Here is a 54,094-nt window from a genome sequence, read left to right on the forward strand (position 1 = left end):
TGGCGAAAGCGGTTTGGCCGCTTTGCTGCAAACTGGCTGTGTACGCAAAGTGATTTGCAGCTTCCCTCGTCAGGCAGACAGCTATGTGTTTGACGGCTTGTACCGTTCGGGCAAGTTGGCGTTGGAGCTGGTGCCGCAAGGTAACTTGGCGGAGCGCATTCGTGCCGCAGGGGCTGGCATTGGCGCGTTCTTCACGCCCACAGGTTTTGGCACCGAGTTGGCCAAACACAGCGATGGTTCCCCCAAAGAGACCCGCGAAATCAATGGCCGCATGTATGTGCTGGAGCACCCTATCCATGCCGACATTGCCTTGATCAAGGCCGAGCGAGGCGACCGTTGGGGCAACCTGACCTACCGCAAGGCTGCACGCAATTTTGGGCCAGTGATGGCCACTGCTGCCAAGTGCACCATTGCGTCGGTGCACGAGGTGGTGGAACTCGGCAGCTTAGACCCCGAGAGCATTGTGACGCCCGGTATTTTTGTCAGCCACGTGGTGCAAGTGCCACGTGTGGCCACCCAAGGTGGTGGTTTCAAGAAGGAGGCATGAGATGGCCTACACCCGAAAAACCAAAGACCAAATGGCGGCCCGTGTGGCCCAAGACATTCCCGATGGCGCTTATGTGAATTTGGGCATTGGCATGCCCACCCAAGTGGCCAACCACTTGCCCCAAGGCTTGGAAGTGATTTTGCACAGCGAGAACGGCATCTTGGGCATGGGCCCTGCGCCTGCTGCGGGTCAAGAAGATTACGACTTGATCAACGCGGGCAAACAACCCGTGACCTTGATGCCTGGCGGCGCGTTTTTTCACCACGCGGACAGTTTTTCGATGATGCGTGGTGGGCACTTGGACATTTGTGTGCTGGGCGCTTTTCAGGTCAGCGAACAGGGAGATTTGGCCAATTGGCACACCGGTGAGCCAGGTGCCATTCCCGCTGTGGGTGGGGCCATGGACTTGGCGATTGGCGCTAAACAAACCTGGGTGATGATGGATTTGTTGACCAAGCAAGGTGCCAGCAAAGTGGTGCGCGCGTGCAGCTACCCGGTCACGGGCTTGGCTTGCGTCAAGCGCATTTACACCGATTTGGCCACGCTCGAAGTCACGCCCCAAGGGCTGCGCCTGATCGATGCGGTGGATGGTTTGTCACGCGACGAGCTGGCGCAGTTGGTGGGCTTGCCGATTCACGGCTGAGCCCACGCAGCGTTCACTGCTCGGCGAACGCGCGCTCGATCACAAAGTCGCCGGGCTTGGTGGTGTTGCCCTCTTTGAAGCCACGCTCTTCGAGTATGTGCTTCAAATCCTTGAGCATTTGTGGGCTGCCACAAATCATCACGCGGTCGTCCGTGGGGTTGAAGGCCGGCAGCCCCAGGTCGCTGAACAATTTGCCGCTCTCGATGGCGTCGGTCAGACGGCCCTGGTTTTTGAATGGCTCACGCGTGACCGTGGGGTAGTACAGAAATTTCTCACGCACCATCTCGCCCAGGAACTCGTGCTGGGGCAGCTCTTGTGTGAGGTGGTCGTGGTAGGCCAGCTCTTTGACCTCGCGCACGCCGTGCACCAAGATCACTTTGTCAAAACGCTCATACGTGTCGGGGTCGCGGATGACGCTCAAGAACGGTGCCATGCCGGTGCCGGTAGAGAGCAGGTACAAGTTTTTACCGGGCAACAAATAGTCAATCAGCAGCGTGCCCGTGGGCTTGCGTCCGACGATGATTTTGTCGCCCACCTGGATGTGTTGTAGACGCGAGGTGAGGGGGCCGTCTTGCACCTTGATGCTCAAGAACTCCAGGTGCTCCTCGTAGTTGGGGCTGACGATGCTGTAGGCGCGCAGCAGGGGTTTGTTGTTGACGCGCAGGCCGATCATGGTGAAGTGGCCGTTGGAGAAACGCAGCGCGGTGTCGCGCGTGGTGGTGAAGCTGAACAAGCGGTCGGTCCAGTGATGAACCGTCAACACTTCTTCTTCGTGGAATGCACTCATGACAAATAAAAGCTTTTTAAATCAAGGCGCTAGTGTAGGTGAGGCCTTCTAACGTCTGGCTATATCCATATGCCTTGGCGCAAGGGTCAATGGGCCATGCAGGGCGCGCTGGTCCTGGTGATAGCATCTTTGGCAATTCTTGTTCCTGTGCTGATAAGGCTCTGTTTCTCGCGCTATGCCATCTTCTGTGCCTTCGTCGTTACCTCTGTCTGAGTTGCCCGGTCATTACATCCGTCGTTTGCAGCAAATTGCTGTGGGCGTGTTCATGGACGAAACCCAGGCGTTTGGACTCACGCCGGTGCAATTTGCCGCTTTGAATGCCGTGATGGCTCAACCGGGCATGGACCAGCGTACCTTGGCTTCTGGCATTGGGTTTGACACCTCCACCATTGGCGGGGTGGTGGATCGGCTGGAGGCGCGTGGCTGGGTCGCAAGACAGGTGTCACCTGAAGACCGCCGTGCCCGTTTGCTGCGTGTCACACCCGAGGGTCAACAACTGCTGGCCGATGTGAGCGATGCCGTGCTCAGAACGCAACAACGCATCCTGAGTCCTCTGCCTGAAGCGCAACGCGATGAGTTTTTGCGCATGCTCAAGGTGTTGGTGGATGCCAACAACGAGGCCAGTCGGGCACCACGCAGCTTGGAATGATGTGCTGACCGATTACCTGATCACCGACCCTTTCTTTTATGTGGTGGCCGCTCCCGCTGTGGTGTTGGTGGGCATCAGCAAAAGTGGATTTGGCGCAGGGTTTGGTTCATTGGCTGTGCCCTTGATGGCCATGGCGGTGACGGTGCCTCAAGCGGCAGCCATTTTGATGCCCCTGTTGTTTGTGATCGATGTGCTGGGTATTGCGGCGTATCGGCGTGACTTTGATCTGTCCTTGCTCAAGTTTTTAGTGCCTTGGGGTTTGGTGGGCACGCTGGTGGGGTATCTGTCATTTAGCCTGTTGGAGACCCACTGGGTCGCGGGTTTGGTGGGCTTTTTCACCCTGCTGTTTTTGGCGCAGCGCGTGTTGTTTCCTCCCGCTGCACAGGGGCACGCGCCGCCGCGCTGGCTGGGAGCGATATTGACCACCTTGTCTGGCTTCACCAGTTTCATTGCGCACACGGGCGCGCCACCCGTGAACGCGTATTTGTTGCCCATGCGTCTGGACCCGGTCAAGTTTGCTGCCACGTTGTCGGTGTATTTTTTCTTCATGAATTTTGCCAAGTGGGTGCCATACGCGGCCTTGGGCTTGCTCGATTGGCGCAACTTGTGCACGGCACTGGTGCTGATGCCTTTGGTCCCTGTGGGCGTGTGGTCTGGTGTGCGGATTGCCCGGCGTATTGAGCCCAAGTTGTTTTACCAAATGGTGCATCTGGGTATGCTGCTGACCGGTAGCAAGCTGATGTGGGACGCTTTGCATTGAAGAAAGGTGAGCGATGAAGGTATTTGATTCGTTGCAGCAGGTGCAGGCCTGGGTCGGGCAGGGCGAGTTGCTCGGTGATTGGCTGACGGTGACCCAAGAACAAATCAACCAATTTGCCAAAGCCACGGGCGATGAGCAGTGGATTCATGTGGACGAAGAGCGTGCCCAGTCAGGCCCCTTTGGTGCAACGATTGCACATGGGTTTCTCACGCTCTCGTTGCTACCCAAGCTGTGCGCCACGGCGTTCCAGATACGCGGTGTGCGTTTGGGGGTGAATTACGGTTTGAACAAGGTGCGCTTCACGGCGCCAGTGCCCGTCAACAGCCGCTTGCGCGCGCGCTTGGTGCTCAAGTCGTGCGACCCGCTAGAGGGCAACGGCATGCAGCTCACATGGGTGACGACCATTGAGCGCGAGGGCGCGGACAAACCGGTGTGTGTGGCAGAGTCACTCACGCGCTGGTATGCATAGCAAACTGGTTTTGTCGCCAGGCTTCGAAGACCAGCACTGCCACAGCATTGGACAGGTTCAAGCTGCGCTGGCCTTCGCGCATGGGCAGACGCAGTCGTTGTGCGGCTGCGAAGCTGTCGCGCACATCAGGTGGCAGACCACTGGTTTCTGAGCCAAAGACAAACCAGTCGCCTGGCTGATACGACACGTCATGTGCAGCGCCAGAGCCTTTGGTGGTGAGCGCAAACATGCGTGTGGGGTCTGGCTGTTGGGCATCTAAAAACTGCGCCCAACTGGCATGACGATGCACGGGGGCGTACTCGTGGTAGTCCAGGCCAGCGCGGCGCATGTGTTTGTCTTCCATCGAAAACCCCAGTGGCTCAATCAGGTGCAAGGCGCAGCCTGTGTTGGCGGCGAGCCGGATGACGTTGCCCGTGTTGGGGGGAATTTCGGGGTGGACCAGAACAATATTGAACATGTGCGGATTGTCCTGCAAGAACCTTTTGCGCAAGGGATCAGGACAGTTCTTGCGTGGGCTTTGCGGGGGTACGGGCAAACACCAGGCCCGTGATGTGTGCAGCGCCTGCTGCGCGCAATGCGCGTGCAGCTTCAAACAAAGAGGCGCCAGTGGTCATGACATCGTCCACCACCAGCACGCGTTCACCACGCAAGGCTTGCAAGTGCTCGGGGTGTACCCAAAAACTGCCGCTGATGTTGGCCAGTCGCTCTGCCCGACCTTGCCCCACTTGATGTCTTTTGTGTTCGTGTCGCAGCAGGGTGTGGGCATCGGTTTTGTTTGGGGCAAGGTGGCGTGCCAGTTCATGGGCTTGGTTGAAGCCACGCTCGCGCAGACGCTGGGCAGACAAAGGCATAGGGATCACGCGGTCTGCTGTTTCCAGGGCGGGTTCGACCCAAGGGGTGTGGCGTAGCAAGTCGGCCAAGTGCCGGCCCAAGCCTGGGTCGGCTTGGAATTTGAAGTGTGCGATGGCGTTGACCCATGGGTAAGCGTAGTCCACTGCGCACAGGCAAACGTCGAGTGGCGGTGGCGTGTGTTGGCAGGCCATGCAAAGTGGGGTCTCCAGTCTTTGCGCGCAGGTGTTGCAACGTGCCACGGGCTGGGCGAAGCGTTGCACGCAGTCTTCGCAAATGGGTTGACTGGGCCATGCCTGGCAAATACGGCACAGGCTCGGCCAGCGCTTGGGCAAGAGCCCATGCTGTTGCGCGAAAAGCCTTGCATCTGCGATCAGTGACATGGGCTCAATATACTTCTTGCCTCATGTCCGACATCCCATCTTCTGAGCGCCCCCCCACCCTTGACGCAATTGCCAGTGCACGCTGGAATGCGTGGCCTCATGCGCAATCGCCCTGGCTGAATGAAGAGGTGGCAAGGCGCATGCAAGACCGGTTGGAATGGATTCGTTTGCAACCTCAGGCTTGGATCGACTGGATGCCATTGAGTGGTGGTTTGGCAACGCATGCGCTGGTGCGTGCGCGTTACCCCCAGGCGCGCTGCCATGTGGTCGAGCCCGATCAGACGCGCTTGGCGCTCACGCAGCGCGCCTTGCAAGCACCTTGGTGGCGTCGCTGGCTCAAGCCTCGGGCGCTGTCTTTCGCGCAACGTCCTTTGGCCGATGCAGACATGGTGTGGGCCAACATGGCGCTGCATCTGTCTGCGCAGCCTCAGGTTTTGTTGCGCGAGTGGCACCAAACCTTGGCGGTGGACGGCTTTTTGATGTTCTCTTGTCTTGGACCGGACACTTTGCGTGAATTGCATGCGGTGTACCAACAGCAAGGTTGGCCAGCACCTAGCCATGCATTCACTGACATGCACGATTGGGGGGACATGCTGGTGGCGGCTGGTTTTGCGGAGCCTGTGATGGACATGGAGCACCTCACGCTCACGTATGCCAATGCGGCCGCGTTGTTGTCAGAGCTGCGTCAACTGGGCCGCAACCTGCATGGCGCGCGCTTTGCGGGTTTGCGCGGGCGTGCGTGGCGCCGTCAGCTTGAGCAGGCTTTGCTGGCGCTGGCCAAACCCGACCAAGGAGGGCGCTTGACGTTGACCGTGGAGGTGATTTACGGCCATGCCCTCAAGCCCGTACCCAAGCTCAAAATGAGCGAGAAAAGTTCGGTTTCTCTTCAAGATATGCGAACCATGCTGGGCCGCTCTAGGGGTAATTAGCCTTGCTAGAATGCTCGCTGGTTACTTATAGGGCAAACCATTGCTTGACACATTGAGATAACGCAGTGTTTCACAAGGTTTGCGGTCCTGAAGTCTAAACATTAAGGCAATCGAAAGTGATGAAGAACAATCTTTTCCAGAAGCTGGCTTCTGGTTTGCTGTTCGCCGCCGCATGGGCGAGCACAGCGGCTTGGGCGGTGAACGACTTACCGGGCGGCCCGGGCGTGCGACAACTCAATCTTCAGCCTGGAGCTACCAAGATTGCGCAAGAGCAAGGCTGGTTGCACTGGTTCATGCTGATCATTTGCACGGTGATTTTTATTGCAGTGTTTGGCGTGATGTTCTATTCCATCTGGAAGCACCGCAAATCGGTGGGTCACAAGTCGGCCAACTTCCATGAGTCGGTGAAGGTCGAGATTGCGTGGACCGTCATTCCTTTCATCATCGTGATCTTGATGGCGCTGCCCGCCACCAAGGCGGTGGTGGCTCAAAAAGATACCTCCAATGCTGACCTGACCATCAAGGCCACGGGTTATCAGTGGAAGTGGGGCTATGACTACATCAAGGGTGAGGGTGAGGGCATTGCCTTCATCTCCACCTTGGACAACGCGCAACGCGAAATGTCTAACAACGGCGCCAAAGGCGTGGACATCGACGATTACTTGTTGAAGGTGGACAATCCCTTGGTCGTTCCAGTCAACAAAAAGATTCGCATCATCACCACCGCCAATGACGTGATTCACGCGTTTGCTGTGCCTTCGTTGGGTGTGAAGCAAGACGCCATTCCTGGCTTCGTTCGCGACACTTGGTTCCGTGCTGAGCAAGTGGGTGACTACCACGGTCAATGCCAAGAGTTGTGCGGCAAAGAGCATGCGTACATGCCCATTCACGTCAAGGTGCTGAGCGCTGAAGACTACGCCGCATGGGTGGCCACCGAGCAAAAGAAGATGGCTGCCTTGCAAGATGATCCAAGCAAGGTTTGGACGCTTGAAGACATCACCAAGCGCGGTGAAAAAGTGTACGCAGCCAACTGCTCGGCTTGCCACCAACCCAATGGCAAGGGTGCGGGTCCGATCAAGCCTTTGGATGGCGCGGCTGTTGTGCTGGATGCCGACAAGACCAAGCAAATCAAAGTGCTGCTCAATGGTCAAAACAATTTGGCCATGCCCAGCTGGAAGCAGTTGAGCGACACCGACATTGCAGCTGTGATCAGCTACACCAAAAACAATTGGTCCAACAAGACCGGCCAGCTGGTTCAGCCTGCCGATGTCAAGGCCGCACGTTAATTCGGCCAGCGTTTAGAAGGAACACATCATGAGCGCAGTACTCGATCCACACGGCCACGCCGCAGGCGACCACAGTCACGACGACCACCACGGTGCCCCACACGGCTGGCGTCGCTGGGTGTTTGCCACCAACCACAAAGACATCGGTACCTTGTACCTGTTGTTTGCTTTCACCATGTTGATCATCGGGGGCGTTTTGGCTCTGCTGATCCGTGCTGAGCTGTTCCAGCCCGGCTTGCAATTGGTGAACCCCGAGTTGTTCAACCAACTCACCACCATGCACGGCCTGATCATGGTGTTCGGCGCCATCATGCCGGCCTTCGTGGGTTTTGCAAACTGGATGATCCCATTGCAAATTGGTGCCTCTGACATGGCCTTTGCGCGCATGAACAACTTCAGCTTCTGGCTGATGATTCCTGCTGCGGCCACGTTGGCTGGCTCGTTCTTCATGCCCGGCGGCGCTCCTGCTGCTGGCTGGACTTTGTACGCACCGTTGACCCTGCAAATGGGTCCCTCAATGGACGCTGGTATTTTTGCCATGCACATCTTGGGTGCTTCGTCGATCATGGGCTCGATCAACATCATCGTGACCATCTTGAACATGCGCGCCCCTGGCATGACGCTGATGAAGATGCCGATGTTTGTTTGGACTTGGTTGATCACTGCGTATCTGCTGATTGCTGTGATGCCTGTGTTGGCTGGCGCGATCACCATGACGCTGACAGACCGCCACTTTGGCACGACCTTCTTCAACCCCGCTGGCGGTGGTGATCCCATCATGTACCAGCACATCTTCTGGTTCTTTGGTCACCCTGAGGTGTACATCATGATCTTGCCGGCCTTCGGCATCATCAGCCACATCGTGCCCGCGTTTGCACGTAAGAAGTTGTTCGGTTACGCCTCGATGGTGTACGCCACATCGTCGATTGCGATCTTGTCATTCATCGTCTGGGCACACCACATGTACGCCACAGGTATGCCTGTGACGGGTCAGCTGTTCTTCATGTACGCCACGATGTTGATCTCTGTGCCAACAGGCGTGAAGGTGTTCAACTGGATTGCCACCATGTGGAAGGGCTCGATGACCTTCGAGACGCCCATGTTGTTTGCCGTTGGTTTCATCTTCGTGTTCACCATGGGCGGTTTCACAGGCCTGATTTTGTCGATGGCACCGATTGATACCCAAGTGCAAGACACCTACTACGTGGTCGCCCACTTCCACTATGTGTTGGTGGCTGGTTCGCTGTTTGCCATGTTTGCTGGTTTCTACTTCTGGTGCCCCAAGTGGACCGGCGTGATGTACAACGAAACACGCGGCAAGATCCACTTCTGGTGGACTCTGATCTCGTTCAACGTGACCTTCTTCCCCATGCACTTCTTGGGCTTGGCGGGCATGCCACGTCGCTACGCCGATTACCCGATGCAGTTTGCCGACTTCAATGCCTTGGCTTCTGTGGGTGCATTCTTCTTTGGTTTTGCCCAGGTCTATTTCTTCTTCTTCGTTGTGTTGCCCGCGATGCGTGGTCATGGCGACAAAGCAGTGGCCAAACCTTGGGAAGCTGCTGAAGGTCTGGAATGGGAAGTGCCTTCGCCTGCACCTTTCCACACCTTTGAAACCCCACCCAAGCTGGATGCCACGGCAACCCGCGTGATTGGCTGATCGATGACGCCTGAACAACGCAAAAAAAACCTCCGCCTGGGCCTGATTCTGGCTTCGGTGGCGGTGGTTTTCTTTGTCGGGTTTTTCATCAAAGTGATCTTGCTCAACCGCTGATAACACCATGGCCAACGTGCGCAACAACCTCTTCATGCTGAGAAAGCTACTGATCGTAGCCGCGGGCATGTTTGCGTTTGGTTACGCGCTGGTACCCATGTACAAAGCGATTTGTGAGTTCACAGGTATTAACATCTTGGCCTTGGGCGAGCGCGAGATACCCGGAACGGGCAGTGCACGTGCCAAGGTCGGCAACACGCAGATTGACACCTCACGCACGATCACCGTGGAGTTTGACGCCAATGCCCGTGGGCCCTGGTTGTTCAAGCCTGCACAAAGTTCGGTGCAAGTTCACCCGGGCGAGATGACGACCATCATGTACGAGTTTCAAAACGTGCAAGATCGCGTCATGTCTGCCCAAGCCATTCCCAGTTATGCGCCGCGTCAAGCTGCTGCGCATTTCAACAAGTTGGAATGTTTTTGTTTCAACCAATACACCTTGGCTCCAGGCGAGAAAAAGCAATGGCCAGTGGTGTTTGTGATTGATCCAAAGTTGTCAAAAAGCGTGACCACCATCACACTGTCTTACACCTTTTTTGAAGTGGGCTCCAAGACGCCTGCAGCACCGACTGCCGCCTTGGACACCACGCACAAAGGAGCTGGGGCATGAGCAAAAGAACGTCGTTCATGCGCTCCATCGTGGCGGTGGCGTGGTCGTTTCTGGGAATTCGTAAAAGCAGCGAGTTCCAAGAAGACATTGAAAAAATCAGCCCCCTGCACATCTTGGGCGTGGGGCTGGTTGCTGGTTTGTTATTTGTGATTGGGTTGATCGTTTTGGTCAACCTGGTCGTCGCGAAATAAAGAAGAAGGAGTGGAAATGAGTAGCACCTCACACGGCGCAACGCCCTATTACTACGTGCCCCATGCCTCGCGTCATCCCGCGTTGGCTGCCTTGGGTTTGTTTTTTGTGATTCTTGGTGCAGGCCAGTGGATCAACGGCGCTGACTGGGGCAAGTATTCCTTGTTCTTTGGCCTGGTCTTCTGGTTGGGTGTGCTTTACCAATGGTTTGGCGACGCAATTGCGGAAAGCCAAAGCGGCCAGTACGGGCACAAGATTGACTTGTCTTATCGTTGGAGCATGAGCTGGTTCATCTTCTCTGAAGTGATGTTCTTTGGCGCATTCTTCTCTGCTCTGTGGTGGGCCCGTTCGCATTCGGTGCCAGCGCTGGGCAGCTTAGACAATGCACTGCTGTGGCCTGACTTCAAAGCTGTGTGGCCTAGCATGGCGGCTGGTATGACCGCATCACCTGCTGGCATCATCGAGCCGTTCCAAACCATGACGCCGTTTTGGTTGCCCACCATCAACACCGCGTTGTTGCTGAGCTCGGGTGTGACTTTGACGATTGCGCACCACGCATTGCGTGAGAACCACCGTGCCACCACCATCAAGTTCATGTGGTTGACGGTGTTGTTGGGTGTGGTGTTTTTGTTTGTGCAAGGCTACGAGTACTACCACGCTTACCATGAGATGAACCTCAAGCTCAGCTCGGGCGTGTACGGTTCAACCTTCTTCATGCTCACAGGTTTCCACGGCTTTCACGTGTTCTTGGGCATGTTGATGCTGTTGGTCATCACCTTGCGTTTGCAAAAGGGCCACTTCACTGCCGACAAACACTTCGGCTTCGAAGGTGCTGCTTGGTACTGGCACTTTGTGGACGTGGTGTGGCTGGGCTTGTACATCTTGGTGTACTGGATGTAACGGCATCCGCCCTCACCAGCAAAGGCCGCATGTGCGGCCTTTGTTGTTTGGGGGGCTTATTGCCCCGGTGCGATGCCTGTGGGTTGGATGTAGCCCAACTTCCAGCCAATCAAAATGCAGATGAATAAAAGAATCGAGAAACCGACACGAAGAGCCAGAGCTTTGACCATCTTGCTCGACTTGGCCTGACCATTGCGTCCATCACGCATCATGAACACCAGAGCCGAGACCAGGCTCCCCAAAATGGCTAAGAACGCTATTGCAACAATGAATTTCATACGAGCCATTATCTCTTTACCGCGCACCCGCAACTTGGCATGGATCACCTTGGCCATGTGCGTGGGCGTGGCGTTGACGGTGCGTCTGGGATTTTGGCAACTCTCTCGTGGCCAAGAAAAGCAAGCGCGCCATGCAGCTATTGCTGCGCAGCTGAGCGCGCCTGAACTGGACACGCCCAGTCTGCTGGCGCAACCCGGTCAATTTAAGTTGCTGCATCGACGTGTGTCTTTACAAGGGTTTTGGTTGCCCGAGCACACCATTTACTTGGACAACCGGGCCATGAATGGTCGCGCTGGCTTTTGGGTACTCACCCCGTTGGCTCTTGATGCCGACACCCGCGTGCTGGTTCAGCGTGGTTGGGTACCGCGCCACCAGCAAGACCGTACCTTGTTGCCGCCAATTGACACACCGGTGGAGGTGGTGCATGTGCATGGACGTATTGCGCCGCTCCCTTCCGATTTGCTCCAATTGAGCTCGGCAGCCGCATCGACTGCACCTGCCTCAGGGGCATCCAATATTCGGCAAAATCTAGACCTCGCGCAATACACCACAGAAATTGGTGGTGATGTCGTGGCCGTGGTGTTGCAAACCGACGCCGCCTCGGATGGCCTGTTACGCGATTGGCCTGAAATCTCCGCAGGTGTTGAGAAGCACCAAGCCTACGCCTTCCAATGGTTTGCACTGGCTGCATTGCAGTTGCTGCTCTATCTTTGGTTTCAATGGATCAAACCCTACCGTCATGTCCGAAACTCAACGTCCTGAATCAGATCACCCCTTGGGCCTTACGGTGTACGACTTGCCGTCACCCAACGACGTCGCTTTGGCCGATGCCAAGCGTACGGCCATGGGACGTTTGCGCATGATGATCGTCTTGTTGGTGTGTGCGGCGCCTGTGGTGGCTTCCTACTTCACCTATTACGTGGTGCGTCCAGAAGGACGTCGTAATTTCGGTGAGTTGATCGAACCCACGCGCGCATTACCTGCTATCACCGCGCAGAGCTTGAGCGGCGAGAGTGTGTCGCTGCCAGACTTGAAAGGGCAGTGGTTATTGGTCAGCGTGGCAAGCGGTGCGTGTGACGAGGCGTGCCAAACTAATTTGTATTTGCAACGTCAGTTGTTGACAGGGCTGGGCAAAGACCGTCCACGCACGGAGTGGGTGTGGTTGATTGATGATCAGCAACCCGTCCCCGCTGCTTTGCTGCCAGGCCTCAAGGAGGCCACGGTGCTGCGTGTGCCGCCCCAAGCCCTGAGCCAATGGCTGGAGCCTGCCAAAGGGCAAGCGCTGTCAGACCATTTGTATTTGGTTGACCCGCATGGGCAATGGATGATGCGCTTTCCCGCCAAGCTGGGGACAGATGGTGCGCTTAAAGCCAAGCGTGACATGGAGCGGTTGTTGCGTGCCGCTGCATCCTGGGACGAGGCAGGGCGCTGAAGATGTCCACCGACAGTCTCTACAACCTGGGACCCCTGTTGCATTTGCTGGTGATGGGAGCGCTGGTGGCCATGGTGCCCTTGTGCTGGGTGTGGCTGCGCAACCCACGTGCGTCGACCGCGCATCGTGTGCGCTTGCTCACGTTGGTTACTTTGTTTTTAACGTTTGATTTGGTGCTGTTTGGTGCCTTCACGCGCCTGACTGACTCGGGGTTGGGCTGTCCCGATTGGCCCGGTTGCTATGGTCATGCCAGCCCTGTGGGCGCACAAGTCGCCATTGATCAGGCGCAGCAAGTGATGCCCACAGGTCCTGTGACGCACACCAAGGCCTGGATCGAAATGGTTCACCGCTACATGGCCATGGCTGTGGGTGGGTTGATTCTCACGTTGGCTGGATTTGCCTGGACCCGGCGTTGGCGTGGCGATAGCAGTGTGCGAGTGGCCTGGCCTACCTTGACCCTGATCTGGGTCTGTCTGCAAGGTGCCTTTGGTGCATTGACCGTCACCATGAAGCTGTTTCCTTTGATCGTGACCTTGCATTTGTTCGGCGCTTTGATGTTGTTGGCGTTGCTCACCTTGCAAGTACAACAGCAACGGCAAGCCTCCGATTGGGTCACTGAAGTGGCATTGAATGTCTCTGTGCGCCGACGTGTGTACCTAGGTCTTGCATTGCTGCTGATGCAAGTGTTACTGGGGGGGTGGGTCAGCACCAATTACGCCGTGTTGGCTTGCAACACTTTCCCGCAGTGTCAAGGGAGTTGGTGGCCCTTGATGGACTTTGCACAAGGCTTTGGTTTGTGGCGTCCTCTGGGGTTGAACACGCAGGGCGAGCCTTTGCACTTTGAAGCGCTGACAGCCATTCACTATGCCCATCGCTTGATGGCCTATGTGGTGCTGGCTTACCTAAGCGCCTTGGCGTGGCAGTTGCGACGTTTCTCTGCGTTAAGCACGGTGGCGACTTGGTTGTCGGGCTTGTTGTTGTTGCAGTTGCTCACGGGTTTGTCCAACGTGGTGTTGGATTGGCCCTTGGCTGCTGCTGTCATGCACACTGGGGGTGCTGCGGCCTTGTTGGTGTTGCTGGTCGGATTGTTGGCGGGTACGCGTGCCACGCGTGACGCTGTGAATTGATTGTTGTGAGTTCTATGTCATGAGCGATGTTCATCCTTCTTTATCCCGCTGGCGTCAGTTCAATGCGCTGACCAAACCACGCGTGATCCAACTCATCGTTTTCTGCGCTTTGATTGGCATGGTGCTGGCGGTGCCGGGTGTGCCCTCATGGGCAGAGGTGAAATTGGCTGCGCTGGCCTGCTTGGGCATTTGGTTTGTCTCGGGTGCTGCCGCGGCGTTCAACTGCCTGGTTGAAAAAGGCATCGACTCGCGCATGAAGCGCACGGCCTGGCGTCCTACCGCCAAAGGTGAGTTGAGCGATCGCGACACTTTGCTGTTCTCAACCGCGATGTGTGCGGTTGGGTCCTGGATTCTGTATGTCTGGGTCAACCCCCTCACCATGTGGCTGACCTTTGCCACTTTTGTGGGTTATGCCGTGGTCTATACCGTCATCTTGAAACCTTTGACGCCACAAAACATCGTCATTGGGGGCGCTTCGGGGGCCATGCCGCCCGTGCTCGGGTGGGCGGCCATGACAGGCGATGTAGGGCCTGAGGCGCTGATTCTGTTCTTGATCATCTTCTTGTGGACCCCACCGCACTTTTGGGCCCTGGCTCTTTACCGTGTGGAGGACTATCGCAAATCAGGTTTGCCCATGCTGCCCGTCACACACGGCAACGAATTCACCCGTTTGCAAATCGTCCTCTACACCTGGGTCTTGTTTGCGGCTTGTTTGATGCCTTTCATTTACCGCATGAGCGGTTGGCTTTACTTGGTCAGTGCCGTGCTGTTGAGTCTGGGCTTTTGTGCTTATGGCTGGGCTTTGTGGCGCAACTACTCGGATGCCCTGGCGCGTAAAACCTTTCGCTTTTCACTCATCCATTTGAGTCTGCTGTTCGCGGCACTCTTGATCGACCACTACCTGTGATGCCTATGTTTACACGACGCGCACTTTTGTCTTGTTGGAGCGCATTCACCATTGCCACCTTGGTGGCTTGCAGTCCCGACAAACCCAGCTTCAAAGCCATCGACATCACAGGCGCTGACTACGCGCGTGGCTTCACGCTGAGCGACCACAACGGCCAAACGCGCAGCTTGTCCGACTTCAAAGGCAAGGTGGTGGTGGTCTTCTTTGGCTACACCCAGTGCCCGGATGTCTGCCCCACCTCGATGACCGAGTTGGCCGAGGTCAAGCGTTTGCTTGGCGCTGATGGCGACAAACTGCAAGGCGTGTTCATCACGGTGGATCCCGCGCGTGACACAGCTGAATTGCTCAAGGCCTACATGGGCAACTTTGACCCCAGCTTTGTGGCATTCATCCCCACGCCTGAGCAGTTGGCCGCCGTGGCCAAAGACTACAAGGTGTATTACAAAAAAGTCGATGGCAAAACACCCACCAGCTACACCATGGACCACTCTGCGGGCAGCTATGTGTACGACCCCCAGGGCAACCTGCGTTTGTTCAGCCGCTATGGCAGCGGGCCGCAAGCTTTGGCAGAAGATATCAAAACCTTGCTGAAATAAAAAAGGCCGCTGTGACAGCGGCCTTTGTCAGTCAGCCATGCTGTTTCAAGCGTACTCAGCCAAGGCGGTCTTCATCTTCTTCATCGCAGCCACTTCGATTTGACGGATGCGCTCAGCACTCACGCCGTACTCGGCGGCCAAGTCATGCAGCGTCATGCCGCCTGAACCGTTGTCTTCCACCTTCAACCAGCGTTCTTCCACAATCCGGCGGCTGCGTTCGTCCAGCACATTCAGTGCGGCGGCAATGCCATCAGACGCCAACACATCGCGCTGATGCGCCGCGATCATGGCCGTGGGTTCGTGGTTGGCGTCGGTCAAATAGGCAATTGGACCAAACGCATCTTCGTTGTCGTCGCTGGAAGTGGGGTCCAGCAGCACATCGCCACCGGCCATGCGCATTTCCATCTCCACCACCTCTTCGGCTTTGACATTGAGCTTGTGTGCCACAGCCTCCACTTCGAGTGGATTCAAGGTGTCACGGTGGGTATCGGCATCCATGGCTGACGCATCGGCCTTGAAGCCCTGCTTCATGGAGCGCAAGTTGAAAAACAATTTGCGTTGTGCCTTGGTGGTGGCCACTTTGACCATTCGCCAGTTCTTGAGGATGTACTCGTGAATCTCGGCTTTGATCCAGTGCATGGCGTAGCTCACCAAACGCACGCCTTGGTCGGGGTCGAAGCGTTTGACTGCTTTCATCAGCCCCACATTGCCTTCTTGAATCAAGTCGGCGTGCGGCAGTCCGTAGCCCAAATACTGGCGTGACACCGACACCACTAAGCGCAGGTGTGAGAGCACCAGCTTTCCGGCCGCTTCAATGTCGTTGTTGTCTCGCAATTTGCGTGCGAATTCCTGCTCTTGTTCAAGCGTGAGCATGGGCAAACGGTTGGCTGCTGAAATATAAGCATCCAAGTTACCCAGCGGCGGCACCATCGCCCATGGGTTGGTGACGGTCAATGCAGATTGTGTGAGTGTTGTCATGTGTAGCCCTTTCGGTTACCAGTCATGCAATATTAGCACTCTTCGATCTGGAGTGCTAATTCTCAGGGGTTTACCCTAAATTGCTTCCGCTTTTGCAGCGTGTGACAAATACATCATTACCAAAATTAAATAAAAAGTGTCAATTTTCTTGTTAGTGCCAAATATAATTATTTTACTTATTTTTAAATAAAAAGGTTTATTTATGGTGGCTGGTATACACAAGGAAGTCGATCATCAGCGTCGCATGCTGGGTGCGACAGCAATGGCCTCGATATTGCCAAGCGCCGCATCTGCGGCTTCTGAGCCCCAAGCGCCATCGGTGTCGAAGGGCCATGTGAACTTGCGGCTGGTTGCCGCTTGGCCAGATACCTTGTCAGGGCCGGCCCATATCTTGAAGCGCATGGCCTCTAAGGTCAAAGCCATGTCGGGTGGCACGCTGACGATTGAGGTGGTGTTTGCCAACCAAACCAAGCTGTCTGCATTGCAATTGTTCGATGCGGTGGCCAGTGGCGAGATCGACATGGCGCATTCCACAGCGTATTACTGGACCTCGCGATCCTCCGCCTTCAATTTCTTTTCCACGGTTCCTTTTGGCATGATGGCCGTGGAACATTACGGCTGGTTGCGACATGGCGGAGGCTATGCGTTGTGGCATCAACTCTGTGCACAGCGTGGTGTAGTGCCCATGCCATGCGGCAATACAGGTGTCCAAATGGGGGGGTGGATGACCAAACCCATCACCTCTTTGGCATCGGTGAAAGGTCTCAAAATTCGATACCCCGGTCTGGGGGGGGAGATCTTCAAAGCATTGGGTGCCCAGCCCGTGACTTTGCCTGCTGTCGATATCAAACCAGCCTTGCTGGATGGTCGTCTCGATGGTGCCGAGTGGGTGGCTCCCTGGAGTGATCTGGAGATGGGCTTGCAAGACGTGTGTGACTACTACTACGCACCCGGATTCCACGAGCCCGGGCACACCCTGGAGTTGCTGATCAACCAATCGCTGTGGAACAAGTTGTCGCCCTCGCACCGCGCCATCATGGAGAGCTACTGCTGGGGTGAGTTCACTGAAACGCAAGCGCATTTCTATGCGGAAAATGCCCATGCGCTGGATCGATTGCGTGCGATCAAAAAACTCCAGATCTTGCGCTTCCCCAACGATGTCGTGAAAGAGTACAGAAAAAAGACACCAGACGTGATTCGCAGTGTGGTCGAAGGTGATGCCTTTTCGCGCACGGTGTACGAGAGCTACTACGCTTATTTGCGCCAACAACTGCGCTGGGCAGAGTTGTCGGACCGAGCCTATTGGCAGGCACGTTACATCTGAGGCATGACGGTGACCATGTTTTTGGGGGGCTGTCGTCATGCGTAGTGCGGCGAAGACCACGTGGCTGCAACGAAAAAGTGTTTTGATTTGGGGCACTTGGGCGGTGGTGGTGTGCATGCTCTTGTCTTTGGTCGGGCTGTATGTCTTCAGCGCGCGTCAACAAGTGCAAGACAGTGCCTGGGCCGAAGCCGATGCTGAGGCCAAACTGGTGGCACTCAGCGTGCAAGCACGCACCCAACACGTGGACGACATCCTGGTTCACACCCGCGATTCGTTTGAGCGTTACGGGCCCGGGCTGACAGAAAAAGATGCATTGCTCAAATCAAAGAGCTCTTCGGCAGACGTTCCGTATCTGGCCATCTTGATCGTCAACACGGCAGGCGACGCCATCTTGTCGCTGCCCAGCAATGATTTCCAAGCCGATTTTTCAAAAATTGCCGAGGAAGCTGGCACACATGCCGATGACGGACCGTTTGCGGCGTCAGTCGCCACCCTTCTAGGGCATTTCTTTGTGCGTGCAGTTCCGTTGCGATTTGCCGATGGCACTTACGCAGGCGCTGTGGTGGGCGTGCTCGATCCAGCATGGCTCAAGAACACCTTGACCCATCTGGCAGCACCCGATGACTTGGTCATGACCATCAAACAAGCGGATGCGGTGATCGCGCGCAACTTTCGCACAGAGAGCGCTGCCTTGGTGCAAGGGGCCGATGCCCTGATGCCCGGACACCGCACACAGTCGATCCCGTCTTTGGATGCTGTTCTAGAAGTGCAGCTCAGGCGCGATGTGCTGGCCCAAAAAACGAATCAGGCCCTGGAGTTCCTGGTCACGGTTGTCTTGCTCGCCATCAGTTGCCTCACGCTGGGGGCGATTTGGTTGCAACGTGCTGTGTCGCAAACCATCGAAAGTGTGCTCAAGGCAGAACTCGCAAACCGATCGGCACTCATCAAATCCCGCTTCTTGGCCAATATGAGCCACGAGTTGCGCACCCCCATGACCGGTGTGTTGGGCGCAGTCGATTTGCTCATGGACACCCAACCCACAGCAGAGCAAAAAAACTTTCTCGATTTGATTCGTCGCTCGGGGCAACACCTCATGGGCATCCTCAACGATGTGTTGGATATCTCTCGCATCGATGCCTATGCCGTCACCCTGGATGTACGGCCAACCTTGGTGCTCGACGTCATTGAAGACGTGGTGCAAATGCTCATGCCACGGGCGCATTTGCAGGGCGTGGCCTTGTACGCCCAAATTGAGCTGGCCGACACCACCCGCGTCGACGCCGACGCTTTTCGTCTGACCCAGATACTGACCAACCTCATTGGCAATGCCGTCAAATTCACGCCCCAAGGTCATGTGCAGGTCAAAGCCAGTTTGAAAAAAATTGACGATGCAGACATCTTGGAAATTCGTGTCACAGACACAGGCATTGGCATTGAGCAAGAGCAGTTGGCCCATTTGTTCCAGCACTTTTACCAAGCAGACACCACCGCCAGTCGACGTTTTGGCGGCAGTGGCTTGGGTTTGGTGATTTCCAAAGAACTCGCTGAATTGATGGGTGGACAAATTTCAGTCACCAGTCGTCTGAGGCAGGGCAGTTGCTTCACCTTGTCGTTGCCCGTTAAAAATATCCAGTCTCACGCTGCTCAAAGCATGGACGAGGCGGCGCTCAGTCCCATACAGCAACCCGTGTTTTTATGTTTCCAAGACGATGTGTTGCGTCAATCCATGCAAACGCATTTGGATTGGCTCGGCATAACTTGGCAAGATTGCGCAGAGGCTCAGTGGAAAGACGTCACCTCCGAGTTGGTGATCTTTGATCGTTCAACGTATCAAAAATTTTGTGAGTTATTTCAATGCCACAGTCCCTGTGTCTTGATTGACACCGACCTGTCCAGCCATCACAAAGAAGGTGCACTGCACTCCGTGGGTCAGGTGCACAACATCACGGTGTTGAACGAGCCGGTGCGACGCAAAGATATCGCCGCACTCATCCGCACCCGTGGGCGCAGTCCAGACGCACTGGCACACCTTGAGTCCAAAGACCCCGTGCAGTCGTCCAACCTGGCACCACTCCAGCACATGAAAATTTTGGTGGCAGAAGATAACGTGGTGACGCAAAAAATCCTCCAGGCCTTCATGCGTTCCCTGGGTTGCGATGCCTCGTTTGTTCTCAATGGCCGTGCTGCCATTGACGCCATGTGCGTCGAGACCTTTGATCTGGTGTTGATGGATTGCCACATGCCAGAGGTCGATGGCTACACCGCCACACAAGAGATCAGACAAATGGAGGCCTCAGACCCATTGCGTCGCCGCACCCCCATCTTGGCTTTGACTGCGGCCACCACCGATGCAGACGTGCAACGCTGCTTAGACGCTGGCATGGATGAGGTGTGCAGCAAGCCCATCAGCCGTCAAGATTTAGAGGCCAAGTTGTTGCAATGGCAATCAAGAGCACCAACCCGTGATGAGGCAGAGGCAACGCAGGCCCTGTTCGCACAAGACACTTAGGCCGGGCCTGCGTGTGGTGGTCCGCTGGTCGATGCACGCACCACCAACTGGGGCCGCAGCACCACGGTCGCGTCTTGACTGCCCGGTCTTTGACGCAAGGCGTCCAGCAGCAAACGCGCAGCCCTAAAGCCCATCTCGTAGTGCTGAATCCGCACCGAGGTCAGTGGCGGATTGACCTGATCCAGCAAAGGCATGTCGTTATGGCCCACGATCGACACCTCCTGTGGCACGCGGATGCCCGCGCGCTGTAAGGCTTGCAGCGCACCCAGTGCGATCAAATCATTGGCAGTCACCACAGCCGTGAACGGTTTTTTCTGGCGCAATGCCAGCAACTGCTGCATGGCCATATCGCCGCTGTCAATGGCGTAAGACTCGGCGCTCACGATGTGCGTGGGTTTGAGTTTGTGCTCACGCATGGCTTGCTCAAAGCCCATGCGTCGCGCCAAACCGGTTGACAGGCTCTCGGGTCCCCCCAAGTGGGCTATCTGTCGATGGCCCAAGCCCACCACATGGTCTACGGCCAAGCGCATGCCCAGCATGTCGTCGCTGATCACGGCAGGCAAATGTCCTCGGCCATCGGTGCGGTTGATCAACACAATCTGCGCGCCACTCTGGCGCAAGCTCTCCAGCCACGCGTCGTCACGCGTGGCCGTGGCCACCAAAAAACCTTCCACCCGTTGCGCTTGCATGCGCTCCACCGCCACTTGCGCGGTGTGGCTGCTGTTTTCGGGCCGCGAGGTGTTGGCCAGCAAGGCAAAGTAACCGGCTTCGTCCAGCGCATCTTCAATGCCACGCAAGATCGGTGGGAACACCGGGTTGGTGATGTCGGGCAACAGCACCCCAATGGTTTTCGAGCGGCCACGGCTCAGCGCTGCGGCGGCATGGTTGGGGCGGTAGCCCAGCTCACGTGCAGCTGCTTCGATGCGTTGCAGCAAATCGGGCGCCACCAAATGGCGTCGGGCTGGGTCGATGGCGCGTGACACCGTGGACTTGTGCACCCCCAAGTGCTTCGCCAAGTCTTGCAGGGTAGGGGCGGTGGATCGCGTCATTCAGGCATTTTATTGCAACCGGTCGCTTCAGAGACAAAGAGTGAAATCCATGATGGATTTGCATCGAAAATAGGCTTATCTTTGCAACCGGTTGCAAATCTTCACAGGAGTTCACTGTCATGTCTAAAGTCACTGATTCGTTGGTCTTGCCCACGACCCCTGAGACCATTCTTCCCCTCGTCTTAGAAGTCATGGCCCGCACGCCCGATCCACGACTGCGTCAGTTGCTGTGTTCGCTCAGCACCCACATGCACCAGTTCGTGATCGAGAACCAGGTCACCGAAAAAGAGTTTGAACGCGCCGTCAAGTTCTTGGTCGGCATTGGCCAAGAAACCGGTGAAACCAAAAACGAAGTCATCTTGGCGTTTGACTTGTTTGGTGTGTCTACCTTGGTGGCCATGCTCAACAACCCACCGGGCAAAGAGGACGAGTCGTCCAAGGCTGGCTTGTTGGGGCCCTTCTGGCGTGCCAACGCGCCCGTGTGCCAACCCGGCGACAACATCGTGCGATCCGACACACCCGGCATCACCATGGAAGTGCGTGGTGTGGTCTACGACGCGCAAGGCAAGCCCGTGCCCAACGCCAAGGTCGATGTGTGGCAAGCCTCGCCCGTGGGCTTGTACGAAAACCAAGACCCCAACCAAGCCGACATGAACTTGCGTGGGCTGTTCACCACCGATGCGCAAGGCCGTTACTTCTTGCGCACCGTCTGCCCCTCGGGCTACCCTGTGCCCACCGACGGACCCTGCGGTGAGTTGCTCGATGCACAGTTGCGCCATCCCAACCGTCCCGCGCATTTGCACTTCATGATCTCCAGCCCTGGCCACAAAGTGTTGATCACCCAGGTGTTTGCCGACGACGACGTCAACCTGGCCAGCGACCCAGTGTTCGGTGTCACCGCCCCCTTGGTGGGTCACTTTGAAAAACACACCGTCAACGGCCAGACCGTGGCCCAGCTCACCCAAGACTTCCACTTGGTGCCCGGCGAGATGGTGTTCCCACACCCACCCATTCCTTGATCGACTTGGACGTACCGTTCACGTCAACCCACTTCAACTATTTTTGTTATGACCACCACTTTTGAACCCACTGAGTCTCTGGCTGGCCGCGTTGCTGTCATCACCGGCGGCACCGGCGGCATTGGCCTGGCCACGGCACGCCGCTTGGCCAAGCTGGGCGCGCGCTGCGTGTTGCTCTACAACAGCGCCGCACCCGATGTGGCAGCGGCCCATGCGGCCTCTCTGCCTGGCACAGGCCACCTCGCGTTCCAGGCCCAAGTCACCGACAGCGCCGCCCTCAAAGCTGTGGCCGAGCAAGTGGGTGCGCAGTGCGGCGCGGTGCACATCTTGGTCAACAGCGCGGGTTACACCAAAGCTGTTCCAGCCGCAGATCTGGAGGCCTTGAGCGACGAGCTGATCGACGACATCTTGAAGGTCAACTTCCGTGGCGTCATTGCCACCATCCGCGCTTTCATGCCTTTGCTCAAGCAATCGCAAGATGGTTTGATCGTCAACATCTCCTCCATCGCGGGTTTCACCGGCACCGGCAGCAACCTGGCCTATGTGGCCGCCAAAGCCAGCATTGACGTGGTGGGTGACGCCTTGGCCAAGGCCTTTGCGCCGCATGTGCGCGTGATCTCGGTCTCGCCCGGTGTGGTCGATTCGAGTTTTGTGCCCGGGCGCGGTGCCGACTTCAACGACAAAGCCGCCGCGACCATTCCGCTGCGCCGCATTGGCACCGTCGACGACGTGGCCGCTGCCGTGCAAGCCTGCGCCACCACCTTGCGTTATGTCACCGGCACCCGCTTGGTGGTCGACGGTGGTCGTCACCTTTGATTGAAAGAACTTCCATGGCTTCTAAAACTTTGTTGACCTGTGCCGTCACCGGCAACATCACCACCCCAGACCAAACTCCCCACCTGCCCATCACGCCGACGCAAATTGCCAACGAGTGTTTGGCCGCCGCCGAAGCCGGTGCCGCAGCCGTGCACATCCATGTGCGCGACCCACAAAGTGGCAAACCCTCAATGGAGGTGGAGCTCTACCGCGAGGTGATGGACCAGGTGCGTCGCGGCAACCCTGAACTCATCATCAACCTCACCACGGGCCCGGGCGGGCGTTTCATCCCCAGCCACGACGACCCGCGTGTGGCCGCCCCAGGCTCGACCCTGGTGCAGCCCGAAAAACGTGTCGAGCACGTGCGTGTGTTGCGTCCCGACATTTGCTCGCTCGACCTCAACACCATGAACTCCGGCCCCGATGTGGTCATCAACACCCCTCGCAACGTGCGCATCATGGCCAAGATCATGCGCGAGGCGGGCGTCAAACCTGAGCTGGAAATTTTTGACTCGGGCGACATCCATCTGGCGCGCGACCTGATTGCCGATGGCACGCTGGATGGCCCTGGCATGTGGACCTTTGTCACAGGCGTGAAGTACGGTTTTTCGTCGTCGCCCGAGACCTTGATGTACGCCCGCAGCCTGTTGCCTGCGGGTGCCATTTGGTCGGCCTTTGGCATTGGCCGTTTCGAGTTTCCCTATGTCGCCCTGGCCTACCTCAACGGTGGCCATGTGCGGGTGGGCATGGAAGACAACATTTACCTGGAGAAAGGCGTGTTGGCCAAGAGCAATGCCGAGCTGGTGCTCAAAGCCAAACGCATCGTGCAAGACCTGGGTGGCGAACTGGCCAACCCCCGTGAAGCGCGTGCCATGCTGAACCTGCCTGCGCGTGCCTGAGTGACTGAAAGAAACAAGATGACGATTGAGAAAACTTCTTTGCATGCTGTGCGCGTGAACACCAAGGTCACGGCCATTGCCGACCTGGTCACCAACCTGGAGGTGCAAGCCCCGCCCGCCTTGCAAGCGGGCCAAGCCTTGGTGCGTGTGCGCAGTGCGGGCGTCAACCCCAGCGATGTGAAAGCCGCCATTGGCATCATGCCGCAGGCCGTGTTTCCGCGTTCACCCGGGCGCGACTACGCCGGTGTGGTGGTCGAAGGCCCAACTGCTTGGGTGGGCAAAGAGGTGTGGGGCTCAGGGGGCGACCTCGGCATCACCCGCGACGGCTCGCATGCGGGTTGGTTGGTGTTGCCCGAAGCCGCCTTGCGCGAAAAGCCCAGCCGTTTGAACTTTGACCAAGCCGGCTCTGTGGGCGTGCCCTTTGTCACCGCCTACGAGGGCTTTCGCCGCAGCGGCATGCCCCAAGCCGGGCAAACCGTGGTGGTGATGGGCGCCAACGGCAAGGTCGGCCAAGCCGCGGTTCAACTCGCCGCGCAAGCGGGCGCGCAGGTGATTGCCGTGCGCCGTCAAGCCGGCCCCTGGGAGGGCCCTTCAGGCCCCGGCGTGCACAGCATCGATGCACGCAGCGAAGACGTGGCCGCGCGCATCCGCGAGCTGAGCAACGGCAAAGGTGCGCACATTGTGTTCAACACCATGGGCAGCCCGTATTTCGAAGCCGCCAACAAAGCCATGGCCAAAGGGGCCACGCAAATCTTCATCTCCACGCTCGAGCGTCCGGTGCCTTTTGACATCTTCACCTTCTACCGTGGCATGCACACGTATGTCGGCATTGACACCCTGGCGCTGGATTGCGTACAAACCAACGAGCGCATGGAAGGCATGCGTGCCGGCTTTGACGCAGGCACCTTGCACCCGTTCGAGGTGCAAGCCGATGCAGCCTTTGGTTTGGACCAAGCCTTGTCTGTCTACCGCGAGGTGTTGGCGGGTGCCACCCGCCGCATCGTGTTCAACCCCTGACCGATTCACTGAAAGCCCACCATGAACCTGACCCGCATCGACCAAGCGCCCGAGTATTTCGCGCCCAACCACGACCACATGCAGTGCTTGCGTTTGCAAGGCCATGAGGCTGGGCCTGCCGTGCAGCTGTGGATGGGCATGTCCATCTTGGAGCCCGGCGGTCAAACTGCATTGAACCCTTCACCGATTGAAAAGCACTACGTGGTGTTGGAGGGCTCACTCACCGTGGTGAGCGAGCTCGACGGCGTGCAGACCCGTCACATCTTGAACCGCTTTGACTCGTGCCGTTTTGCGCCCGGTGAGAGCCGCCAAATCATCAACCACACCCAAGATGTGGCGCGTATTTTGTTGGCCATGCCTTTTGACCCGCCCGCTGCTTGATGCTGTCTGTTGCATCTGTTGTTTGAGCTTTTAAAAAATACCAGGAGACCTCCATGACCGCTTCCCACTTCACCCGTCGTCAAACCCTGCAACTGGCCGCCGCCGGTTTGTCTTCACTCGCACTCGGCGCACACGCCCAAGTGGGCGACTGGCCCAAAGCCAAGGCCATCACCTTCGTGGTGCCCTTCACCGCAGGCAGCGGCACCGACGTGATTGCCCGTGCTGTGGCCGAAAAACTCGGGCCCATCCTGGGCGCGCAAATCGTCATCGACAACAAAACCGGTGCTGGCGGCACCGTGGGCGCAGCCTTGGTGGCCAAAGCCCCGGCCGATGGCTACAGCGTGTTGATTCACAGCTCGGGCCATGTGGTCAATCCCGCGCTCTACCCCAAGCTGCCTTATGACACCTTGAAAGACTTTGACGGCATCACCCCGCTGGCCAGCTTGCCCAACGTGATCGTGGTCTCGCCCAGCAAAGGGTACAAAGACGTGGCCGATTTGGTGGCCAAAGCCAAAGCGCAACCCGGTCAGCTCAACTACGCCTCCGCTGGCAATGGTTCGGCCACCCACATGAATGCCGAGAAGTTCCGTGTTGCAGCGGGCATCCAAGCCCAGCATGTGCCTTACCGTGGCACGCCTGAGGCCTTGACCGAAACCGCGTCGGGTCGCATTGACTGGTTCTTTGCGCCCTTGGTCTCGGCCTTGCCTTTGATCCAGAGCGGTCGCCTGCAAGCCTTGGCCGTCAGTACCGCGCAGCGTTCACCGCTGCTGCCCAATGTGCCGTCGATTGCCGAGGCCGGTTTTGCTTCCGCCGCTTACACCTTCTGGGTGGGCGCATTCATCACCGCCAAAACACCCAAAGCCATCGTCGACCGTTTGCACGAGGGCATGACCAAGGTGTTGGCCTTGCCCGATGTGCGCGAACGTTTGGAAAAGCTGGGTGCTGCGGGCATGCCCATGCCGCAAGCCGCATTTGAAAAATTCTTGGACGACGAAACCCGCTCGGCAGGCGAGTTGGTCAAGGCCGCAGGCATTCGCCTGGAGTGATGCAGCGTGGCGCCGTCAAGGCGCCGCGAATTGCTCGGTGCCCACAATGCCGAGCTTGGTCAGCCCCTGGCGCTGGGCGCTGGCCAACACACCAGCTACCGCCTCGTACTTGGCTTTGCCTTGGGCTTTGATGTGCAGCTCTGGCTGGGGTTGTTGGTTGCTCGCCTCTTGCAGCAAGGCGTCGAGCGCGGCGCGATCGGCCAAGGGCTTGCCATTCCAGTTCACCACACTGCGCGCATCCACTTCAATGCGCACGATGTTGGGTTTTTTCAGCGGCGGTGGGCTGCCCACGGGCATGTCCAGATTCACCGAATGCAACTGAATCGGAATGGTGATGATCAGCATGATCAGCAGCACCAGCATCACGTCGATCAGCGGCGTGGTGTTGATGTCCATCATCACCTCGGGTTCTGGTTCGGTGTGCAACGAAGGCCCGTTCATGTTCATGGCGTGCCCTGCGGTTCGGTGACAAAACGCACCTTGGTCAAGCCCGCGCTTTGCACCGCATACAGCACGCGTCCCACGGCTTCAAAGTCGGCCTTCGCATCGCCACGAATTTGCACTTCGGGCTGCGGTTTTTTCTCGGCCAAGGTTTGCAACTGCTTGGTTAAATCGGCGTTGGAGCGCACCGGTGCATCGTAAAAAAACGCACGGCCTTGTGCGTCAATCGAGAGCACGATGTTGTCGGGTTGGGTTTCGCGCGGCTGCTGCGTCTCGTGGGGCAAGTCCACCTTCACCGAGGTGGTCACCACCGGAATGGTGATCAAGAAAATGATCAACAGCACCAACATCACATCCACCAAGGGCGTGGTGTTGATGGTGGTGAGCAGTTCGTCGTCCGACGCGCTCGGACCCAGGTGCATGGCCATGGCTTACTTGGGCGCAGAGCCGAGTAACACCGCATGCAAGTCGGCACCAAAGGCTTGCACTTCTTCCATTGCCACTTTGTTGCGGCGCACCAGCCAGTTGTAGCCCAGCACAGCGGGCACCGCCACGGCCAAACCAATGGCGGTCATGATCAATGATTCACCCACGGGGCCAGCCACTTTGTCGATGCTGGCCTGGCCCGACATGCCAATCTTCACCAGTGCGTTGTAAATGCCCCAGACGGTGCCAAACAACCCCACAAAAGGCGCGGTCGAGCCCACGGTGGCCAGCACCGCCAAACCGTCTTGCATGCGGCTTTGCACATTGTTCATGGCGCGCTGAATGCTCATGGTGATCCAGGTGTTCAAGTCCACATGGCCCAACAGCCCATCGTGCTTGCTGGCGCCTTCCAAACCTTTTTCAGCGATGAAGCGAAACGGGCTGTCTATATCCAGTCCATCCGCGCCTTGGCGCACGCTGCCCGCTTGCCAAAACGAGGCCTGGGCCGCCTGGGCAAACTTCATCACACGGCTTTGCTCGGCCAGTTTGGTGAAGATCACATACCAGTTGCCCATGCTCATGAGCACCAGGATCAACAGCGTGCCCTTGGCCACCCAGTCGCCTTGCGCCCACAGCGCCGACAAGCCATAGGGGTTGTCCACGGTTTCTTCGGCGGCGAAGGTGCTGGCGCTGAGCAGCCAAGCCATCAGCCCGAGGGCGACGTTAGGGAGTTTGCGTGTGAACATGGAAGTTTCCTTCGGTCTGAATGTGAGTCTGTTATTCCAAGCGCCAGGCGTAGCGAATGCTGGCCCAGCTTTGCTCAGGTTTGCCATCCACCGTGCCAGGACGGAACTGGCATTTGGCGAGGGCATTGCGCGCGGCGTCATCCAAGCGCGGGTAGCCCGATGTTTTTTCAATCTCGGCTTGCAGCACACGGCCATCGGTGCCAATCAAAAAGCGCAGCGTGACCGTGCCTTCTTCTTCCAAGCGACGTGAGGCGCTGGGGTAGTCTGGCTTGGCGCAGGTGGCGCCGGGTTGAATCACGGCGGCCGTTTTCACAGGGGGGGCTGTGGGTGCAGGTGGCGCTGGCGGCGCTGTGCTGGGGGCGGGTGCTGGCGTTGCCGGCGCGACCGGCACATTGATCACCGGCGCGGTGGTGCTGGGCACCACAGGTGCTGGCGCTGCGGGCGCGGGTGTAGGAGGCGGTGGCGTTTTAGGCGCGGGTGGGGGAGGGGGTGGCTTGGGCAGGTTGTCTGACAGCAGCAAGGCCTCCACCGTGTTTTCTGTGATCTTGACCACCTTGCGCGCCAAGCCAGACTGAATGGCCCACAACAACAAGCCATGCAAGACCAACACCCCAGCAATGCCCATCACGTGACGGCGCGGCGTACGTTGGCGAGAGGCGTAGCTGGTGTTGAAAGACGGGGATAAAGACAAAGTAGGCAGAGGCTGAAAAGTTGTCACGATTTTAGGCGCGCTCCTGTGAACAACATGTGAAGCGTGCATGTCACGTCGCGCACGCCCGGTCTTTGTGATATGGCCTGTCGCCTCAGGTCACAGGCGCGGGGTTGAACAGCACTAGCGCGTTGTGCAGCTTCCAGTGCTCGGCCCAGGTTTTGTGGCGACCACTGGCCACGTCGAGCATGAGGTGGAACATCTCCCAGCCCACCTCTTCAATCGTCTTGTCGCCATCGGCAATCGTGCCGGCGTTGATGTCCATCAGGTCATGCCAACGTCTGGCCAAGTCGGTGCGTGTAGCCACTTTGATCACCGGCACTTCGGCCAAGCCATAGGGCGTGCCGCGTCCGGTGGTGAAGACATGCAGGTTCATGCCCGCGGCCAGCTGCAAGGTGCCGCAAATGAAATCGCTTGCGGGTGTGGCGGCATAAATCAAGCCCTTTTGGCGCAGCTTCTCGCCGGGCGAGAGCACACCAGAAATCGGGGCTGTGCCCGACTTGACGATGGAGCCCATGGCTTTTTCCACGATGTTGGACAAGCCGCCTTTCTTGTTGCCTGGCGTGGTGTTGGCACTGCGGTCGACCCGACCCCGTGCCAGGTAGGCGTCGTACCAAGCCATCTCGCGCACCATGGCTTGGGCCACTTCAGGGCTGCTGGCGCGAGAGGTGAGTTGGTCAATGCCATCGCGCACCTCGGTCACCTCTGAGAACATCACGCTCGCGCCGGCGCGCACCAGCAAGTCGGTGCAAAACCCCACCGCAGGGTTGGCGGTGACGCCCGAAAACGCATCACTGCCACCGCACTGCACACCCACCACCAGTTCGCTGGCGGGCACGGTTTCGCGGCGACGTTGGTTGAGTCGCGTTAAGTGGCGTTGGGCCGTGGCCATGATGTGCTCGACCATCGACATGAAGCCCACATGCGCATCGTCTTGCAAACACACCACATCCAGCGCTTCGCCGCGCTGGTCATTGATCGGGATAGCGCCGGGCGGCATCAAGCGCTCGGGCTGCAATTTTTCGCAGCCCAGGCTCACCACCATCACTTCGCCGCCAAAGTTGGGGTTGAGGCTGATGTTGCGCAGCGTGCGAATGGGAATCTCGGCCCCGTCGGCGTCAATCGCCACGCCGCAGCCATAGCTGTGTTCCAAACCCACCACGTCGTCGACGTGGGGGAATAGGGGCAGCAACTCCGCCTTGATGCGTTGCACAGCAAACGACACCACACCCGAGACACACTGCACGGTGGTGGTGATGGCCAAAATGTTGCGTGTGCCCACCGAACCATCGGCATTGCGATAGCCCTCAAAGGTGTAGCCCTCGAGTGCAGGCAGCGCCACGGGTTTGACCGTGGCCATGGGTAAGTGGTCGAGCCCACGCGCCGCTGGCATTTGCAACAAGCGTTCATGCACCCAACTGCCCGCAGCAATGTCTTGCAAGGCGTAGCCGATGGGAATGCCGTAGCGCAGCACCGCGCTGTGGGCGGGCAAGTCGTGCAGCGCCACTTTGTGGCCTTGGGGCACATGGTCTTTCAAGGTCAGGCCCTGTTCCAGCACCGTGCCCGCGGGCAAGCCCCCGTGGTTGGCCACGATGGCGACGTTGTCGCTGGCATGCATGCGGATGGTGAGCGGGCGCATCAAAGTCTCCAGTGGATGTGTGCTATCTTTATATCAATGATAGCGGTACCATTATCGCGCTTGCAACCAAACCCATACCAGCCCATGTCGGAGTCGGACCACACCAAACGCACACGCCGCAGCAGCGGGGCCATTACCTTGCGTGATGTGGCCATGCTGGCCGGTGTGGCCCCCATCACCGCCTCGCGTGCCATCAACACACCCGCCCAGGTATCGCCCGACGTGCTGCGCAAAGTGCAAGACGCTGTGCAGCGCACGGGCTACGTGCCCAACCGCATGGCAGGCGGTCTGGCGTCGTCGCGCAGCCGCTTGATTGCCGCTGTGGTGCCCAGCACCGTGATGTCGGTGTTCATGCAAACCATCGAGGCCTTGAACGACACCTTGTTCGATGCAGGCTACCAACTGATGTTGGGCCAATCGGGCTACTCGGCGGCCCGCGAAGAGACCTTGCTCGAAGCCATCATTGGGCGACGCCCAGACGGCATTTTTCTGACCGGCATCTTGCCCCCCGGCAAAGGCCGCACCCGACTGCTGGCCTCGGGCATTCCGGTGGTCGAAACTTGGGACTTGACCCCTACGCCGATTGACATGCTGATTGGCTTTTCTCACTCGGACATTGGCCGTGCGGTGGCCCATTTTTTGATCGGCAAAGGGCGTCGCCGCTTTGCCATGGTGCGGGCCGAAGATGAGCGCGCAGACCGCCGCACCATCGCCTTTCAAGAGGTGCTGGCCCAGCAAGGATTGCCGCCTGCTGAGGTGGTGAATGTGGGGGCCTCGCGCTCCTTGCGCAGTGGGCGCGATGCCATGGCGCACATCTTGTCGCACAGCCCCGAGGTCGATGCGATTTTTTGCAGCTCTGACTTGCTGGCTTTGGGCGTGGTGACCGAAGCGCGCGCCCAGCAGGTCTCGATTCCTGAGCGCATGGCGGTGGTCGGCTTTGGCGACGTGCCCTTTGTGGCCGACATGGAGCCCGCACTCACCACGGTGCGCATCAACGGGGGCGACATAGGCCTTCAAGCCGCCCAGTTCTTGATGGCCCGCGCCGAAGGCCGCAGTGTTGAGCCGCGCATTGTCGATGTGGGGTTTTCCATCGTGGAGCGTGCCAGCACCTGACTGGCGTAAACCCTAGGCTAAACCCATTGACGCGCCAAGTTGTGTTCGCTAGCATGCCTTGGCTGATTTGGTAGCGCTACCAAATTGATCTTTACCCAACCCGTCTGCTTGTATGACCTCACCTGCCACACCTTTGTACAAACGCCTGTTGCTCACCGGTGCTGCGGGAGGCTTGGGACGGGCCTTGCGGCCACGTTTGACGGCGCGCTGCGAGGTCTTGCGCGTGAGTGACCTGGCCGACTTGGGCGCAGCCCAGCCTGGCGAAGAAGTCCAGCAGGTGGCTTTGCAAGACCGCGCCGCCGTGCTGGCGCTGTTGGACGGCGTGGACGCGGTGGTTCACCTGGGTGGCCTCTCCACCGAGCACGCCTTTGACGACATCTTGCAGGCCAACATCGTGGGTGCCTACAACCTGTACGAGGCGGCCCGCATCCATGGCACGCGCCGCATTGTGTTTGCCAGCTCCAACCATGTGACGGGCTTTTACCGCCAAGACGAAGTGGTCAACCCCACCATGCCCGTGCGCCCCGACAGCTATTACGGTCTGAGCAAAGCCTTTGGCGAAAACCTGGCGCGTTTTTACTTTGACCGCTACGGCATCGAGACCGTGTGCTTGCGCATCGGCTCTTCGTTTCCAGAAGCCAAAGACCGGCGCATGCTGGCCACCTGGATGAGTTACGACGACCTGGAGCGTTTGGTCGTGGCCAGCCTCAGCTCGCCCGTGGTCGGCTACAGCGTGATCTACGGCATGTCCGACAACCACCACGTGTGGTGGGACAACACGTCGGCCAAGCACATCGGCTACCGCCCGCAAGACAGCTCCGAGCCGTTCCGCGCGGCTGTGGAAGCACGTCAACCCACGCTCGATCTCACCGACCCCGCCGTGCTCTACCAAGGCGGTGGTTTTGTCAAAGCCGGACCTTTTTAAACAACTCAACCAAGCCAGGAGACAACCATGCCTACACGTTTGAACTTCCTCAAGACCTTCGTCGCCACAGCCTCAGTGTTCGCCCTGACGGCGCACGCCACCGAATTCCGCTCGTCAGACATCCACCCTGACGACTACCCCACCGTGCAGGCCGTGCGCCACATGGGCGAAGAGCTGAGCAAAGCCACCAACGGCAAGCACAGCATCAAGGTGTTTGCCAAATCTGCTTTGGGTCAAGAAAAAGACACCATCGAGCAAACCAAACTCGGCGCGCTGGCCATGACCCGCGTCAACGTGGCACCCATGAACAACATCTGCGCCGCCACCATGGTGCCCACCATGCCGTTCTTGTTCCGCTCCACCGAGCACATGCGCAAAGTGCTTGACGGCCCGATTGGCGAAGAAATTTTGAAAGACTGCGAGCCCCAAGGTTTTGTCGGACTGGCGTTCTACGACTCGGGCGCACGCTCCATCTACACCGTGAAAAAACCCATCAAAACCTTGGCCGATGCCAAGGGTTTGAAAGTGCGTGTGCAGCAAAGCGACTTGTGGGTGTCCTTGCTCGAAGCCATGGGCGCCAACGCCACGCCCATGCCCTATGGCGAGGTCTACACCGCCCTCAAAACCGGTTTGGTCGATGCGGCTGAAAACAACTACCCCAGCTACGAGAGCTCACGCCACTTCGAAGTGGCCAAGTACTACAACAAGACCGAGCACTCCATGGCGCCCGAAATTCTGTTGTTCTCCAAAAAAGTGTGGGACACCTTGTCTGCCGACGAGCAAAAGCAAATCCGTGCCGCTGCCAAAGAGTCGGTGGTCTACATGCGCAAGCTGTGGGACGAGCGTGAAACCAAATCCTTGGCCATCGTCAAAGCCGGTGGCGCTGAAATTGTGGATGTGGACAAAGCCAGCTTCCAGGCCGCGATGAAGCCGGTGTACGACAAGTTCTTGAAAGATCCCAAGTTGCAAGACATGGTCAAGCGCATCAACGCCGTCAAGTAAATGTCGACCTACACCCGTTTTTGTGCCGCCTTGGCGCGGCTGTGTTTGCAATTGGGCGTGGCAGGTTTGATGCTGCTGATCGCCGCCGTGCTGTACCAGGTGATTGGGCGCTATGTGTTCAACGACACGCCCACCTGGGCCGAGAGTGGCGCGGTGTTGTTGGTGCTCTACGTGACCATGCTGGGCATGGCCGTGGGGGTGCGCGACGCGGGGCATATCGGGCTGGAGTCTTTGCTGGTACTGGTGCCTGAGGGCATTCGGCTCAAGATGGAACTCATGATCCACGCCTTGGTGTTGGTGTTTGGCGTGGTCATGGCCTACAACTGCGGCTTGCTGGCGCACAGCGTGTGGGACTACAAAATCCCCACCCTGGGCTTGTCAGAAGCTTTCAAATACGCGCCGCCTGCCATGGCGGGTGTGTTGATTGCATTGTTCTCTTTGGAGCACATCATCGCGCTGCTGCGCGGTGAAGAAGTGGAGCCCTCATGGCACTGACGATTCTGTGCGTGAGCTTCACGCTGCTGCTGTTGCTCGGCGTGCCCGTGGCTTTTTCGATTGGCTTGTCCTCGTTGGCCACTTTGCTGTACGAGGGCTTGCCCTTGGCGGTGGGCTTTCAGCAAATGATTTCGGGCATGAACCCGTTTTCATTCTTGGCCATTCCATTTTTCATTTTTGCGGGCGAGATCATGATGTACGGCGGCATTGCCGACAAGATCGTGGACTTTGCCAAGTCACTCGCAGGCCATGTGCGTGGTGGCCTGGGCATGAGCAATGTGTTGGCCTGCACCCTGTTTGGTGGCGTCAGTGGATCGCCAGTGGCCGACGTGTCGGCCATGGGCGCAGTGCTGATTCCGCAAATGAAGAAAGAGGGTTACGACGCCGACTACGCCGTCAACGTCACCACCCATGCGTCCTTGGTCGGAGCCTTGATGCCGACCAGCCACAACCTCATCATCTTCACCTTGGCTGCCAGCGGCAAGGTCAGCATTGCGGCGCTCATCTTGGCCGGCATCGTGCCGGCCATTGTGTTGACCATTTGCAACTTGGTGGCCGCCTATGCCGTGGCGGTGAAACGTGGTTACCCCGCAGGCACCTTCCCAGGTTGGGCGGTGGTGGGGCATTCGTTCTTGCAGTCGCTGCCGGGTTTGCTAGTGGTGGTCATCATCATTGCGGGCATTTTGTCGGGGGCGTTCACGGCCACCGAGTCGGCTTCGGTGGCGGTGGTCTGGGCCTTGTTCTTGGCGGCGGTGGTCTACAAGCGTCTCACGCGTGACCAACTGCTCAAGGCCGCGGCCAAAGCTGTCAAAAGCACCGGCGCTGTGCTGCTGCTGATTGGCATCAGCTCGATGTTTGGTTACCTGATTGGCTTGTACGGCGTGGCCGAGTTGACGGGCAATATGCTGTCGGGTTTCAGCACCACACCGTGGGTCATCTTCCTGTGCGTGAACATCATCTTGTTTGTGCTGGGCACCTTCTTGGACATGGCCGCCACCATTCTGATTTGCACGCCCATCTTCTTGCCCATCTGCCAACAAATGGGCATGAGCACCGAGCAATTTGGCATCGTCATGTTGATCAACTGCGCCCTGGGGCTCAACACCCCGCCCGTGGGCACCACCCAGTTTGTGGGCTGCACCATCGGCGGCGTGTCGGTGGGCACGGTGATGAAAACCATTTGGCCGTTCTATGGCGGCCTGATTGCTGCATTGATGCTGGTCACCTACGTACCCGCGTTCTCCATGTGGCTGCCCAACCTGATTTTGAAATAAGCCGCTATGACCACTGGCCCGCACATCCCCTTCCAAACCCAGCCGCGCTACCCAGACCCTAGCATCGAGGTGCTGGACCCACGCTTTTTGAAATTGCGTTTGTTCAGCAGCAGCGTGGAGCAACTTGCCAGCGGTCTGCGTTGGGCCGAAGGGCCGGTGTGGTTTGGTGACGGCCGCTATCTGCTGTTGTCGGACATTCCCAACAACCGCATCATGCGTTGGGACGACGCGTCGGGCCATGTGAGTGAGTTTCGCGCCCCGTCACACAACGCCAACGGTTTGGCCCGTGACCACTTGGGGCGCTTGCTCACCTGCGAGCACCAAACACGCCGCGTCACACGCACCGAATACAACGGCCGCGTCACCGTGTTGGCCGATCACTTTGACGGCAAGCGGCTCAACTCGCCCAACGACATCGTGTGCCAGCGCACCGGCGCGGTGTGGTTCACCGATCCGCCGTTTGGCATCGGCGGCGATTGGGAGGGCGACGCCGCCCCCGCAGAGCTGCCGCACGCGGTGTACCGCATCGACCCACACAGCGGCGTCTTGCAGCAGGTGTTGATCGATCTGCAAGGCCCCAATGGCTTGGCGTTTTCGCCCGATGAGTCGGTGTTGTATGTGGTGGAGAGCCGGGCCCAACCGCACCGCCAGGTGTGGGCCTATCGAGTTGGCAAAGACGGCGCACTGAGTGACAAACGCTTGGTGATCGACGCGCAAGGGCCAGGTGCCTTGGACGGCATTGCGGTGGATGCCACCGGCCACATCTGGTGTGGCTGGGGCAGCGATGGCTCTGTGGGGACCGATGCCGCTGCGCTTGATGGCGTGCGCGTCTTCACCCCCGAAGGCACAGCCATAGGCCACATCCACTTGCCCGAGCGTTGCGCCAACCTGTGCTTTGGCGGTGCCAAATACAACCGCTTGTTCATGGCCAGCAGCCATTCGCTGTATGCGCTGTACACCAACACCCGTGGTGCCACGGACTGATTCCCTCTAGGAGTTTATATGACACACACACGCATGCTGCGTTGGCTCTTGGCCGCCGCTACCTTGGGCCTGGCTTGCACCGCCCACGCGTGGCCCGACAAACCCGTGACCTTGGTGGTGCCATTTCCGCCCGGTGGCTCCACCGATTTGATCGCCCGCACCTTGGCGCCCAAGCTGCAAGAAAAGTTTGGCGGCACCTTCATCGTGGACAACAAAGCCGGTGCCACCGGCACCATTGGCACAGGGTTTGTGGCGCGCGCACCGGCTGACGGTCACACCTTGTTGGTGTCGTCCTTGGGGCCGTTGGTGATTGCCCCGCATTTGCTCAGCAAAGTGCTCTACGACGCGCTGAAAGACCTCGACCCCATCAGCGTGGCCGTGCAAGCGCCCAATGTGTTGGTGGTGCCCGCCAACTCGCCGCACAAAACCATGGCGCAGGTCTTGGCCTTTGCCAAAGCCAACCCCGACAAAATGACGTTTGCCTCTTCGGGCAACGGCAGCAGCGACCACCTCACCGCCGAGTTGTTCTGGTTGCAAACCGGCACCACAGGTGTGCACGTGCCCTACAAAGGCGGCGGCCCGGTGATGACCGATTTGCTGGGTGGGCAAGTGGACGCCTCGTTCATGAACCTCAACACCGCCATGCCGCAAATCTTGGCGGGCAAGTTGCGAGCACTCTCTATCACCAGTGCCAAGCGCTCGCCACTGTTGCCTGCGGCGCCCACGCTGGAAGAGCTGGGCATCAAAGACGCCAATGTGTATTCGTGGCAAGCCATCGCAGGCCCACGCGGTTTGCCAGCGGACCTCAAAACCAAGCTGCATGGGGCCATCTTGGCGGCCTTGAACGATCCGCAGGTCAAACCCAAATTGCTCGAACTCGGCTTTGAAATTGTGGCCACCACGCCCGAGCAATTCAGCGCTTACCAAGCCGCTGAATTTGCCCGTTGGAAAAAACTCATCGAAGCCCGCAACATCAAAGCGGACTGATTGTTATGACCCACACCACGCCCACCATCACCCAATTGCGCGTCATCCCCGTGGCCGGGCATGACAGCATGCTGCTCAACCTCTCGGGCGCGCACGGTGCGTTCTTCACCCGCAACCTGCTCATCCTCACCGACAGTGCGGGACGCACCGGCATTGGCGAAGTGCCCGGCGGCGAAAAAATTCGCGCCACCTTGGAGGACGCGGCCGAGCTGGTGGTCGGCCAAAGCCTGGGCCAGGTGCAAGCCGTGCTCAACCGCATGCACGCCCGTTTTGCCGACCGCGACTCGGGCGGACGCGGCTTGCAAACCTTTGACCTGCGCACCACCATCCATGCCGTCACCGCGGTGGAGTCGGCCTTGCTCGATTTGTTGGGCCAACACCTCAACGTGCCCGTGGCGGCGCTCTTGGGCGAAGGTCAGCAACGCAGCTCGGTGGAGATGTTGGGGTATTTGTTTTTCATTGGCGACCGCACCCGCACCGACTTGCCTTACCGCAACGAACAAGACTCGCACGATGCGTGGTTCCGCTTGCGCAACGAAGAAGCCATGACGCCTGAATCGGTGGTGCGCTTGGCCGAAGCAGCGCATGCCAAATATGGCTTCAACGACTTCAAGCTCAAAGGCGGTGTGCTGGCGGGCGAGGCCGAAATTGAGGCTGTGCGTGCCTTGCACGAACGCTTTCCGCAGGCACGTGTCACGCTCGATCCCAACGGGGGCTGGCTGCTCAAAGACGCGGTGCGCCTGATGCGCGACCTGCACGGCGTGGTGGCCTACGCCGAAGACCCGTGCGGCGCCGAAGAGGGCTTCAGTGGGCGCGAGGTGATGGCCGAGTTTCGCCGCGCCACCGGCTTGCCCACCGCCACCAACATGGTGGCCACCGACTGGCGACAGCTGACCCATTCGCTCTCGCTGCAAAGCGTGGACATTCCGCTGGCCGACCCGCATTTTTGGACCATGGCCGGCTCGGTGCGTGTGGCCCAAACCTGCCGTGACTGGGGCTTGACCTGGGGCTCGCACTCCAACAACCACTTCGACGTGTCTTTGGCCATGTTCACCCATGTGGCGGCAGCGGCGCCGGGCAAGGTGACCGCCATCGACACCCACTGGATTTGGCAAGACGGCCAGGGCCTGACGCAAGAACCCCTGCAAATCATCGGCGGCCATGTGCAAGTGCCTACGCAGCCCGGCTTGGGCGTGCAGTTGGACATGGCCAAGGTCGAAGCCGCGCACCAGCTGTACTTGCAACACGGCTTGGGCGCACGCGACGATGCCATGGCCATGCAATACCTCATGCCTGGTTGGAAGTTTGACCACAAGCGGCCCTGCATGGTGCGCTGATTTTTAGAACCTCATTTTTAAAACACAAAGGACTTCACATGAAGATTGGATTCATCGGCCTGGGCATCATGGGCACGCCCATGGCGCAACACCTGCTCAATGCCCAGCACGACCTGTATGTGCGCACCCGCAGCCAAGTGCCTGCGGTGTTGAGCGCCGCCACCGTGTGTGCCACCAACGCCGACGTGGCGCGTGCCGCCGACATCATCTTTTTGATGTTGCCCGACACGCCCGATGTGCAGAGTGTGTTGTTTGGCTCAGAGGGTGTGAGCGAAGGCTTGACGGCCGGCAAGATCGTGGTGGACATGAGCTCTATCTCGCCCATGGACACCAAGCAGTTTGCACAACAGATCAATGCCTTGGGCTGCGAGTACTTGGATGCACCCGTCTCTGGCGGTGAAGTGGGCGCCAAAGCCGCCAGCCTGACCATCATGGTGGGCGGCGCACAAGCGACCTTTGACAAGGTCAAGCCCCTGTTCGAGTTGATGGGTAAAAACATCACCTTGGTGGGCGGCAACGGCGACGGCCAAACCACCAAGGTGGCCAACCAAATCATCGTGGCTTTGAACATCGCTGCCGTGGGCGAGGCCTTGCTGTTTGCCAGCAAAGCAGGGGCAGACCCCGCCAAAGTGCGCTCGGCCTTGATGGGTGGTTTTGCGGCCAGCCGAATTTTGGAAGTGCATGGCGAACGCATGATCAAGCGCACTTTTGACCCGGGCTTTCGCATTGCCTTGCACCAGAAAGATTTGGGGCTGGCCCTCAACGGTGCCAAGTCGATGGGCGTGTCGTTGCCGCAAACCGCGTCTGCCGCACAGCTCATGCAAGCGTGTGCAGCCAACGGCTGGGGGCAGATGGACCACTCGGCCTTGGTCAAGGCGCTGGAGTTGATGGCGGGGCACACTGTCAGCCAGTAGCATCCCCGCATGCTTGCCCAAATTGCCGACATCACCCTGCCTATTTTTCTGATTGTGTTGGTCGGCTTTTTTTACAGCCGTGCGGCCCAACCCGACTTATCAGGTGTCAACAAACTGTTGGTCGACATTGCCTTGCCGGTGTTGATCTTTACTTCTTTGTCCACCAAAGATTTCAACCCGCATGCGGCCTTGGAATTTTCTGTGGCGGTGGTGTTGTTGGTCTTGCTCAGTGGGCTGCTCGCTTGGCCACTCAGCGGCTGGGCGGGCGTGTCGGCCCGGTCTTTTGTGCCCTGCGCCATGTTTGGCAACGTGGGCCCTATTGGCATTCCCTTGTTGGTGTTGGCCTATGGCCCCTCAGGCATGGCCCCTGCCGTGGTGGCCTTGGTGTTGTCCAACCTCTTGCATTTCACCGTGGGCGTGGGTGTCATGAGTGGCCGTGTGGATTGGCGCATGCTCTACGCCAACCCTTTGCTGTGGTCAACGGTGTTGGGCATTGCTTGCTCGCAAGCGCACATCAACGTGCCCGTGTGGTTGGCCACACCGCTGGGCATGATCGGTCAAGTCTTGGTGCCGATGATGTTGTTGGCCTTGGGCGCGCGTTTGTCGACCAGCCGCATCACCGATATGCAGGTGGGCGTGCAAAGCGCGGTGTTGACCATGGGGGTGCGCACACTGGCCGCCTTTGTGGTGTTGGGGGGTGTGCCGTTACAGGGGGTGGATCGGGGTGCTTTGCTGCTGTTTGCGGCTTTGCCGCCTGCCGTCTTCAACTACATGCTGGCCGACCGCTTCAACCAGCAGCCCAACCAAGTGGCCTCGATGGTCATCGTGGCACACGTCACCAGCTTGGCGTTTTTGCCGCTGGGGATTTGGTTGGCGTTTCTTTGACGGTCGGGTTGTGCGCGACAAGCTCACAGACTGAAGCAGGTCTGAAAACCATCAGTGGTTGTTGGGCAACTTGTTCAGGGTGGTTTCTTTTCGTTGCTCTACGTAGGTGATGCTTTGCTTTGAAAGTTCGCTTGGAAGACACGTGATTGACGCGAGTATTTGGCGGTCAGCTGTTCATTGACGTCTGAGAAAAATGCAAGTCATGACTTACAAAATATACTTTATACGGGTAATATGTAAGCCATGACTGACAATATTAGACTTCCAGATGAATTGGGCCGCCAATTACAAGCCCGCCGTGAAGCGCTGGGCTTGAGCAAGTCAGCACTGGCCGAAAAGTCAGGCAAAGTGCGTGAAGTCATTTATCGGCTCGAGGCGGGACAAGAGTCCACCGTGTCCTCTCTCTTGGCGGTCATGGGGGCATTGGGGCTGGTGATGCGTGTCGAACGCGCAGGCCTGCCAACGGCCAGCGAAGTCGCCGCCAGATTCCGGGATGAGGACGACGATGCTCCCTGAAAAAATTCGCCTGCTGAACGTCTCGATTGGTGACACCGACAACGCGGGCCAGTTGATCCGAGCGTCCACCTACGAATTTCGCTATCTGCAGACCGACCCCCAACAACCCGCTGTGGCCTTGCTGATGCCACCCGCGCAGCAGCTCACATGGCAGGATGGCGACCTGTTTCCGCCGATGGACCAGAACCTGCCCGAAGGCGAATTGTTCATGAAGATTCGGGAACTCTTCCCGAAGCAGCCCATGACGCCCATGCACATGCTGGCGTTGGTGGGGCGTAATGGCATTGGACGGCTGGGCTACAGCTTGCCAAACCACTCACCCGCAGCCATGCCCCGAACGCTGAGCAAAAGCGAGTTACTGGAAACGGCCTACACCCCCGAGGTATTCAATGACCTGGTAGCCGCTTACTTGAGCACAGGCGCAGGCATTGCTGGCATGCAGCCCAAGATCATGGTGCCTGACCGGTCGACCGTGCCCATCCCCTCACTCATCGTCAAGGCCGCCAGCCCTGCATATCCAGGCTTGGCAGCCAACGAGTTCCTCTGTCTGACAGCCGCCCAAGAAGCGGGCATCGACACCCCTACGTTTGCGCTGTCTAACGATGGACAAATGCTGGTACTGGACCGCTTTGATTTGGTGGTGCATGACGATGGTCGCGTCGAGCGCCTGGGGTTTGAGGACATCGCGGCCCTGGCAGGGCTGCGGGTGCGCGACATCTTGTCTGACCGCAAATACCAAGGCAGCTACCAGCGCATCGCAGAGTTGTTGCGTCAGTTGCAATTGCCCAGCGACAACCTGCATCGGTTTTTTGAACAAGTGGCGTTTTCCATCATGGTGCGCAACGGTGACGCGCACCTGAAAAACTTTGGCCTGCTCTACCGTTCACCAGAACAGATTTGGTTGGCTCCCATGTTCGATGTGGTGACCACCAGCATCTACACCTACACCCAATACGCAGGAGGCCCCGAGCTGGAGGACCTAACCCTGGCACTCAAGCTGTTTGCAGGCAAGCACCACACCAAGGCCTATCCCACAAAAGAGGAACTGGAAAATTTTGGCCACCGCGTGTGCGGCGTCACCCAGCCAGCCCGCACCCTAGAGCGCATTGCCCAAGCCATGCACAGCACCATGGATAAAGCCAAAGGCGACCCGCGTGTGCCCAAGACACTGCAGACGCAGATGGCCCAGGCTTGGGAGGCGGGGTATGGGTATGCGAGATAGGCTAAGGGTGCGGTTGCATATTGTTTGGGAATGTCATGGGCTTCAGGCTGGAAGCGGTCATTGGAGGCCATTGCTTAGGATGGCCGGTCTCCTCCCGCTTCCAGTCGTCCCTGACTGGCTGGAATCGCTGCTTGCGCCTAAAGGCTGATCCGGCGCTACGTGCGTGAAACTACCGGATTCGTTCGCTAACCAAGTGCTGCCTTGCAGCGTCCCTCAAAGTCGGTCCTCCAAACCTTTAACTCCTCAATGTCCTGCCGGAGCTCCGCTTCATCGGGGATGAAGGCCGGAACCTCCATCGACTGGCTGTGCTCGTAGAAGGAGTACTTGGTCATCAGGCGGTCGATGGTCGCGTAATCGGACGGCTCTATTGCGCACAATACTTGTTAATCAATACGTCAAAATACTGTGTAAATAATCAGTAAGTTTTGCTTGAAACTTGGCGTGAACTTGGTGAAATGCTCTAGTGCGATATCATGGATAAACGCTCACCCGACTTTTTTAGCTTACTCTCTAGCCCTCATAGAAATGCTTGGACTACTCCTTATTGCTTACATCTGTGCAAGTTTAGGGGCAACCTTGCACGTCGATAACATTTCCGTTATAAAATGACTAGCCTTGTGGTGACAAAGGAGATCGAAGATGAAATTGATCTTCTCGATGCAACTCAGCCCGATCTCGTGGATGCTGCAGAGCTATTGCTGGAAAGTTTGTATGAAAACTTGGATCTGCTGCAACGCTTACATGTGCCAAGCACGCATCCGTTGCACACGCCAGTTTTTGAGGTGAAGCAATTTGCTGAAGCTCTCGAACTTGGCTACAACATCTACATTCTCAAATTCCAGAATCTCAACGGCTATCTGACTGATCATCGAATCTTGCTAGGTTTCAATGCACAAAGAGACATCTACTATGCACTCGCCATCACTGACCGAGACTACTCCTACGATACAAGTCACGCATCCTTCGGGAGTCTTGTTACTCGATACGAGCAATATCGAATTCCAAAAGTCGCTTGACCTCGGCTCTGCTCAGACTGGGCGAGCAATGGTGCGCGCCACGCTATTTGTTCACGACAAATGGGTCGAAATCGATCAACTATCAAGTGACCCTGCTATCTTGAATGGTGGGACAGAGGCGGGTGAGTATTTTGCGCGCCGTCAGCGTGATCCTGAGCGTGCAGCTCGCATGGCTAAAGCCCGCCAAAAGCTTGGTCAAGCTTTGGACGCTACTTATGGAGAGCGTGTTGGATTGGCAGGGTTACGTTTTAAAGCAGGTCTTTCGCAAGTAGAACTTGCTAAACGAATGAACACTCAACAACCAAGCGTTGCACGCTGGGAGCGTTCCCCTGAAACGATGCGATACGAGTCCATTGAGTCATTGGCTAATGCACTTGGCGTTGATCCAATAAAAGTCTTTGCTGCAATCAAGGCACAACGGCAACCTAAGACAACTGTTGAAACCCATGAACTCGCTTGAAAATTTCAACTTAACTTGCATTTATTGCGACGATATTCGCGATGAGGTGAGTGGGAAGACCAGTATTGTTGGATGGTATCCAGTTGAACCGATTCAACTGAAAGCTGAGGAACCCCTACTGCTGCCGACGCTGTGTGTGTTGGGCCTTTTATCGACACCACTTGATCTGAAATTTTCAGAAATAAAAGTGGAGTTACTTCAGAATGAGAACATTGTTCAGAACGTCACAGTTCCTGAGCAGTCCCTTGACCAAGTAACGAGTGACTTGGGGGGATCCAATCTTGGGCGGCAAATGAGAGTGGCGTTCAAGATCGTTAACCTTCAAGTGTCAGAGCCAACTTTGTTACGAATGCGCGTCACCATCGATGGCCAGGCTCTAGAAAGCAATCCGCTAAGCTTTGTGCGCTAACTGTCGCGCAAAGAGACGACCGGTAAATTTCAAAGAATGCACGGTTAATTTTCACTTTACTCAGGTGCTACGCAAACGTTGTCGTTTGGTACAGTTCTAAGCGACTCCGCTTGGCGGGGTCGCGAAGTTGTTAGTTGAACGTCATACGCCAATGACCGGCTAGGGTCGAGAGTGTGAATTCACCGTTTCGAGCAGCGGACTTTCAGCCACGCGCTTTCGGTGCGGTCGGCTAACCAGCCAAGCAAGACGACTGCAGTTCCTTCGATACCAGTCGTTCATGTCACCGCAATGCTCAGTGAGTCATTGACGGCTTTTACCGAGCAATATGAACCAAGCACCTCAGTTCGGCTAGCCGCTATCGCTGCATTACAGTAGTTCGGGAAGACGTTACGTGCCCCATCAAGTTCTGGAAAAAAGCGCTAAAAGACGTTGGCAATAGTCGTCTACATCGCACACACTCAAAAAAATCCTGCCAAAGTCAATCAGAGCATGGCGGGTTACTAGACATGCTGGCCGACCGCTTCAACCAGCAGCCCAACCAAGTGGCCTCGATGGTCATCGTTGCACACGTCACCAGCTTGGCGTTTTTGCCGCTCGGGATTTGGTTGGCTTTCCTTTGACTGCCAAGTGACCCTTCGGCGCAAAATGCGCCGTCAAAAAATCAAGCAACATGCGCACCTTGGCCGACAGGTGTTTGCGCGTGGGGTAGACCGCGTAAATGCCTAGCTCCAGCGACTGAAATTCGGGCATCAACTCCACCAACGTGCCTGCTGCCAGATCGGGGCCCACCAAAAACGTGGGTTGCAAGATCACACCCTGGTGTGCCAGCGCCGCAGCACGGCAGGTGTCGCCACTGTTGGTGTGGATGGTGGGTTGGGTCTTCACACGCACCTTGCCCTTGGGGCTGGTGAACTCCCATTCGTCTTTGGTGGACCAGTAGCTGTAGGCAATCACCGAATGGGCCGCCAGCTCGCTGTGGTGCTTGGGTGTGCCATGTGTTTTCAGGTACTTCGGCGACGCACACAACACCATGCGTGTGGTGGCCAACAGCTTGCTGACCAAGGTGGAGTCTTCCAGCTTGGCAATGCGAATCGCGAGGTCGTAGCCGTCTTCCACCAAGTCGACCAACCGGTCTGACAGCGTGATGTCCAGCGTCACTTTGGGGTTCTCTGCCATGAACACCCCCCACAGTGGCGCCAAGTGCAAGATGCCAAAGGTGAACGGTGCATTGATGCGTAGCAAGCCACTGGCAGCTTCGCTGCGCGAGGTGACTTCTGACTCTGCATTGGCCAGCCCTTCAAGCAACTCTTTGCTGCGGGCGTAGAACACATGGCCTTCTTCGGTCAATGACAAACGTCGTGTCGTGCGGTGGAGCAAACGCACGCCCAAGCGGGTTTCCATCTCCACCACATGGCGCGACACAGCGGCTTTGGACAGTTGCAGGGCATCGGCGGCTTTGACAAAGCTGCCAGCTTCCACCACGGCATTGAAGGTCTGCATTTCCAAGAATCGGTCCATTGTTCCATCGATCGAAATAATAAATATCAAATAACTCTATTTATCTTAAATATTGTATTCAATACAGTGTGGGCATCTGATGTTTGAGAAAGAAACCATGTCTTCGTTTGCCCCCGCCCCTGTGCTGTTCATCTCCCACGGCGCACCTACCTTTGCCACCGAACCTGCCACCTTGGGCCCGTTGCTGCGCAACTTGGGTCAGCAGCTGCATGACGTGCGGGCGGTGTTAGTCGTGTCGCCCCACTGGCAAACCCGCGGTGTAGAAGTCATGACCACCGCCACCCCGGTCACTGTGCATGACTTTGGCGGTTTCCCCGCCGCGTTGTACCAACTGCAATACCCCGCGCATGGGCAACCTCAATTGGCCGAAGAAGTGGCCCAGCTGCTGACCGAAGCCGGCTGGCCTGTGACGCACGACACGCAACGTGGCCTAGACCACGGCGCCTGGGTGCCGTTGATGCACCTCTTGCCCCAGGCTGACGTGCCCGTGTTTCAAGTGTCGATGCCCTACAACTTAAATCCCGCCTCGGCATTGCAACTGGGCCGCGCCTTGTCTGCCATGCGTGCCCAGGGCGTGCTGGTGTTGGCGTCGGGCAGCATGACGCACAACCTTTACGAATTCCGCCAGTTGGGTGCGGCCGCTGAAGACTATGCGATCGAGTTCACCCAATGGGTTCGCGACAAGGTGCGCAGCCACGACACGGATCACCTGATCGACTACCGTCGACTGGCACCTCACGCGCAGCGTGCGCACCCCACCGAAGAGCATTTCTTGCCTTTGCTGGTGGCCTTGGGCGCGGTGTCTGCCGATGAGCCCGTTCAAGTGCTCAACGGTGGCGTGGATCACCGTGTACTCTCGATGGAATCCTATGCTTGGGGCGTCGCATGAACACACCACAACACACCGTCAGTGCTTTGCAGCAAGACCCAAATTTCGAGCTGGCATTCCGTATCCAGCAACCACAGCCTGTGCAACCCAAGGCCTTGTTGGTGCTTCTGCATGGCGTGGGAAGCTCTGAGCTGAGTCTGAGTGATCTGGCCGCAGGCATCGATCCTCACACCTTGGTGGTCTTGCCCCGTGGCCCTTTGGCGTTGGGCCCTAACCAATGCGCCTGGTTTCGCGTGGCGTTCACAGCCAACGGGCCACAGATTGTGGAGCGCGAGGCGGAGCAAGCGCGTCACACCTTGATCCGGTTCATCACACAACTGCAGACCCAACACCACATCGCGCCAGAGCACACGGTGGTGGCAGGCTTTAGTCAAGGCGGCATCATGAGTGCCAGCGTGGCGTTGAGTGCGCCCGAACGGGTGGCGGGCTTTGGCATTTTGTCGGGCCGCATCTTGCCAGAGCTGGCCCCGTTCGTGGCCGACGGCGCGCGTTTGCAGCACCTGCAAGCCCTCGTGGCCCACGGTGCGCTAGATGGCACCTTGCCCGTCACATGGGCGGAGCGCTCTGAGCAATGGCTCAAGCAACTGGGTGTGACGCAAACCAACTTGCGTTACCCGATAGGACACAGCATCAGCGCTGCCATGCAAGCCGATTTTTTGGGCTGGGTGCAGCCTGTCTTGAAGGGCGGTTGAGGTGGACATGCACACGCTCTACCGCAGCGTGCGTGAGCGCTGGGCGCAGCACGGCCCCATCGCCGTGCTGCATCTGGGAGATGACGTGATGGCTTTGGCCAGTGGCCGTTCGGATCAGGCAGAGGTGGTGCTGACGTTTTCTTTGGGCCTGCGCCAACTGGTAGCAGAGGTGTTGACGCACACCCCACCCACGCCCTTGCAATTGGAGCTGGCCATTGAAACGGTGGAAGAACAGGTCATGCCTGCGCACACTGCTTTGCCTCCTGATGCGGCACTCGTGACGCAAGATGCGGGTCTGTGGCACTGGGCCCAGGCCATGGGCTGGTGCGTGGATGTCGACCAAGAGCTGTCTTTGGCGACGCTGGAAGAGGGGTTCAACCTGCTGGTCGCCCATGCCCAAGGACGGCCAGCCTCTGTGGCCGGTGTGCCGTCCGATCCGCGCTTTGCTGCCACGTTGGTGGTCTTGCGCGAGCTCATGCACCATCTCCATTTCAAGCGCATCACCTTGCTCGCACCGGCTTGAGCAGACACCGGTATCTCGTCACGCGGGCATGAAAAATCCCGCTGAGCACAAGGCGCAGCGGGATGTGTGGGGCCAGCCTCTGTCAAGAGGCGTTTGACCGATCAGTGGTTGTCGGTCAACTGGTCAAGAATCGCTGGGTTTTCCAAGGTCGAGGTGTCTTGGGTGATCGCCTCGTTCTTGGCCAAGCTGCGCAGCAGGCGGCGCATGATCTTGCCGGAGCGGGTCTTGGGCAGGTTGTCACCGAAGCGGATGTCTTTGGGCTTGGCGATGGGGCCAATTTCTTTGCCCACGTGGTCGCGCAAAATTTTGGCAATCGCTTTGGCTTCGTCGCCCACCGGACGGGGGCGCTTCAACACCACAAACGCGCAGATGGCTTCGCCGGTGGTGTCGTCAGGGCGGCCCACCACAGCGGCTTCGGCCACCAGCTCGGTGCAACTCACCAAGGCCGATTCAATTTCCATCGTGCCCATGCGGTGGCCCGACACGTTCAACACGTCGTCGATGCGTCCGGTGATGGTGAAGTAACCGGTCTTCTCGTCGCGGATGGCACCGTCGCCAGCCAGGTAGTACTTGCCCTTGAACTCTTCGGGGTAGTAGCTCTTCACAAAGCGGTCGGGGTCGCCCCAGATGGTGCGAATCATCGACGGCCAGGGGCGCTTGACCACCAAGATGCCGCCTTGCCCGTTGGGCATGTCGTGGCCCGCTTCGTCCACCACGGCTGCTTGAATGCCGGGGAAGGGCAGGGTGCACGAGCCGGGCACCATGGGCGTCACACCTGGCAGCGGCGTGATCATGTGGCCACCGGTTTCGGTTTGCCAGAAGGTGTCCACGATCGGGCAGCGGCTGCCACCCACGTGCTTGTAGTACCACTCCCAGGCGGCGGGGTTGATGGGCTCGCCCACCGAACCCAGCAGGCGCAGGCTCGACAAGTCGTAGCTCTTGGGGTGCACGGCATCGTTGGCTTCAGCGGCTTTGATGAGCGAGCGAATGGCCGTGGGTGCGGTGTAGAAGATGGACACTTTGTGGTCTTGAATCATCTTCCAGAAGCGCCCGGCATCGGGGTAAGTAGGCACGCCCTCAAACACGATTTCTGTGCCGCCCAAAGCCAAGGGGCCGTAGGTGATGTAGGTGTGGCCCGTGACCCAGCCGATGTCGGCGGTACACCAGAACACGTCGTTGTCTTTCAAATCGAAGGTCCACTTGGTGGTCAATGCCGCATGCAGCAAATAACCGCCCGTGCTGTGTTGCACGCCTTTGGGTTTGCCGGTGGAGCCCGAGGTATAGAGCAAGAACAGGGGGTGCTCAGCACCCACCCATTCGGGTTCGCAGGTGGTGGCTTGTTGGTCGGCCAACTCGGCCAACCATTGGTCGCGGCCAGCGGTCATGGCAATGTCGCCACCGGTGCGCTTGACCACCAGCACGTTTTTCACCGAGTCGCAACCGCCCAAGGCGATGGCTTCGTCGACGATGGCTTTCAAAGGCAGGTGTTTGCCACCGCGCACTTGTTGGTCGGCGGTGATCACAGCCACGGCACCGGTGTCTTCGATGCGGTCACGCAGCGACTGGGCCGAGAAACCACCAAACACCACCGAGTGGGTGGCACCGATGCGGGCACAGGCCTGCATGGCTGCCACGCCTTCGATCGACATCGAGATGTAGATCATCACGCGGTCGCCTTTTTTGACGCTAATCGATTTCAAGGCGTTGGCATATTGGCAGGTCTTGGCCAGCAACTGGCTGTAGGTGATCTTGGTGACTTCACCACCATCGGCTTCAAAAATGATGGCGGTTTTATCGCCCAAACCTTTCTCGACGTTGCGGTCGAGGCAGTTGTACGAGGCATTCAGCGTGCCGTCTTCGAACCACTTGAAGAAGGGGGCGTTGCTCTCGTCGAGTGTTTTGGTGAAAGGGGTTTTCCAGCTCAACAAGTCGCGGGCTTGTTCGGCCCAGAAACCTTCGTAGTCGGTCTCTGCTTTTTTGCACAGCGCCTCGTAGGCTGGCATGCCCGAGATGGTGGCATTTTTGACAAACTCAGCAGAGGGCTGGTGGATGGTGATGTCGCTCATGGAAACGGTCTCCTAATTTTTAGACGGCACTGGCGTGAAACCCCGCAACTGTGGCGGGGGGCTCTTACAAGGGTCTGACTGAGTGGAGTCTGACAAACACCCTCTGCGTGATGTTTGCGTTAAATCAAATCCACAGCATGAAGCCGTTGAGGGTGGCGAAGATGCCCAGCAACCCCAAGCCACACGGCACCCAAAACAAGGTGCGCACGCCGGTCAAAATGGCCACCGAGGTCAACACAATGGCGATTTGCAGCAGCGCTTCGGCGTAGTCAAACCAGGGGTCCTGGGCCATGGCGTGGTCGCGTTCGTGCTCGTGTTCTTTGGCTTTGGCCATCAGTTCTTTTTTGCCGTCGCCGGTTTCAGGTTCAGACTCGTAGCGGGCGATGTTCTTTTGGTAATCGGCTAGTTTCTTCTCTAGCAATTCTTTGGCGGCGGGGCTGATCTTGTCTTGAGCCAGTTGCACCTGGATGTCATCGGCCGCAATTTTGTAATCGGTCTGGCGGATGTTCTTGGCTTGGTAGAACGCAAAAGCATTGGCCGCCAACACGTTGTGCACCATGGTTTCTTTGGCCGCGTTGTTGCCACCCAAGCTGGCAATGGCCAACACCATCGCCAAGGTGGACACCAGCATGGCGCAACGGGTGCGGAAGGGGTCGTTGTTGCCGTGCTCGGGCAGTTCTGTTTCTGGCATTTCGCTCATGTTTCTCTCCTGAAGGTTCGTTGTTTTAAATGGAAGTGCTGGGCATCAAATCGTCGATCGAGAGTGTGATGCCCAAATGTTGCGCCAAAAAGTCACGGGCGAGAGTTTGCCAGCCTCCAAGGTGGGACTGCAGGTGGCGTAAACCCGGATCGTCTGACAAGCCCTGGTTGAAGTTCAAGGGCGTGGCAAAGCGCAGTTCGTGCAGTTCGTACTGTGCTTGGTAGAGCTTGGGCGCTTGTCGGCTGTGCACATCAATCGCACGCAAGCGACCGTCATGGCTCCAGTCACAAAACAGCAGATGGCCCATGCGCACCATCAGCACACACTGCTTGGGCGCGATCTTTCCCAAAATTTTGCCGTGGGCCAGCTCGCCCGTGGGGTCGATGGTGCGCAAGGCGGCTGAGGCTTCTTCTCCCAACGCCACCCAAGCTTCCAAGATGTGACCGGCATGGAAATAGGCCTCCCAAAACCGACGCCGGTAGGGACCAATGTCGTCTTCGGTGTGTTGCAGGATTTCAAAAAATGCATCCAACGTTCGGGCGGTGAGCCAGCGGCTCACTGTGGCCATGGCCTCTTGGCGCACACCCAGCCAACCGGCATGGTCATGGCGCGGGTCGCCCAAGGTGCGCAGCAGCTCAGACATCAACGCGTGCTGCACCTCGGCGGGCGGTGTACGCTGGAACCAGGGTGAGAGCAAGCTGTAGGCAAACTCGTCACGGCAAATCGGGTAACGAAAGCGCTGCTGCGGCGTGCCCGGTGCGTGCAGCGCCCACTCGCACATGCGTTGGATGTAGGGCAAGGTGCTGCGCACTTCCTCGGGTGCTTTCAAGGCTTCTAAAAACGCCTGCCGTGCAAACGGGTTGAGCCAAAAACCATCGGTCAGCGCGTGTTGCGCTTGCCACTGTGTCAGCCGCGTCTCCGGGGGCAATGCCAAGATGTCGTGTGCCACCTGGGCGGGGCCCTGCTGGGGGTCCAGCAAGCCCAGGTGTTCGATCAAGCGTTGCAGACCGAACGCCTCGGTCTCGCTGAGCGACTGCATCACCCGCGCATCGGCAAAGAACAGCTGTGCGCTCTCGGCCAGTTGCACAAACACCGCGTCGTCAGGGGCGAAATGCTGCAAATAGGTGTGCAGCAAAGCGCGCGCCCACTTGAGGGGGCGGCGTGTGGTCAACGCGTGCGGCAATGCCGTGTGCCAATAGTGCTGGGTCAACTCTAGGTGCAGGTGCAAGCCGCGATCGGCCTGCAGCCACAAGGCGTAGGGCAAATGGCGCCAGTCGCGTGGGCGCGGTGCATAGGCCGCATTCGCAGGCGGCAGCGGCGAGAAAGACACTGCCTCAAACGCGCTGTAGGTGCGTTCGCCCACGCTGCGCAGATCCAGTTCGGGCCCGAGTCCCGTGCCGCGTCGCTGGCGCACCGCGTGGGCCAGTTGGTCAAAGTCCTGTGGCAGCGGCTTGAAAAAATCAGAACGGGCGTTCATGGCTTCAGCGTACCGTCTCTTGCATGCGCTTCAAGGTGCTGCTGGGGCCTTGGGTGGCGGCGTTGTCGCTGGGCTGAAACGCCAGCACAAAGCGCAGTTCCACGCGTCGGTTTTTGGCGGCATCGTCTTTGTCGCTGGGGCGCTCATCGGCATACGAGCTGATGCCAAACACCGGCTGCTCACGCTCGTTACGAAGGTCTTGCAGCCCGCCTGCGCTGAGCACTTTGTAGACGGCGCGCGCACGGTCTAGTCCCAAATGCCAGTTGCTGTAATCGCCGCGCTTGAGGGGGGCCGAGTCGGTGTGGCCCTCAATCAGAATGGTTTCAATCTCCACCTGTTGCGGGTTGGGCGGGCAGTCAGCGGGCAACTGGCGGCGTTGCGAATAGATGTAGCACGGCAACACCTGTTGCAGCTGCTGGGCCGACTGGCGCAAGGTCTGCACGCCCTCGGCTTGCAACTCGGGCTGGCCCAGGGCAAACAAGGTGTCTGCGGGCAGCGTGATCACCCCTGACGCCTGGTTGATCGTCACTGGCACGCCTGCGTTTTGCAAACGGCTGCCAATGGCCTGCACCACCACCGCCAAGGGGTCGGGTGGCGCTGCGCTGGGTGGCTCGGGTTTGCGGGCCAACAGCACCATCACCATCACGATGAAGATGAACAGCAGGCCAATCATCAGGTCACTGGCCGAGGCCATGTAACCTGACTCTTCCACTTGTTCGTTGGCAGCAGGGGTGCGGCGGCGTTGAATCAGCATGGCGATTTAGCGCTTGGCAGGCAGGGACTCGATGAACTCGTCCAACACCTCTTCCAAGTTGGTGATGCTGCCACTGAGTTGGTTCACCGCACTGGCCAAGTGCTGGTCCATCTTGGTGTGCAGTTCGGCAATTTGGCTGCTGTAGCCCGACACGCCTTGGGTGAGCGCATCCACCGTGCCGCTGAGTGCCTGTTGGGCTTCTTGCAAATGGGTGCGCACATGGCCCAGTGCGGTCTCTGCTGTTTGCGCGCTTTCTTTGAGCGTGGTCACAGTCTGGCCCAAGGCCTGGTTCATGGGCAGCAAGGTGTCTTTGAAATCGTTGGCAGCCGCGCGTTGCAGCGTGACCGAACTCTCCATCGCGCTGGCGCTGTCTTTGAAACTCTCTGCGGTGCGCCGAATCAGGCCCACGGTGGTGTGCAACTCGCCGGTGGCACTTTGCACCTGTGTGAGCGTGTCGCCAAAGCTGCCCAGCAAGGTGGTGAGTTGCGCGCTGCCTTGCGTGCCTGCGGCACTGGCACGGGCCAGTGCGCCATCCAACTCTGCCACTGTGCTGCGCGTGGTGCCAATGGTCTGGCTCAGCGCTGCCACAGCCTCGTGGAAGGTGTTCAGGCCGCTTTCAATGCCTTGCGTCAACACCGCACCGGCTTTGCCCAATTCGTCGGCGGCCTGACTGCCCGCATGGCCAAAGCTTTGGCTCGAGACCTGGATGCTGTCGGCCAAGCCACTGAGCTTGTCAAAGGTGGGCTGCATGTGGCGCGACATGGCTTCGCCAATCGCATTGGCAAAGTCGCCCTCAAAGCGTCCCAGCTGGCGCACCTGGGCCCGGTTTTGTTCCAAGATGTCTTGAAACAAAACCAGTTGCAGCCGCACGCTGGCTTCGGCCGCGTTGTCGGGGACTTGGCTGCGCAAGATGTGGCACAACACATCCACCTCCGCTTGCAAGTTCTCCAACGCCACCTTAGCACGCCAGTTCCACAGCAGCGAACACAACAAGCCTGCGATGGAGGTGATGAACTTGCCGCCTGCTGTGGCAATCAGTGACTGCAAGGCCTGGTCTTGTTGGCGTGCCGACACATCGAGTGCGTTCAAGGCCAGGCCCGCTTGCTGCAAGGCCACCGCCAAAAAGATGAAGGTGCACATCAGCCCAAAGCCAATCAGCAAATTGGGCATGGTCTCAAACAAGGCCAAGTTCAAGCGTCCGCCCAACACGCTGCGCACATTCCAGGTGTCGGCATGGCTGCGAAAGCTGTAGCTTTGCAAACCACTGCCTTGCGCGGCGGGCAGGTCGATCAAACCGGCTTCGGTTTCGCGCAACAAAAATTTCAGCTCCGGGTCTGGCGTTGTGTCTTGGGCTTGGTGCAGCGCCACGCGGCTGCTGTCTGTGCTGCGCGAGAGGGTGTGGTGAAGTTGTCGCACGGCTTTGCGCACACCGCGTATGCGCAAAGCCCAGATGCCAAAGCTCAGCAGTGAGAAAACAACAATGACGGCGGCAATCGCCAGAGGGATGGCCAGCTGTTGCAGCTGGGCCAGGTAGGGGTTCAGGGGCATGCGGCTATTGTCCGCAATTCCGCTTGATGCTCAGGCGATGTGTCAGAAGTTGGGAATGTTCAACACCTGCGCGGCGGTGCGGCCCAAGATGGCCACCTTGTCTTGGTTCGACAAAGGCGTGGCCAGCACGTGTTCGACCGGGGCTTCGTTCCAGGGAATGGGCTGGTCGGTGCCCACCATCACTTGGCTGGCCCCCACTTGGGCCACCAAGTGGCGCAAGGCCTCGGGGGTGAACACCAGCGAGTCGAAGTACATCTGGTTGAGGTACTCGGT

At 58.2% G+C, this 54,094-nt stretch carries 60 protein-coding genes and 1 pseudogene (2 of these 61 only partly in view); 43 read left to right on the plus strand and 18 right to left on the minus strand.

Annotation, left to right across the window (positions count from 1 at the left end; translation table 11 throughout):
• Both B9Z41_RS13545 and B9Z41_RS13550 read left to right on the plus strand, forming a co-directional pair.
• Positions 1 to 547 carry the 3' portion of a 3-oxoacid CoA-transferase subunit A gene (locus tag B9Z41_RS13545; protein WP_100147608.1) on the plus strand. The gene continues 182 nt to the left of window position 1, outside the view, so only the last 547 of its 729 coding nucleotides appear in the window; its start codon lies off the left edge, out of view; its stop codon occupies positions 545 to 547.
• A gap of 1 nt (position 548) precedes the next feature.
• Positions 549 to 1,190: a 3-oxoacid CoA-transferase subunit B gene (locus B9Z41_RS13550; RefSeq protein WP_100147609.1), complete on the plus strand. Its 642-nt coding sequence runs from the start codon at positions 549 to 551 to the stop codon at positions 1,188 to 1,190.
• 13 nt (positions 1,191 to 1,203) lie between these two features.
• Here the strand turns inward: B9Z41_RS13550 and B9Z41_RS13555 are convergent, their stop codons facing one another.
• Positions 1,204 to 1,977, minus strand: coding sequence for a ferredoxin--NADP reductase (locus tag B9Z41_RS13555; RefSeq protein WP_100147610.1), 774 nt, complete (start codon positions 1,975 to 1,977; stop codon positions 1,204 to 1,206).
• A gap of 175 nt (positions 1,978 to 2,152) precedes the next feature.
• On the opposite strand from B9Z41_RS13555, the gene B9Z41_RS13560 reads away from it, so the two are divergent.
• The 3 genes from B9Z41_RS13560 to B9Z41_RS13570 are packed head-to-tail and all read left to right on the plus strand — an operon-like array spanning position 2,153 to position 3,855.
• Entirely contained in the window at positions 2,153 to 2,626 is a 474-nt protein-coding gene (locus B9Z41_RS13560) for a MarR family winged helix-turn-helix transcriptional regulator (protein WP_100147611.1), read from the plus strand.
• Positions 2,627 to 2,630: 4 nt separating this feature from the next.
• Complete coding sequence (locus B9Z41_RS13565) at positions 2,631 to 3,386, plus strand: sulfite exporter TauE/SafE family protein (protein WP_100147670.1); 756 nt, start codon at positions 2,631 to 2,633, stop codon at positions 3,384 to 3,386.
• Positions 3,387 to 3,399: 13 nt separating this feature from the next.
• A complete protein-coding gene (locus tag B9Z41_RS13570; protein ID WP_100147612.1) occupies positions 3,400 to 3,855 on the plus strand; it encodes a MaoC family dehydratase in 456 nt (151 codons plus the stop codon).
• Here B9Z41_RS13570 and trmL read toward each other — a convergent pair.
• Both trmL and B9Z41_RS13580 read right to left on the minus strand, forming a co-directional pair.
• A complete protein-coding gene (gene trmL / locus B9Z41_RS13575; RefSeq protein ID WP_100147613.1) occupies positions 3,836 to 4,312 on the minus strand; it encodes a tRNA (uridine(34)/cytosine(34)/5-carboxymethylaminomethyluridine(34)-2'-O)-methyltransferase TrmL in 477 nt (158 codons plus the stop codon). The two genes, B9Z41_RS13570 and trmL, sit on opposite strands and share 20 nt — an antisense overlap.
• Before the next feature lie 37 nt (positions 4,313 to 4,349).
• The gene (locus B9Z41_RS13580; protein ID WP_100147614.1) at positions 4,350 to 5,087 is read right to left on the minus strand and encodes a ComF family protein; all 738 of its coding nucleotides are present in this window, start codon (positions 5,085 to 5,087) and stop codon (positions 4,350 to 4,352) included.
• Between the two features lie 23 nt (positions 5,088 to 5,110).
• On the opposite strand from B9Z41_RS13580, the gene B9Z41_RS13585 reads away from it, so the two are divergent.
• The 7 genes from B9Z41_RS13585 to B9Z41_RS13610 all read left to right on the plus strand — a co-directional run bounded on the left by B9Z41_RS13585 (position 5,111) and on the right by B9Z41_RS13610 (position 10,775).
• Positions 5,111 to 6,016: a methyltransferase domain-containing protein gene (locus tag B9Z41_RS13585; protein WP_100147615.1), complete on the plus strand. Its 906-nt coding sequence runs from the start codon at positions 5,111 to 5,113 to the stop codon at positions 6,014 to 6,016.
• Positions 6,017 to 6,135: 119 nt separating this feature from the next.
• Positions 6,136 to 7,302, plus strand: a complete 1,167-nt coding sequence (gene coxB / locus B9Z41_RS13590) for a cytochrome c oxidase subunit II (RefSeq protein ID WP_100147616.1) — start codon at positions 6,136 to 6,138, stop codon at positions 7,300 to 7,302.
• A gap of 28 nt (positions 7,303 to 7,330) precedes the next feature.
• Entirely contained in the window at positions 7,331 to 8,962 is a 1,632-nt protein-coding gene (gene ctaD / locus B9Z41_RS13595) for a cytochrome c oxidase subunit I (RefSeq protein WP_100147617.1), read from the plus strand.
• Between the two features lie 3 nt (positions 8,963 to 8,965).
• The gene (locus B9Z41_RS17230; protein WP_233202682.1) at positions 8,966 to 9,076 is read left to right on the plus strand and encodes a cytochrome oxidase small assembly protein; all 111 of its coding nucleotides are present in this window, start codon (positions 8,966 to 8,968) and stop codon (positions 9,074 to 9,076) included.
• Positions 9,077 to 9,083: 7 nt separating this feature from the next.
• Positions 9,084 to 9,686: a cytochrome c oxidase assembly protein gene (locus B9Z41_RS13600; protein WP_100147618.1), complete on the plus strand. Its 603-nt coding sequence runs from the start codon at positions 9,084 to 9,086 to the stop codon at positions 9,684 to 9,686.
• Positions 9,683 to 9,877, plus strand: coding sequence for a DUF2970 domain-containing protein (locus B9Z41_RS13605; RefSeq protein WP_100147619.1), 195 nt, complete (start codon positions 9,683 to 9,685; stop codon positions 9,875 to 9,877). Before B9Z41_RS13600 ends, B9Z41_RS13605 begins: the two co-directional genes overlap by 4 nt.
• A gap of 16 nt (positions 9,878 to 9,893) precedes the next feature.
• The gene (locus B9Z41_RS13610; protein WP_100147671.1) at positions 9,894 to 10,775 is read left to right on the plus strand and encodes a cytochrome c oxidase subunit 3; all 882 of its coding nucleotides are present in this window, start codon (positions 9,894 to 9,896) and stop codon (positions 10,773 to 10,775) included.
• 56 nt (positions 10,776 to 10,831) lie between these two features.
• Here B9Z41_RS13610 and B9Z41_RS13615 read toward each other — a convergent pair whose 3' ends face one another.
• Complete coding sequence (locus tag B9Z41_RS13615; protein ID WP_100147620.1) at positions 10,832 to 11,053, minus strand: twin transmembrane helix small protein; 222 nt, start codon at positions 11,051 to 11,053, stop codon at positions 10,832 to 10,834.
• Between the two features lie 34 nt (positions 11,054 to 11,087).
• On the opposite strand from B9Z41_RS13615, the gene B9Z41_RS13620 reads away from it, so the two are divergent.
• The 5 genes from B9Z41_RS13620 to B9Z41_RS13640 are packed head-to-tail and all read left to right on the plus strand — an operon-like array spanning position 11,088 to position 15,116.
• Positions 11,088 to 11,816 carry an SURF1 family protein gene (locus B9Z41_RS13620; RefSeq protein WP_233202683.1) on the plus strand — a complete coding sequence of 243 codons (729 nt, stop codon included), beginning with the start codon at positions 11,088 to 11,090 and terminating at the stop codon, positions 11,814 to 11,816.
• Complete coding sequence (locus B9Z41_RS13625) at positions 11,794 to 12,486, plus strand: hypothetical protein (protein ID WP_100147622.1); 693 nt, start codon at positions 11,794 to 11,796, stop codon at positions 12,484 to 12,486. The genes B9Z41_RS13620 and B9Z41_RS13625 overlap by 23 nt, the downstream gene beginning before the upstream one ends.
• A 2-nt stretch (positions 12,487 to 12,488) precedes the next feature.
• Positions 12,489 to 13,613, plus strand: a complete 1,125-nt coding sequence (locus tag B9Z41_RS13630) for a heme A synthase (RefSeq protein ID WP_100147623.1) — start codon at positions 12,489 to 12,491, stop codon at positions 13,611 to 13,613.
• Positions 13,614 to 13,632: 19 nt separating this feature from the next.
• Entirely contained in the window at positions 13,633 to 14,520 is an 888-nt protein-coding gene (gene cyoE, locus B9Z41_RS13635; RefSeq protein ID WP_100147624.1) for a heme o synthase, read from the plus strand.
• Positions 14,520 to 15,116, plus strand: coding sequence for an SCO family protein (locus B9Z41_RS13640; protein WP_100147625.1), 597 nt, complete (start codon positions 14,520 to 14,522; stop codon positions 15,114 to 15,116). Before cyoE ends, B9Z41_RS13640 begins: the two co-directional genes overlap by 1 nt.
• 45 nt (positions 15,117 to 15,161) lie before the next feature.
• Here the strand turns inward: B9Z41_RS13640 and rpoH are convergent, their stop codons facing one another.
• Positions 15,162 to 16,094, minus strand: coding sequence for an RNA polymerase sigma factor RpoH (rpoH, locus tag B9Z41_RS13645; protein WP_100147626.1), 933 nt, complete (start codon positions 16,092 to 16,094; stop codon positions 15,162 to 15,164).
• A gap of 202 nt (positions 16,095 to 16,296) precedes the next feature.
• On the opposite strand from rpoH, the gene B9Z41_RS13650 reads away from it, so the two are divergent.
• Together B9Z41_RS13650 and B9Z41_RS13655 are read left to right on the plus strand one after the other, a co-directional pair.
• Positions 16,297 to 17,418: a TRAP transporter substrate-binding protein gene (locus tag B9Z41_RS13650; RefSeq protein ID WP_100147627.1), complete on the plus strand. Its 1,122-nt coding sequence runs from the start codon at positions 16,297 to 16,299 to the stop codon at positions 17,416 to 17,418.
• Between the two features lie 115 nt (positions 17,419 to 17,533).
• The gene (locus B9Z41_RS13655) at positions 17,534 to 19,927 is read left to right on the plus strand and encodes an ATP-binding protein (RefSeq protein WP_158236183.1); all 2,394 of its coding nucleotides are present in this window, start codon (positions 17,534 to 17,536) and stop codon (positions 19,925 to 19,927) included.
• Here the strand turns inward: B9Z41_RS13655 and B9Z41_RS13660 are convergent.
• Positions 19,924 to 20,976 (minus strand): LacI family DNA-binding transcriptional regulator, encoded by a 1,053-nt coding sequence (locus tag B9Z41_RS13660; RefSeq protein ID WP_100147629.1) that lies wholly within the window; start codon positions 20,974 to 20,976, stop codon positions 19,924 to 19,926. The genes B9Z41_RS13655 and B9Z41_RS13660 overlap by 4 nt on opposite strands.
• 119 nt (positions 20,977 to 21,095) lie before the next feature.
• Between B9Z41_RS13660 and B9Z41_RS13665 the strand changes: the two genes are divergently transcribed.
• Genes B9Z41_RS13665 through B9Z41_RS13690 form a run of 6 tightly spaced genes read left to right on the plus strand, consistent with a single transcriptional unit; the run spans position 21,096 to position 26,154 of the window.
• Entirely contained in the window at positions 21,096 to 21,995 is a 900-nt protein-coding gene (locus B9Z41_RS13665) for a dioxygenase (RefSeq protein WP_233202685.1), read from the plus strand.
• Between the two features lie 48 nt (positions 21,996 to 22,043).
• A complete protein-coding gene (locus B9Z41_RS13670) occupies positions 22,044 to 22,811 on the plus strand; it encodes an SDR family NAD(P)-dependent oxidoreductase (protein WP_100147630.1) in 768 nt (255 codons plus the stop codon).
• A gap of 14 nt (positions 22,812 to 22,825) precedes the next feature.
• On the plus strand, positions 22,826 to 23,710 hold the full coding sequence (locus B9Z41_RS13675) for a 3-keto-5-aminohexanoate cleavage protein (RefSeq protein WP_100147631.1): 885 nt from the start codon (positions 22,826 to 22,828) through the stop codon (positions 23,708 to 23,710).
• Between the two features lie 18 nt (positions 23,711 to 23,728).
• Positions 23,729 to 24,727: a zinc-binding alcohol dehydrogenase family protein gene (locus tag B9Z41_RS13680; RefSeq protein ID WP_100147632.1), complete on the plus strand. Its 999-nt coding sequence runs from the start codon at positions 23,729 to 23,731 to the stop codon at positions 24,725 to 24,727.
• 21 nt (positions 24,728 to 24,748) lie between these two features.
• Positions 24,749 to 25,108, plus strand: a complete 360-nt coding sequence (locus B9Z41_RS13685; protein ID WP_100147633.1) for a cupin domain-containing protein — start codon at positions 24,749 to 24,751, stop codon at positions 25,106 to 25,108.
• Positions 25,109 to 25,161: 53 nt separating this feature from the next.
• Positions 25,162 to 26,154 (plus strand): tripartite tricarboxylate transporter substrate binding protein, encoded by a 993-nt coding sequence (locus tag B9Z41_RS13690; protein ID WP_100147634.1) that lies wholly within the window; start codon positions 25,162 to 25,164, stop codon positions 26,152 to 26,154.
• Positions 26,155 to 26,169: 15 nt separating this feature from the next.
• Here B9Z41_RS13690 and B9Z41_RS13695 read toward each other — a convergent pair whose 3' ends face one another.
• The 5 genes and pseudogenes from B9Z41_RS13695 to garD all read right to left on the minus strand — a co-directional run bounded on the left by B9Z41_RS13695 (position 26,170) and on the right by garD (position 30,115).
• On the minus strand, positions 26,170 to 26,601 hold the full coding sequence (locus B9Z41_RS13695) for a biopolymer transporter ExbD (protein ID WP_100147635.1): 432 nt from the start codon (positions 26,599 to 26,601) through the stop codon (positions 26,170 to 26,172).
• Positions 26,598 to 27,023: a biopolymer transporter ExbD gene (locus B9Z41_RS13700; RefSeq protein ID WP_100147636.1), complete on the minus strand. Its 426-nt coding sequence runs from the start codon at positions 27,021 to 27,023 to the stop codon at positions 26,598 to 26,600. The genes B9Z41_RS13695 and B9Z41_RS13700 overlap by 4 nt, the downstream gene beginning before the upstream one ends.
• A gap of 3 nt (positions 27,024 to 27,026) precedes the next feature.
• Positions 27,027 to 27,680: pseudogene (locus B9Z41_RS13705) on the minus strand (MotA/TolQ/ExbB proton channel family protein); the annotation flags it as partial.
• Positions 27,681 to 27,798: 118 nt separating this feature from the next.
• Positions 27,799 to 28,485 carry an energy transducer TonB gene (locus B9Z41_RS13710; protein ID WP_233202686.1) on the minus strand — a complete coding sequence of 229 codons (687 nt, stop codon included), beginning with the start codon at positions 28,483 to 28,485 and terminating at the stop codon, positions 27,799 to 27,801.
• A gap of 85 nt (positions 28,486 to 28,570) precedes the next feature.
• The gene (gene garD, locus B9Z41_RS13715; protein WP_199172999.1) at positions 28,571 to 30,115 is read right to left on the minus strand and encodes a galactarate dehydratase; all 1,545 of its coding nucleotides are present in this window, start codon (positions 30,113 to 30,115) and stop codon (positions 28,571 to 28,573) included.
• An 84-nt stretch (positions 30,116 to 30,199) separates the two neighbouring features.
• On the opposite strand from garD, the gene B9Z41_RS13720 reads away from it, so the two are divergent.
• The 15 genes from B9Z41_RS13720 to B9Z41_RS13790 all read left to right on the plus strand — a co-directional run bounded on the left by B9Z41_RS13720 (position 30,200) and on the right by B9Z41_RS13790 (position 43,654).
• Positions 30,200 to 31,228 (plus strand): LacI family DNA-binding transcriptional regulator, encoded by a 1,029-nt coding sequence (locus tag B9Z41_RS13720; RefSeq protein ID WP_100147640.1) that lies wholly within the window; start codon positions 30,200 to 30,202, stop codon positions 31,226 to 31,228.
• A gap of 112 nt (positions 31,229 to 31,340) precedes the next feature.
• Entirely contained in the window at positions 31,341 to 32,153 is an 813-nt protein-coding gene (locus B9Z41_RS13725) for an NAD(P)-dependent oxidoreductase (protein WP_100147641.1), read from the plus strand.
• Positions 32,154 to 32,180: 27 nt separating this feature from the next.
• The gene (locus tag B9Z41_RS13730; protein ID WP_100147642.1) at positions 32,181 to 33,155 is read left to right on the plus strand and encodes a TRAP transporter substrate-binding protein; all 975 of its coding nucleotides are present in this window, start codon (positions 32,181 to 32,183) and stop codon (positions 33,153 to 33,155) included.
• Positions 33,156 to 33,650: a TRAP transporter small permease gene (locus B9Z41_RS13735; RefSeq protein ID WP_100147643.1), complete on the plus strand. Its 495-nt coding sequence runs from the start codon at positions 33,156 to 33,158 to the stop codon at positions 33,648 to 33,650.
• Entirely contained in the window at positions 33,641 to 34,924 is a 1,284-nt protein-coding gene (locus B9Z41_RS13740) for a TRAP transporter large permease (RefSeq protein WP_100147644.1), read from the plus strand. The genes B9Z41_RS13735 and B9Z41_RS13740 overlap by 10 nt, the downstream gene beginning before the upstream one ends.
• Positions 34,925 to 34,930: 6 nt before the next feature.
• On the plus strand, positions 34,931 to 35,908 hold the full coding sequence (locus tag B9Z41_RS13745; protein WP_100147645.1) for an SMP-30/gluconolactonase/LRE family protein: 978 nt from the start codon (positions 34,931 to 34,933) through the stop codon (positions 35,906 to 35,908).
• A gap of 18 nt (positions 35,909 to 35,926) precedes the next feature.
• Positions 35,927 to 36,895 (plus strand): Bug family tripartite tricarboxylate transporter substrate binding protein, encoded by a 969-nt coding sequence (locus B9Z41_RS13750; protein WP_369823339.1) that lies wholly within the window; start codon positions 35,927 to 35,929, stop codon positions 36,893 to 36,895.
• A gap of 5 nt (positions 36,896 to 36,900) precedes the next feature.
• The gene (gudD, locus tag B9Z41_RS13755) at positions 36,901 to 38,232 is read left to right on the plus strand and encodes a glucarate dehydratase (protein ID WP_100147646.1); all 1,332 of its coding nucleotides are present in this window, start codon (positions 36,901 to 36,903) and stop codon (positions 38,230 to 38,232) included.
• A gap of 38 nt (positions 38,233 to 38,270) precedes the next feature.
• Positions 38,271 to 39,146: a 2-hydroxy-3-oxopropionate reductase gene (locus B9Z41_RS13760; protein ID WP_100147647.1), complete on the plus strand. Its 876-nt coding sequence runs from the start codon at positions 38,271 to 38,273 to the stop codon at positions 39,144 to 39,146.
• Positions 39,147 to 39,155: 9 nt separating this feature from the next.
• Entirely contained in the window at positions 39,156 to 40,031 is an 876-nt protein-coding gene (locus tag B9Z41_RS13765; RefSeq protein ID WP_100147648.1) for an AEC family transporter, read from the plus strand.
• Between the two features lie 243 nt (positions 40,032 to 40,274).
• Complete coding sequence (locus B9Z41_RS13770) at positions 40,275 to 40,547, plus strand: helix-turn-helix domain-containing protein (protein WP_100147649.1); 273 nt, start codon at positions 40,275 to 40,277, stop codon at positions 40,545 to 40,547.
• On the plus strand, positions 40,537 to 41,769 hold the full coding sequence (locus B9Z41_RS13775; protein ID WP_100147650.1) for a type II toxin-antitoxin system HipA family toxin: 1,233 nt from the start codon (positions 40,537 to 40,539) through the stop codon (positions 41,767 to 41,769). The genes B9Z41_RS13770 and B9Z41_RS13775 overlap by 11 nt, the downstream gene beginning before the upstream one ends.
• A gap of 605 nt (positions 41,770 to 42,374) precedes the next feature.
• Complete coding sequence (locus B9Z41_RS17060; RefSeq protein WP_158236184.1) at positions 42,375 to 42,785, plus strand: hypothetical protein; 411 nt, start codon at positions 42,375 to 42,377, stop codon at positions 42,783 to 42,785.
• Between the two features lie 28 nt (positions 42,786 to 42,813).
• Positions 42,814 to 43,245: a helix-turn-helix domain-containing protein gene (locus tag B9Z41_RS13785; protein ID WP_233202687.1), complete on the plus strand. Its 432-nt coding sequence runs from the start codon at positions 42,814 to 42,816 to the stop codon at positions 43,243 to 43,245.
• The gene (locus B9Z41_RS13790) at positions 43,232 to 43,654 is read left to right on the plus strand and encodes a hypothetical protein (RefSeq protein WP_100147652.1); all 423 of its coding nucleotides are present in this window, start codon (positions 43,232 to 43,234) and stop codon (positions 43,652 to 43,654) included. The genes B9Z41_RS13785 and B9Z41_RS13790 overlap by 14 nt, the downstream gene beginning before the upstream one ends.
• A 570-nt stretch (positions 43,655 to 44,224) precedes the next feature.
• Here the strand turns inward: B9Z41_RS13790 and B9Z41_RS13795 are convergent.
• Positions 44,225 to 45,172, minus strand: coding sequence for a LysR family transcriptional regulator (locus B9Z41_RS13795; RefSeq protein WP_100147653.1), 948 nt, complete (start codon positions 45,170 to 45,172; stop codon positions 44,225 to 44,227).
• A 97-nt stretch (positions 45,173 to 45,269) separates the two neighbouring features.
• Between B9Z41_RS13795 and B9Z41_RS13800 the strand changes: the two genes are divergently transcribed.
• Genes B9Z41_RS13800 through B9Z41_RS13810 form a run of 3 tightly spaced genes read left to right on the plus strand, consistent with a single transcriptional unit; the run spans position 45,270 to position 47,276 of the window.
• Entirely contained in the window at positions 45,270 to 46,061 is a 792-nt protein-coding gene (locus tag B9Z41_RS13800) for a dioxygenase (RefSeq protein WP_100147674.1), read from the plus strand.
• Positions 46,058 to 46,753, plus strand: a complete 696-nt coding sequence (locus B9Z41_RS13805; RefSeq protein WP_100147654.1) for an alpha/beta hydrolase — start codon at positions 46,058 to 46,060, stop codon at positions 46,751 to 46,753. The genes B9Z41_RS13800 and B9Z41_RS13805 overlap by 4 nt, the downstream gene beginning before the upstream one ends.
• Before the next feature lie 7 nt (positions 46,754 to 46,760).
• Complete coding sequence (locus B9Z41_RS13810; protein ID WP_143474208.1) at positions 46,761 to 47,276, plus strand: hypothetical protein; 516 nt, start codon at positions 46,761 to 46,763, stop codon at positions 47,274 to 47,276.
• A 101-nt stretch (positions 47,277 to 47,377) separates the two neighbouring features.
• Here B9Z41_RS13810 and acs read toward each other — a convergent pair whose 3' ends face one another.
• From acs to B9Z41_RS13840, 6 genes are all read right to left on the minus strand, one after another.
• Positions 47,378 to 49,342, minus strand: a complete 1,965-nt coding sequence (gene acs, locus B9Z41_RS13815; protein WP_100147656.1) for an acetate--CoA ligase — start codon at positions 49,340 to 49,342, stop codon at positions 47,378 to 47,380.
• 124 nt (positions 49,343 to 49,466) lie between these two features.
• On the minus strand, positions 49,467 to 50,042 hold the full coding sequence (locus B9Z41_RS13820) for a DUF4337 domain-containing protein (RefSeq protein WP_100147657.1): 576 nt from the start codon (positions 50,040 to 50,042) through the stop codon (positions 49,467 to 49,469).
• A 25-nt stretch (positions 50,043 to 50,067) separates the two neighbouring features.
• On the minus strand, positions 50,068 to 51,519 hold the full coding sequence (locus B9Z41_RS13825) for an EH signature domain-containing protein (protein ID WP_100147658.1): 1,452 nt from the start codon (positions 51,517 to 51,519) through the stop codon (positions 50,068 to 50,070).
• A gap of 4 nt (positions 51,520 to 51,523) precedes the next feature.
• Positions 51,524 to 52,273 (minus strand): OmpA family protein, encoded by a 750-nt coding sequence (locus B9Z41_RS13830; protein ID WP_100147659.1) that lies wholly within the window; start codon positions 52,271 to 52,273, stop codon positions 51,524 to 51,526.
• A gap of 6 nt (positions 52,274 to 52,279) precedes the next feature.
• A complete protein-coding gene (locus B9Z41_RS13835) occupies positions 52,280 to 53,821 on the minus strand; it encodes a hypothetical protein (RefSeq protein ID WP_100147660.1) in 1,542 nt (513 codons plus the stop codon).
• Between the two features lie 42 nt (positions 53,822 to 53,863).
• Positions 53,864 to 54,094: the end of an amidohydrolase family protein gene (locus B9Z41_RS13840; RefSeq protein ID WP_100147661.1), read on the minus strand. Its footprint extends 939 nt past the window's final position; 231 of the gene's 1,170 nt are visible here — the last part of the coding sequence; the start codon falls outside the window, past its right edge — the gene reads right to left on this strand; its stop codon occupies positions 53,864 to 53,866.

The organism is Limnohabitans sp. JirII-31 (genome assembly GCF_002778315.1).
Taxonomy (GTDB): Bacteria; Pseudomonadota; Gammaproteobacteria; order Burkholderiales; family Burkholderiaceae_C; genus Limnohabitans.

Excerpts from the sequence above, each read along its gene's own strand:
- B9Z41_RS13685 (WP_100147633.1), top strand. The coding sequence starts at position 24,749 with ATGAACCTGACCCGCATCGACCAAGCGCCCGAGTATTTCGCGCCCAAC.
- B9Z41_RS13800 (WP_100147674.1), top strand. The coding sequence starts at position 45,270 with ATGTCTTCGTTTGCCCCCGCCCCTGTGCTGTTCATCTCCCACGGCGCA.
- B9Z41_RS13605 (WP_100147619.1), top strand. The coding sequence starts at position 9,683 with ATGAGCAAAAGAACGTCGTTCATGCGCTCCATCGTGGCGGTGGCGTGG.
- B9Z41_RS13640 (WP_100147625.1), top strand. The coding sequence starts at position 14,520 with ATGCCTATGTTTACACGACGCGCACTTTTGTCTTGTTGGAGCGCATTC.
- trmL (WP_100147613.1), bottom strand. The coding sequence starts at position 4,312 with ATGTTCAATATTGTTCTGGTCCACCCCGAAATTCCCCCCAACACGGGC.
- B9Z41_RS13795 (WP_100147653.1), bottom strand. The coding sequence starts at position 45,172 with ATGGACCGATTCTTGGAAATGCAGACCTTCAATGCCGTGGTGGAAGCT.
- B9Z41_RS13695 (WP_100147635.1), bottom strand. The coding sequence starts at position 26,601 with ATGAACATGAACGGGCCTTCGTTGCACACCGAACCAGAACCCGAGGTG.
- B9Z41_RS13690 (WP_100147634.1), top strand. The coding sequence starts at position 25,162 with ATGACCGCTTCCCACTTCACCCGTCGTCAAACCCTGCAACTGGCCGCC.
- B9Z41_RS13745 (WP_100147645.1), top strand. The coding sequence starts at position 34,931 with ATGACCACTGGCCCGCACATCCCCTTCCAAACCCAGCCGCGCTACCCA.
- B9Z41_RS13630 (WP_100147623.1), top strand. The coding sequence starts at position 12,489 with ATGTCCACCGACAGTCTCTACAACCTGGGACCCCTGTTGCATTTGCTG.
- coxB (WP_100147616.1), top strand. The coding sequence starts at position 6,136 with ATGAAGAACAATCTTTTCCAGAAGCTGGCTTCTGGTTTGCTGTTCGCC.
- B9Z41_RS13655 (WP_158236183.1), top strand. The coding sequence starts at position 17,534 with ATGCTCTTGTCTTTGGTCGGGCTGTATGTCTTCAGCGCGCGTCAACAA.
- B9Z41_RS13570 (WP_100147612.1), top strand. The coding sequence starts at position 3,400 with ATGAAGGTATTTGATTCGTTGCAGCAGGTGCAGGCCTGGGTCGGGCAG.
- B9Z41_RS13650 (WP_100147627.1), top strand. The coding sequence starts at position 16,297 with ATGGTGGCTGGTATACACAAGGAAGTCGATCATCAGCGTCGCATGCTG.
- B9Z41_RS13610 (WP_100147671.1), top strand. The coding sequence starts at position 9,894 with ATGAGTAGCACCTCACACGGCGCAACGCCCTATTACTACGTGCCCCAT.
- B9Z41_RS13760 (WP_100147647.1), top strand. The coding sequence starts at position 38,271 with ATGAAGATTGGATTCATCGGCCTGGGCATCATGGGCACGCCCATGGCG.
- B9Z41_RS13600 (WP_100147618.1), top strand. The coding sequence starts at position 9,084 with ATGGCCAACGTGCGCAACAACCTCTTCATGCTGAGAAAGCTACTGATC.
- B9Z41_RS13725 (WP_100147641.1), top strand. The coding sequence starts at position 31,341 with ATGACCTCACCTGCCACACCTTTGTACAAACGCCTGTTGCTCACCGGT.
- rpoH (WP_100147626.1), bottom strand. The coding sequence starts at position 16,094 with ATGACAACACTCACACAATCTGCATTGACCGTCACCAACCCATGGGCG.
- B9Z41_RS17230 (WP_233202682.1), top strand. The coding sequence starts at position 8,966 with ATGACGCCTGAACAACGCAAAAAAAACCTCCGCCTGGGCCTGATTCTG.
- B9Z41_RS13615 (WP_100147620.1), bottom strand. The coding sequence starts at position 11,053 with ATGAAATTCATTGTTGCAATAGCGTTCTTAGCCATTTTGGGGAGCCTG.
- B9Z41_RS13675 (WP_100147631.1), top strand. The coding sequence starts at position 22,826 with ATGGCTTCTAAAACTTTGTTGACCTGTGCCGTCACCGGCAACATCACC.
- B9Z41_RS13720 (WP_100147640.1), top strand. The coding sequence starts at position 30,200 with ATGTCGGAGTCGGACCACACCAAACGCACACGCCGCAGCAGCGGGGCC.
- B9Z41_RS13810 (WP_143474208.1), top strand. The coding sequence starts at position 46,761 with ATGCACACGCTCTACCGCAGCGTGCGTGAGCGCTGGGCGCAGCACGGC.
- B9Z41_RS13790 (WP_100147652.1), top strand. The coding sequence starts at position 43,232 with ATGAACTCGCTTGAAAATTTCAACTTAACTTGCATTTATTGCGACGAT.
- B9Z41_RS13805 (WP_100147654.1), top strand. The coding sequence starts at position 46,058 with ATGAACACACCACAACACACCGTCAGTGCTTTGCAGCAAGACCCAAAT.
- B9Z41_RS13585 (WP_100147615.1), top strand. The coding sequence starts at position 5,111 with ATGTCCGACATCCCATCTTCTGAGCGCCCCCCCACCCTTGACGCAATT.
- B9Z41_RS13825 (WP_100147658.1), bottom strand. The coding sequence starts at position 51,519 with ATGAACGCCCGTTCTGATTTTTTCAAGCCGCTGCCACAGGACTTTGAC.
- B9Z41_RS13730 (WP_100147642.1), top strand. The coding sequence starts at position 32,181 with ATGCCTACACGTTTGAACTTCCTCAAGACCTTCGTCGCCACAGCCTCA.
- ctaD (WP_100147617.1), top strand. The coding sequence starts at position 7,331 with ATGAGCGCAGTACTCGATCCACACGGCCACGCCGCAGGCGACCACAGT.
- B9Z41_RS13660 (WP_100147629.1), bottom strand. The coding sequence starts at position 20,976 with ATGACGCGATCCACCGCCCCTACCCTGCAAGACTTGGCGAAGCACTTG.
- B9Z41_RS13665 (WP_233202685.1), top strand. The coding sequence starts at position 21,096 with ATGTCTAAAGTCACTGATTCGTTGGTCTTGCCCACGACCCCTGAGACC.
- acs (WP_100147656.1), bottom strand. The coding sequence starts at position 49,342 with ATGAGCGACATCACCATCCACCAGCCCTCTGCTGAGTTTGTCAAAAAT.
- B9Z41_RS13580 (WP_100147614.1), bottom strand. The coding sequence starts at position 5,087 with ATGTCACTGATCGCAGATGCAAGGCTTTTCGCGCAACAGCATGGGCTC.
- B9Z41_RS13820 (WP_100147657.1), bottom strand. The coding sequence starts at position 50,042 with ATGAGCGAAATGCCAGAAACAGAACTGCCCGAGCACGGCAACAACGAC.
- B9Z41_RS13550 (WP_100147609.1), top strand. The coding sequence starts at position 549 with ATGGCCTACACCCGAAAAACCAAAGACCAAATGGCGGCCCGTGTGGCC.
- B9Z41_RS13770 (WP_100147649.1), top strand. The coding sequence starts at position 40,275 with ATGACTGACAATATTAGACTTCCAGATGAATTGGGCCGCCAATTACAA.
- B9Z41_RS17060 (WP_158236184.1), top strand. The coding sequence starts at position 42,375 with ATGACTAGCCTTGTGGTGACAAAGGAGATCGAAGATGAAATTGATCTT.
- B9Z41_RS13740 (WP_100147644.1), top strand. The coding sequence starts at position 33,641 with ATGGCACTGACGATTCTGTGCGTGAGCTTCACGCTGCTGCTGTTGCTC.
- B9Z41_RS13830 (WP_100147659.1), bottom strand. The coding sequence starts at position 52,273 with ATGCTGATTCAACGCCGCCGCACCCCTGCTGCCAACGAACAAGTGGAA.
- B9Z41_RS13785 (WP_233202687.1), top strand. The coding sequence starts at position 42,814 with ATGGTGCGCGCCACGCTATTTGTTCACGACAAATGGGTCGAAATCGAT.
- B9Z41_RS13765 (WP_100147648.1), top strand. The coding sequence starts at position 39,156 with ATGCTTGCCCAAATTGCCGACATCACCCTGCCTATTTTTCTGATTGTG.
- cyoE (WP_100147624.1), top strand. The coding sequence starts at position 13,633 with ATGAGCGATGTTCATCCTTCTTTATCCCGCTGGCGTCAGTTCAATGCG.
- B9Z41_RS13670 (WP_100147630.1), top strand. The coding sequence starts at position 22,044 with ATGACCACCACTTTTGAACCCACTGAGTCTCTGGCTGGCCGCGTTGCT.
- B9Z41_RS13835 (WP_100147660.1), bottom strand. The coding sequence starts at position 53,821 with ATGCCCCTGAACCCCTACCTGGCCCAGCTGCAACAGCTGGCCATCCCT.
- B9Z41_RS13680 (WP_100147632.1), top strand. The coding sequence starts at position 23,729 with ATGACGATTGAGAAAACTTCTTTGCATGCTGTGCGCGTGAACACCAAG.
- garD (WP_199172999.1), bottom strand. The coding sequence starts at position 30,115 with ATGCGCCCGCTCACCATCCGCATGCATGCCAGCGACAACGTCGCCATC.
- B9Z41_RS13555 (WP_100147610.1), bottom strand. The coding sequence starts at position 1,977 with ATGAGTGCATTCCACGAAGAAGAAGTGTTGACGGTTCATCACTGGACC.
- B9Z41_RS13735 (WP_100147643.1), top strand. The coding sequence starts at position 33,156 with ATGTCGACCTACACCCGTTTTTGTGCCGCCTTGGCGCGGCTGTGTTTG.
- B9Z41_RS13750 (WP_369823339.1), top strand. The coding sequence starts at position 35,927 with ATGACACACACACGCATGCTGCGTTGGCTCTTGGCCGCCGCTACCTTG.
- B9Z41_RS13775 (WP_100147650.1), top strand. The coding sequence starts at position 40,537 with ATGCTCCCTGAAAAAATTCGCCTGCTGAACGTCTCGATTGGTGACACC.
- B9Z41_RS13560 (WP_100147611.1), top strand. The coding sequence starts at position 2,153 with ATGCCATCTTCTGTGCCTTCGTCGTTACCTCTGTCTGAGTTGCCCGGT.
- B9Z41_RS13625 (WP_100147622.1), top strand. The coding sequence starts at position 11,794 with ATGTCCGAAACTCAACGTCCTGAATCAGATCACCCCTTGGGCCTTACG.
- gudD (WP_100147646.1), top strand. The coding sequence starts at position 36,901 with ATGACCCACACCACGCCCACCATCACCCAATTGCGCGTCATCCCCGTG.
- B9Z41_RS13700 (WP_100147636.1), bottom strand. The coding sequence starts at position 27,023 with ATGGCCATGCACCTGGGTCCGAGCGCGTCGGACGACGAACTGCTCACC.